Annotated in this window: 55 protein-coding genes and 1 pseudogene (2 of these 56 cut by a window edge); 29 read left to right on the forward strand and 27 right to left on the reverse strand. The window is 59.9% G+C overall.

Annotated elements, in window-relative coordinates; translation table 11 throughout:
• The 3 genes from kdpC to AC4PS7_RS04960 all read left to right on the forward strand — a co-directional run.
• A protein-coding gene (kdpC, locus tag AC4PS7_RS04950) for a potassium-transporting ATPase subunit KdpC (RefSeq protein WP_010211912.1) crosses the window boundary here: on the forward strand, nucleotides 1-43 show its final stretch. The gene continues 503 nt to the left of window position 1, outside the view; only the last 43 of its 546 coding nucleotides appear in the window; the start codon falls outside the window, past its left edge; its stop codon occupies nucleotides 41-43.
• 146 nt (nucleotides 44-189) lie between these two features.
• Nucleotides 190-2,841, forward strand: coding sequence for a DUF4118 domain-containing protein (locus AC4PS7_RS04955; RefSeq protein ID WP_010211911.1), 2,652 nt, complete (start codon nucleotides 190-192; stop codon nucleotides 2,839-2,841).
• Between the two features lie 37 nt (nucleotides 2,842-2,878).
• Nucleotides 2,879-3,568, forward strand: coding sequence for a response regulator (locus AC4PS7_RS04960; protein ID WP_010211910.1), 690 nt, complete (start codon nucleotides 2,879-2,881; stop codon nucleotides 3,566-3,568).
• Between the two features lie 131 nt (nucleotides 3,569-3,699).
• Here AC4PS7_RS04960 and AC4PS7_RS04965 read toward each other — a convergent pair whose 3' ends face one another.
• Entirely contained in the window at nucleotides 3,700-4,737 is a 1,038-nt protein-coding gene (locus tag AC4PS7_RS04965; RefSeq protein WP_010211909.1) for a patatin-like phospholipase family protein, read from the reverse strand.
• A 216-nt stretch (nucleotides 4,738-4,953) separates the two neighbouring features.
• Between AC4PS7_RS04965 and AC4PS7_RS04970 the strand changes: the two genes are divergently transcribed.
• The 3 genes from AC4PS7_RS04970 to AC4PS7_RS04980 all read left to right on the forward strand — a co-directional run bounded on the left by AC4PS7_RS04970 (nucleotide 4,954) and on the right by AC4PS7_RS04980 (nucleotide 6,926).
• On the forward strand, nucleotides 4,954-5,232 hold the full coding sequence (locus AC4PS7_RS04970) for a hypothetical protein (protein WP_003172685.1): 279 nt from the start codon (nucleotides 4,954-4,956) through the stop codon (nucleotides 5,230-5,232).
• Between the two features lie 44 nt (nucleotides 5,233-5,276).
• A complete protein-coding gene (locus AC4PS7_RS04975; protein WP_010211908.1) occupies nucleotides 5,277-6,038 on the forward strand; it encodes a CHAD domain-containing protein in 762 nt (253 codons plus the stop codon).
• 90 nt (nucleotides 6,039-6,128) lie between these two features.
• Nucleotides 6,129-6,926 (forward strand): acyl-CoA thioesterase, encoded by a 798-nt coding sequence (locus tag AC4PS7_RS04980; RefSeq protein WP_010211907.1) that lies wholly within the window; start codon nucleotides 6,129-6,131, stop codon nucleotides 6,924-6,926.
• 2 nt (nucleotides 6,927-6,928) lie between these two features.
• On the opposite strand, the gene AC4PS7_RS04985 is transcribed toward AC4PS7_RS04980, so the two are convergent.
• The 6 genes and pseudogenes from AC4PS7_RS04985 to AC4PS7_RS05010 form a co-directional block, all read right to left on the reverse strand.
• Nucleotides 6,929-7,291: an Mpo1-like protein gene (locus AC4PS7_RS04985; RefSeq protein ID WP_010211905.1), complete on the reverse strand. Its 363-nt coding sequence runs from the start codon at nucleotides 7,289-7,291 to the stop codon at nucleotides 6,929-6,931.
• A 138-nt stretch (nucleotides 7,292-7,429) separates the two neighbouring features.
• Complete coding sequence (locus AC4PS7_RS04990; protein ID WP_156046213.1) at nucleotides 7,430-7,843, reverse strand: UCP019853 family protein; 414 nt, start codon at nucleotides 7,841-7,843, stop codon at nucleotides 7,430-7,432.
• Nucleotides 7,800-12,518 (reverse strand): RHS repeat-associated core domain-containing protein, encoded by a 4,719-nt coding sequence (locus AC4PS7_RS04995; RefSeq protein ID WP_492179160.1) that lies wholly within the window; start codon nucleotides 12,516-12,518, stop codon nucleotides 7,800-7,802. The genes AC4PS7_RS04990 and AC4PS7_RS04995 overlap by 44 nt, the downstream gene beginning before the upstream one ends.
• Nucleotides 12,519-12,716: 198 nt before the next feature.
• Complete coding sequence (locus AC4PS7_RS05000; protein ID WP_373422441.1) at nucleotides 12,717-13,601, reverse strand: methyl-accepting chemotaxis protein; 885 nt, start codon at nucleotides 13,599-13,601, stop codon at nucleotides 12,717-12,719.
• Nucleotides 13,587-14,243 (reverse strand): annotated as a pseudogene (locus tag AC4PS7_RS05005) (HAMP domain-containing protein); the annotation flags it as partial. The gene AC4PS7_RS05000 and the pseudogene AC4PS7_RS05005, both read right to left, overlap by 15 nt.
• 51 nt (nucleotides 14,244-14,294) lie before the next feature.
• Complete coding sequence (locus AC4PS7_RS05010; RefSeq protein ID WP_187517346.1) at nucleotides 14,295-15,101, reverse strand: TatD family hydrolase; 807 nt, start codon at nucleotides 15,099-15,101, stop codon at nucleotides 14,295-14,297.
• Nucleotides 15,102-15,337: 236 nt separating this feature from the next.
• On the opposite strand from AC4PS7_RS05010, the gene AC4PS7_RS05015 reads away from it, so the two are divergent.
• The 3 genes from AC4PS7_RS05015 to AC4PS7_RS05025 all read left to right on the forward strand — a co-directional run bounded on the left by AC4PS7_RS05015 (nucleotide 15,338) and on the right by AC4PS7_RS05025 (nucleotide 17,853).
• Nucleotides 15,338-16,759: an MltF family protein gene (locus AC4PS7_RS05015; RefSeq protein ID WP_038452984.1), complete on the forward strand. Its 1,422-nt coding sequence runs from the start codon at nucleotides 15,338-15,340 to the stop codon at nucleotides 16,757-16,759.
• Nucleotides 16,760-16,862: 103 nt separating this feature from the next.
• Nucleotides 16,863-17,297, forward strand: coding sequence for a DoxX family protein (locus AC4PS7_RS05020; RefSeq protein ID WP_010211891.1), 435 nt, complete (start codon nucleotides 16,863-16,865; stop codon nucleotides 17,295-17,297).
• Between the two features lie 247 nt (nucleotides 17,298-17,544).
• The gene (locus AC4PS7_RS05025) at nucleotides 17,545-17,853 is read left to right on the forward strand and encodes a hypothetical protein (protein WP_010211889.1); all 309 of its coding nucleotides are present in this window, start codon (nucleotides 17,545-17,547) and stop codon (nucleotides 17,851-17,853) included.
• A gap of 4 nt (nucleotides 17,854-17,857) precedes the next feature.
• On the opposite strand, the gene AC4PS7_RS05030 is transcribed toward AC4PS7_RS05025, so the two are convergent.
• Genes AC4PS7_RS05030 through AC4PS7_RS05040 form a run of 3 tightly spaced genes read right to left on the reverse strand, consistent with a single transcriptional unit; the run spans nucleotide 17,858 to nucleotide 21,252 of the window.
• Complete coding sequence (locus AC4PS7_RS05030; protein ID WP_045791167.1) at nucleotides 17,858-19,588, reverse strand: Gldg family protein; 1,731 nt, start codon at nucleotides 19,586-19,588, stop codon at nucleotides 17,858-17,860.
• A gap of 15 nt (nucleotides 19,589-19,603) precedes the next feature.
• A complete protein-coding gene (locus AC4PS7_RS05035) occupies nucleotides 19,604-20,329 on the reverse strand; it encodes an ABC transporter permease (RefSeq protein ID WP_044286856.1) in 726 nt (241 codons plus the stop codon).
• Nucleotides 20,326-21,252, reverse strand: coding sequence for an ABC transporter ATP-binding protein (locus tag AC4PS7_RS05040; protein ID WP_044286858.1), 927 nt, complete (start codon nucleotides 21,250-21,252; stop codon nucleotides 20,326-20,328). The genes AC4PS7_RS05035 and AC4PS7_RS05040 overlap by 4 nt, the downstream gene beginning before the upstream one ends.
• Before the next feature lie 219 nt (nucleotides 21,253-21,471).
• On the opposite strand from AC4PS7_RS05040, the gene AC4PS7_RS05045 reads away from it, so the two are divergent.
• Both AC4PS7_RS05045 and greB read left to right on the forward strand, forming a co-directional pair.
• A complete protein-coding gene (locus AC4PS7_RS05045) occupies nucleotides 21,472-22,443 on the forward strand; it encodes a hypothetical protein (RefSeq protein ID WP_010211883.1) in 972 nt (323 codons plus the stop codon).
• Nucleotides 22,444-22,556: 113 nt separating this feature from the next.
• A complete protein-coding gene (gene greB, locus AC4PS7_RS05050; RefSeq protein WP_010211882.1) occupies nucleotides 22,557-23,030 on the forward strand; it encodes a transcription elongation factor GreB in 474 nt (157 codons plus the stop codon).
• Nucleotides 23,031-23,075: 45 nt separating this feature from the next.
• Here the strand turns inward: greB and AC4PS7_RS05055 are convergent, their stop codons facing one another.
• Together AC4PS7_RS05055 and AC4PS7_RS05060 are read right to left on the reverse strand one after the other, a co-directional pair.
• Nucleotides 23,076-25,586 (reverse strand): ABC transporter permease, encoded by a 2,511-nt coding sequence (locus AC4PS7_RS05055; RefSeq protein WP_183701463.1) that lies wholly within the window; start codon nucleotides 25,584-25,586, stop codon nucleotides 23,076-23,078.
• Nucleotides 25,586-26,269: an ABC transporter ATP-binding protein gene (locus tag AC4PS7_RS05060; protein ID WP_005786391.1), complete on the reverse strand. Its 684-nt coding sequence runs from the start codon at nucleotides 26,267-26,269 to the stop codon at nucleotides 25,586-25,588. The genes AC4PS7_RS05055 and AC4PS7_RS05060 overlap by 1 nt, the downstream gene beginning before the upstream one ends.
• A 10-nt stretch (nucleotides 26,270-26,279) precedes the next feature.
• On the opposite strand from AC4PS7_RS05060, the gene AC4PS7_RS05065 reads away from it, so the two are divergent.
• The 3 genes from AC4PS7_RS05065 to AC4PS7_RS05075 all read left to right on the forward strand — a co-directional run bounded on the left by AC4PS7_RS05065 (nucleotide 26,280) and on the right by AC4PS7_RS05075 (nucleotide 28,278).
• Nucleotides 26,280-26,885: an arylesterase gene (locus AC4PS7_RS05065; RefSeq protein WP_010211880.1), complete on the forward strand. Its 606-nt coding sequence runs from the start codon at nucleotides 26,280-26,282 to the stop codon at nucleotides 26,883-26,885.
• 58 nt (nucleotides 26,886-26,943) lie between these two features.
• A complete protein-coding gene (locus AC4PS7_RS05070) occupies nucleotides 26,944-27,237 on the forward strand; it encodes a hypothetical protein (protein ID WP_010211879.1) in 294 nt (97 codons plus the stop codon).
• 72 nt (nucleotides 27,238-27,309) lie between these two features.
• Nucleotides 27,310-28,278 carry a L,D-transpeptidase family protein gene (locus AC4PS7_RS05075; protein WP_010211877.1) on the forward strand — a complete coding sequence of 323 codons (969 nt, stop codon included), beginning with the start codon at nucleotides 27,310-27,312 and terminating at the stop codon, nucleotides 28,276-28,278.
• Between the two features lie 134 nt (nucleotides 28,279-28,412).
• Here AC4PS7_RS05075 and oprI read toward each other — a convergent pair whose 3' ends face one another.
• Nucleotides 28,413-28,664 carry an outer membrane lipoprotei OprI gene (gene oprI / locus AC4PS7_RS05080; protein ID WP_003172710.1) on the reverse strand — a complete coding sequence of 84 codons (252 nt, stop codon included), beginning with the start codon at nucleotides 28,662-28,664 and terminating at the stop codon, nucleotides 28,413-28,415.
• Nucleotides 28,665-29,276: 612 nt separating this feature from the next.
• On the opposite strand from oprI, the gene AC4PS7_RS05085 reads away from it, so the two are divergent.
• A complete protein-coding gene (locus AC4PS7_RS05085; RefSeq protein ID WP_003189869.1) occupies nucleotides 29,277-29,558 on the forward strand; it encodes a GNAT family N-acetyltransferase in 282 nt (93 codons plus the stop codon).
• Nucleotides 29,559-29,621: 63 nt separating this feature from the next.
• Here AC4PS7_RS05085 and AC4PS7_RS05090 read toward each other — a convergent pair whose 3' ends face one another.
• Together AC4PS7_RS05090 and AC4PS7_RS05095 are read right to left on the reverse strand one after the other, a co-directional pair.
• Nucleotides 29,622-30,698: a 3-deoxy-7-phosphoheptulonate synthase gene (locus tag AC4PS7_RS05090; protein ID WP_010211874.1), complete on the reverse strand. Its 1,077-nt coding sequence runs from the start codon at nucleotides 30,696-30,698 to the stop codon at nucleotides 29,622-29,624.
• Nucleotides 30,699-30,828: 130 nt separating this feature from the next.
• A complete protein-coding gene (locus AC4PS7_RS05095; protein WP_010211873.1) occupies nucleotides 30,829-31,263 on the reverse strand; it encodes a PilZ domain-containing protein in 435 nt (144 codons plus the stop codon).
• Here AC4PS7_RS05095 and AC4PS7_RS05100 point away from each other — a divergent pair.
• From AC4PS7_RS05100 to cysB, 5 genes are all read left to right on the forward strand, one after another.
• The gene (locus AC4PS7_RS05100; RefSeq protein ID WP_010211871.1) at nucleotides 31,262-31,648 is read left to right on the forward strand and encodes a YbbN family protein; all 387 of its coding nucleotides are present in this window, start codon (nucleotides 31,262-31,264) and stop codon (nucleotides 31,646-31,648) included. The genes AC4PS7_RS05095 and AC4PS7_RS05100 overlap by 2 nt on opposite strands.
• A complete protein-coding gene (locus AC4PS7_RS05105) occupies nucleotides 31,645-32,607 on the forward strand; it encodes a putative 2-dehydropantoate 2-reductase (protein WP_021492248.1) in 963 nt (320 codons plus the stop codon). The genes AC4PS7_RS05100 and AC4PS7_RS05105 overlap by 4 nt, the downstream gene beginning before the upstream one ends.
• Nucleotides 32,608-32,622: 15 nt before the next feature.
• Nucleotides 32,623-33,528: a 5'-nucleotidase gene (locus AC4PS7_RS05110; RefSeq protein WP_010211867.1), complete on the forward strand. Its 906-nt coding sequence runs from the start codon at nucleotides 32,623-32,625 to the stop codon at nucleotides 33,526-33,528.
• Nucleotides 33,529-33,598: 70 nt separating this feature from the next.
• Nucleotides 33,599-34,099, forward strand: coding sequence for a universal stress protein (locus AC4PS7_RS05115; protein ID WP_010211866.1), 501 nt, complete (start codon nucleotides 33,599-33,601; stop codon nucleotides 34,097-34,099).
• Between the two features lie 103 nt (nucleotides 34,100-34,202).
• Nucleotides 34,203-35,177 (forward strand): HTH-type transcriptional regulator CysB, encoded by a 975-nt coding sequence (cysB, locus tag AC4PS7_RS05120; RefSeq protein WP_010211864.1) that lies wholly within the window; start codon nucleotides 34,203-34,205, stop codon nucleotides 35,175-35,177.
• Nucleotides 35,178-35,298: 121 nt separating this feature from the next.
• Here cysB and AC4PS7_RS05125 read toward each other — a convergent pair whose 3' ends face one another.
• Both AC4PS7_RS05125 and AC4PS7_RS05130 read right to left on the reverse strand, forming a co-directional pair.
• A complete protein-coding gene (locus tag AC4PS7_RS05125) occupies nucleotides 35,299-35,781 on the reverse strand; it encodes a GreA/GreB family elongation factor (protein WP_010211861.1) in 483 nt (160 codons plus the stop codon).
• Between the two features lie 5 nt (nucleotides 35,782-35,786).
• The gene (locus tag AC4PS7_RS05130) at nucleotides 35,787-36,155 is read right to left on the reverse strand and encodes a hypothetical protein (protein WP_010211859.1); all 369 of its coding nucleotides are present in this window, start codon (nucleotides 36,153-36,155) and stop codon (nucleotides 35,787-35,789) included.
• 132 nt (nucleotides 36,156-36,287) lie between these two features.
• Here AC4PS7_RS05130 and earP point away from each other — a divergent pair, with 132 nt between their 5' ends.
• Nucleotides 36,288-37,421: an elongation factor P maturation arginine rhamnosyltransferase EarP gene (gene earP, locus AC4PS7_RS05135; RefSeq protein ID WP_021492246.1), complete on the forward strand. Its 1,134-nt coding sequence runs from the start codon at nucleotides 36,288-36,290 to the stop codon at nucleotides 37,419-37,421.
• 49 nt (nucleotides 37,422-37,470) lie between these two features.
• A complete protein-coding gene (locus tag AC4PS7_RS05140) occupies nucleotides 37,471-38,043 on the forward strand; it encodes an elongation factor P (protein WP_003172723.1) in 573 nt (190 codons plus the stop codon).
• Between the two features lie 64 nt (nucleotides 38,044-38,107).
• On the opposite strand, the gene AC4PS7_RS05145 is transcribed toward AC4PS7_RS05140, so the two are convergent.
• From AC4PS7_RS05145 to AC4PS7_RS05160, 4 genes are all read right to left on the reverse strand, one after another.
• Nucleotides 38,108-39,124 carry an alpha/beta hydrolase gene (locus AC4PS7_RS05145; RefSeq protein ID WP_492179165.1) on the reverse strand — a complete coding sequence of 339 codons (1,017 nt, stop codon included), beginning with the start codon at nucleotides 39,122-39,124 and terminating at the stop codon, nucleotides 38,108-38,110.
• A 28-nt stretch (nucleotides 39,125-39,152) separates the two neighbouring features.
• Nucleotides 39,153-39,572 (reverse strand): organic hydroperoxide resistance protein, encoded by a 420-nt coding sequence (locus AC4PS7_RS05150; protein ID WP_010211852.1) that lies wholly within the window; start codon nucleotides 39,570-39,572, stop codon nucleotides 39,153-39,155.
• Between the two features lie 175 nt (nucleotides 39,573-39,747).
• Nucleotides 39,748-40,200 carry a MarR family winged helix-turn-helix transcriptional regulator gene (locus tag AC4PS7_RS05155; RefSeq protein WP_010211851.1) on the reverse strand — a complete coding sequence of 151 codons (453 nt, stop codon included), beginning with the start codon at nucleotides 40,198-40,200 and terminating at the stop codon, nucleotides 39,748-39,750.
• An 80-nt stretch (nucleotides 40,201-40,280) separates the two neighbouring features.
• Nucleotides 40,281-41,231 (reverse strand): LysR family transcriptional regulator, encoded by a 951-nt coding sequence (locus AC4PS7_RS05160; RefSeq protein ID WP_021492244.1) that lies wholly within the window; start codon nucleotides 41,229-41,231, stop codon nucleotides 40,281-40,283.
• A gap of 108 nt (nucleotides 41,232-41,339) precedes the next feature.
• Here AC4PS7_RS05160 and AC4PS7_RS05165 point away from each other — a divergent pair, with 108 nt between their 5' ends.
• Nucleotides 41,340-42,089 carry a sulfite exporter TauE/SafE family protein gene (locus AC4PS7_RS05165; RefSeq protein ID WP_042570786.1) on the forward strand — a complete coding sequence of 250 codons (750 nt, stop codon included), beginning with the start codon at nucleotides 41,340-41,342 and terminating at the stop codon, nucleotides 42,087-42,089.
• On the opposite strand, the gene AC4PS7_RS05170 is transcribed toward AC4PS7_RS05165, so the two are convergent.
• Nucleotides 42,079-42,960 (reverse strand): LysR family transcriptional regulator, encoded by an 882-nt coding sequence (locus AC4PS7_RS05170; protein ID WP_032882913.1) that lies wholly within the window; start codon nucleotides 42,958-42,960, stop codon nucleotides 42,079-42,081. The genes AC4PS7_RS05165 and AC4PS7_RS05170 overlap by 11 nt on opposite strands.
• A gap of 70 nt (nucleotides 42,961-43,030) precedes the next feature.
• Here AC4PS7_RS05170 and AC4PS7_RS05175 point away from each other — a divergent pair, with 70 nt between their 5' ends.
• Nucleotides 43,031-43,237, forward strand: coding sequence for a DUF1127 domain-containing protein (locus tag AC4PS7_RS05175; protein WP_010211847.1), 207 nt, complete (start codon nucleotides 43,031-43,033; stop codon nucleotides 43,235-43,237).
• A gap of 45 nt (nucleotides 43,238-43,282) precedes the next feature.
• Complete coding sequence (locus AC4PS7_RS05180; protein ID WP_010211846.1) at nucleotides 43,283-44,509, forward strand: winged helix-turn-helix domain-containing protein; 1,227 nt, start codon at nucleotides 43,283-43,285, stop codon at nucleotides 44,507-44,509.
• Nucleotides 44,510-44,623: 114 nt separating this feature from the next.
• Here AC4PS7_RS05180 and AC4PS7_RS05185 read toward each other — a convergent pair whose 3' ends face one another.
• A complete protein-coding gene (locus tag AC4PS7_RS05185; RefSeq protein WP_010211845.1) occupies nucleotides 44,624-45,970 on the reverse strand; it encodes a class II 3-deoxy-7-phosphoheptulonate synthase in 1,347 nt (448 codons plus the stop codon).
• Between the two features lie 123 nt (nucleotides 45,971-46,093).
• Here AC4PS7_RS05185 and AC4PS7_RS05190 point away from each other — a divergent pair, with 123 nt between their 5' ends.
• On the forward strand, nucleotides 46,094-46,849 hold the full coding sequence (locus AC4PS7_RS05190) for a spermidine synthase (protein WP_010211844.1): 756 nt from the start codon (nucleotides 46,094-46,096) through the stop codon (nucleotides 46,847-46,849).
• A 118-nt stretch (nucleotides 46,850-46,967) separates the two neighbouring features.
• On the opposite strand, the gene AC4PS7_RS05195 is transcribed toward AC4PS7_RS05190, so the two are convergent.
• Nucleotides 46,968-47,759, reverse strand: a complete 792-nt coding sequence (locus AC4PS7_RS05195) for a crotonase/enoyl-CoA hydratase family protein (RefSeq protein ID WP_010211843.1) — start codon at nucleotides 47,757-47,759, stop codon at nucleotides 46,968-46,970.
• 422 nt (nucleotides 47,760-48,181) lie between these two features.
• Here AC4PS7_RS05195 and AC4PS7_RS05200 point away from each other — a divergent pair, with 422 nt between their 5' ends.
• Complete coding sequence (locus AC4PS7_RS05200; protein WP_010211841.1) at nucleotides 48,182-49,855, forward strand: DEAD/DEAH box helicase; 1,674 nt, start codon at nucleotides 48,182-48,184, stop codon at nucleotides 49,853-49,855.
• Nucleotides 49,856-49,951: 96 nt separating this feature from the next.
• Here the strand turns inward: AC4PS7_RS05200 and AC4PS7_RS05205 are convergent, their stop codons facing one another.
• Nucleotides 49,952-50,719: a DODA-type extradiol aromatic ring-opening family dioxygenase gene (locus tag AC4PS7_RS05205; RefSeq protein ID WP_042570787.1), complete on the reverse strand. Its 768-nt coding sequence runs from the start codon at nucleotides 50,717-50,719 to the stop codon at nucleotides 49,952-49,954.
• 103 nt (nucleotides 50,720-50,822) lie between these two features.
• Here AC4PS7_RS05205 and AC4PS7_RS05210 point away from each other — a divergent pair, with 103 nt between their 5' ends.
• Nucleotides 50,823-51,479: a thiopurine S-methyltransferase gene (locus AC4PS7_RS05210; protein ID WP_154974498.1), complete on the forward strand. Its 657-nt coding sequence runs from the start codon at nucleotides 50,823-50,825 to the stop codon at nucleotides 51,477-51,479.
• 56 nt (nucleotides 51,480-51,535) lie between these two features.
• Here the strand turns inward: AC4PS7_RS05210 and htpX are convergent, their stop codons facing one another.
• Both htpX and AC4PS7_RS05220 read right to left on the reverse strand, forming a co-directional pair.
• Nucleotides 51,536-52,423 carry a protease HtpX gene (gene htpX / locus AC4PS7_RS05215; protein ID WP_010211838.1) on the reverse strand — a complete coding sequence of 296 codons (888 nt, stop codon included), beginning with the start codon at nucleotides 52,421-52,423 and terminating at the stop codon, nucleotides 51,536-51,538.
• A 304-nt stretch (nucleotides 52,424-52,727) separates the two neighbouring features.
• Nucleotides 52,728-53,939, reverse strand: a complete 1,212-nt coding sequence (locus AC4PS7_RS05220; RefSeq protein ID WP_010211837.1) for a pyridoxal phosphate-dependent aminotransferase — start codon at nucleotides 53,937-53,939, stop codon at nucleotides 52,728-52,730.
• Nucleotides 53,940-54,140: 201 nt separating this feature from the next.
• On the opposite strand from AC4PS7_RS05220, the gene msrB reads away from it, so the two are divergent.
• On the forward strand, nucleotides 54,141-54,323 hold the beginning of the coding sequence (gene msrB / locus AC4PS7_RS05225; RefSeq protein ID WP_044286865.1) for a peptide-methionine (R)-S-oxide reductase MsrB. The gene runs 210 nt beyond the window's last position; the window shows 183 of its 393 coding nt (coding positions 1-183); its start codon is at nucleotides 54,141-54,143; its stop codon lies beyond the right edge, outside the window.

Below are 54,323 nucleotides of genomic sequence, written 5' to 3' on the forward strand. Positions count from 1 at the left end.
GGTGAACGTGCTGGCGCTGAACATGGCGCTGGAAAAACTCTGAACCTCCTGTGGGTGCGGGCTTGCTCGCGAAAGCGATGTATCAGCCAATGTATTTGTTACTGATAGACCGCTTTCGCGAGCAAGCCCGCTCCCACATTGGATCTTCAGTGGGCCCGAATACTTGAATACCTGAAGGAACCCCCAAGCATGAGCGACTCCGGCCGCGCCGATGCCCTGCTAGCCGATCTGCCCCGGGACGGCCGTGGCCGACTCAAAGTATTCCTCGGTGCTGCACCCGGTGTGGGCAAGACCTACGCCATGCTCCAGGCCGCGCACACCCAGCTGCGCCAAGGCGTGAAGTTGATCGCTGGTGTGGTCGAAACCCACGGCCGCGCCGAGACCGAAGCCTTGCTCAGCGGCTTACCGCAGCAACCCTTGCTGCGCAGCGAATACCGCGGCGTGATGCTCGAAGAAATGGACCTCGACGGCCTGCTTGCCGCCAAGCCCAGGCTGGTGCTGGTGGACGAACTGGCCCACAGCAACGCGCCCGGCAGTCGCCATGAAAAGCGCTGGCAAGACATCCAGGAATTGCTCGCTGCCGGCATCAACGTATTCACCACGGTCAACGTCCAGCACCTGGAGAGCCTCAATGACCAGGTACGCGGCATTACCGGCGTGCAGGTGCGCGAAACCCTGCCGGACTGGGTGTTGCAAGAGGCCGACGAACTGCTGCTGATCGACCTGCCGTCCCGCGAGCTGCTGGAGCGTCTGCGCGACGGCAAGGTCTACGTGCCGGAGCAGGCCCGCGCGGCCATCGATGCGTTTTTCACCCAGACCAACCTCATGGCCTTGCGTGAGCTAGCGATGCAAACCGCCGCCGCCCACGTCGATGACGATTTGGCCCAAGGCTATCGCCAGCTCGGCCAGGCCGCGCCGGCGGTGCGCGGTCGCCTGCTGGTGGGGGTGGATGGTGATGCGCAGGCCGAGCGCCTGGTGCGCCATGCCAGCCGCGTCGCGCAGCGTCGGCATTTGCCGTGGAGCCTGGTGCATATCGATAACGGCCGCGCGCGGGACGAGCAGTTTCGCTTGCGCTTGCAGAATGCCCAGCAACTGGCCGAGCGTCTGGGGGGCGAGGTGGTGTTGCTGCGGGCGGGGGAGGTGGCCAAAACCCTGATCCAGCACGCCGCCGAGCGCCGTGCCAGCCTGGTGCTGGTCGGCCAGTCACGAATGCGTTGGCGTCGCCGACTGTTCGGTGGTGGCCTGGCCGCGCGTTTGCTGCGTAATGCGCGTGGCTTGGAAATCAACGTGCTCGACAGCGATGATATCCCGGCACCGCCAAGGTTGCCCGATGTGCGTGGGCTGGTGTGGTTCGACTATGCGCTGGCGGTCGTGGCGACGGTGGTGGCGGCTGCGGTGGCGTGGGCAGTGTCCAGCGTCCTGCCGCTGCCGAATATCTCGCTGGTGTTTCTCGCCGCTGTGTTGCTGGTGGCGGTGCGCAGCAGCCTGGGGCCATCGCTGGTGTGTGCGGCGTTGTCGTTCCTGACCTATGACTTTCTGTTCATTCCGCCGAATTTTTCTTTCTCGATCCAACGCGAAGAGGACGTGCTGACCCTGTTGTTCTTCCTGTTGATGGCGGCGTTGACCGGCAACCTGGCCGCGCGTCAACGCCGGCAGTTGCAGGCGTTGCGCGATACCCAGGAAGAAACCAGCGAACTGCTCGACCTGTCACGCAAACTCACCGCTGCTACTGATCGTCAGGCGGTGGTCAGCGCCGCTGCGCATCACTTGGAAGGCTGGAGCGACCTGGACCTGTGCCTGGTCAATCGCGATGGGCAGGGTGGTTGGACGATCGAGACCGGCGGCCCGCTGACGCTCACCGAAGCCGAGCGCGCCGCGGCTGATTGGGCTTGGCAACATGACCAGCCGGCGGGCATGGGCACCGGTACCTTGCCGTTCGGGCGTTGGTGGTGGTGGCCGTTGTCGGGCGAGGAGGGCCCGCTGGGGTTGCTGGGCGTCAGTCCCAAGCCTGGACTGGAGTTAAGTGGGCAACGCCGTCGCTTGCTCACCGCCTTGAGCCAACCGCTGGCTCAGGCTTTGGCGCGGGCGCAACTGGCCCAGGAGTTGGAGTCTGCCAGGCTGCACGGTGAGACCGAGCAACTGCGCAGTGCCTTGCTGGCGTCGGTGTCCCACGATCTGCGCACGCCCTTGACCTCTATGCGCGGCAGCATCGATAGCCTGCTGGCGCTCGGTGAGGCCATTCCATTGGAGGACCGCCGCGAGTTGCTCGAAGGCACACGTGATGAGGCCGAACGTCTCGATAGGTACATCCAAAACTTGCTGGACATGACGCGCCTCGGCCACGGCGCGTTGAAACTGGCGCGGGATTGGGTGTCGCCAGGCGATATTGTCGGCAGTGCCCTCGGCCGTCTGCGTGCGGTGCTGGCACCGTTAAAGGTGAGTACCGACGTGCCCGCTGAGCTGCCATTGTTGTATGTGCACGCCGCGTTGATCGAACAAGCGCTGGTCAATGTGTTGGAAAACGCCGCGCGCTTTTCGCCGCCGCAAGGCCGCTTGCAACTGAGCGCCGGCGTTGCTGACGACCAGTTGTTTTTCGCCGTGGCCGATGAAGGGCCGGGTATTCCCGAGGAGGAGCGCGCAAAGATTTTCGACATGTTCTACACCGCCGCCCGAGGCGATCGCGGCGGGCAGGGCACAGGACTGGGCCTGGCGATCTGTCAGGGCATGGTCGGTGCCCATGGTGGGCATATCAGCGTGGCCGACGGGATCGACGGGCGTGGCACCTGCATCACCTTGTTCCTGCCTTTGCCGACACAACCTGGCCTGGAACGCGAGGCATGAGCTACCCTGTTTTCTTCACGGATTTTGATGGGACACCATGAGCCAGACCGCGACGATTTTGGTCATTGATGACGAGCCGCAGATCCGCAAATTCCTGCGCATCAGCCTGGCCTCCCAGGGCTACAAAGTGATAGAGGCCGGCACCGGCAACGAAGGTCTGGCCCAGGCGGCGCTGAGCAAGCCGGACTTGCTCGTGCTCGACCTTGGCCTGCCGGACATGGACGGGCAGCAGGTGCTGCGCGAGTTTCGCGAGTGGTCGACGGTGCCGGTGTTGGTGCTGTCGGTGCGGGCCAGTGAAGGGCAAAAGGTCGAGGCGCTTGACGGCGGAGCCAATGATTACGTGACCAAACCCTTTGGCATCCAGGAGTTTCTCGCCCGGGTGCGCGCGCTGCTGCGTCAGGCTCCAGCGGGGGAAGCCCAGGAAGCGGCCTTGCGTTTTGGTCCGCTGACCGTGGATCTGGCCTATCGCCGTGTGCTCCTGGACGGTGCCGAAGTGGCGCTGACCCGCAAGGAATACGCGGTGCTGGCCCAATTGGCGCGGCATCCGGGGCGGGTGATTACCCAGCAGCAATTGCTCAAAGATATCTGGGGGCCGACCCATACCGAAGACAGCCACTATCTGCGGATCGTGGTGGGGCATCTGCGGCAGAAGTTGGCGGATGATCCTACACAGCCACGGTTTATCGTGACTGAGGCGGGGGTGGGTTATCGGTTGCTGAGTGCCTAGATTTTTGGCGTCTGGCAGGGCCTCTTCGCGAGCAAGCCCGCTCCCACACTTGAACGAGTTCCGCCTTTGAAATGCGGTCGAATGCGGGAGCGGGCTTGCTCGCGAAGAAGCTATCAGCAGCACCACAGGTTTCAACTCTGCTCACTCTCATACCGATCCAACGTATCGCTGGCAATCTCCCGACCCAGCGCGATCAACTCCGGCGCCTTGTAAAACTCGAAAAAACGACACACCCGCTTCGGCACGTTGATCAACACGTCAGGCGGGTAGCCAGCAATCTTGTACTGCGCCAGCGACGTCTGCATCACCTCGAAGCTCTGGTTGATCAAGTCGAGGAGCGACGCCGGGCCGACGTTATCGATGATAAATGACCCGGTCGCTGACTTTGGTGCGCCGGGTTTTTCCGGTGCGGCGGCGGGTTGCTGGGATTCCGGCTCAGCGGAGTCCAGCCAAGGGTTGATCTCCGCCGCCTGCGCTTCCAATGCCTCTTGCTCCAGCTTCATCAATTGTTCGGCCTGCTTGCGCCGGAACGGCAAGTGCGAACCGAGTGATTTCGCCAGGTTGTTGAAGCGACTCTTGAAGGCGGGCGGGCGCTGGATCACTGGCAATTGGTAGTGCTTCTGGTTGGTGGCGTTGAGGTTGACCGCGATGATCAAGTCGCAATGGCTCGACACCACCGGCACGATGGGCAGTGGGTTGAGCAGGCCGCCGTCCACCAGCATGCGGTTGCCCTGCATCACCGGGGTGAACAGGCTGGGAATCGCCGCCGAGGCGCGCATGGCCTGGTGCAGGCAGCCTTCCTGGAACCAGATTTCCTGCTGGTTGGTCAGGTCGGTGGCGACGGCGGTGTAGGGGATGCGCAGTTCTTCGATATTGATCTCGCCGACGATCTTGCGGATCTGGCCGAAGACCTTCTCACCGCGAATCGCGCCCAGGCGAAAACTCACGTCCACCAGGCGCAGTACGTCGAGATAATCAAGGCTTTCAATCCAGTTCCGATAGTCATCCAGCTTGCCGGCGGCGTAGATCCCGCCCACGACGGCCCCCATGGAGCACCCGGCGATACAGGCGATGTCATAGCCGCGCCGTTCGATCTCTTCGATCACGCCGATGTGGGCGTAACCACGAGCCCCGCCGGAGCCCAGCACCAAGGCAACACGTTTTTTCATGGTCCATGTCCTCCCCAAGGCAGGGTGCCACAATGCACCCATTGAGGGGGCGGCTTCAATCTTCGCAGGCGACCTGCGATATTTTTCCAGAATAGCCACGGTGCTCGGGTATGCTCTGGTATGTAGGTACTATCGATTTCAGGCTAGGGACAGGCACTTTTCCATGTAGGCAACGTCTACAACGTACGACTGTTTTTTCTTTTTGAGGTGTCATCAATGAAAGCCTGGATGTGTGTACCTGTGATCATGCTGGCCCTGGCCGGTTGTGCCGGTAAGACCGCATACCGCGACAGCTGCGGCAGCCAATTGGACGCCGCCTGGAAAGAGCTGGATCTTGCCAAGGCTGAAGGCTTTGCTGGCACGGTGAGCTACTCTAAAGCGCTATCGTTATTGACGGGCGCCAAGACCCAGCAACAATTTGAAGCGTTTGAAGGCTGCTCCAACAAGGCCGAGAAAGCGCGGTTCTATATTCGTGAGTCTCGCGCCGGGCGTTGACCTGCAGCAGCGAGTAGGACTTTTCATCTGGAAGTGAGGGCAGAATGTCAGCTTTGGTCGATCAGTTAGTCGCTCAGGTCATTGGCCTGGAAGTAGGGTTACTGAGCTGCCAGGCTCGCCTCGCCGCCGTTACCGACGATGAAGCCCTGCATGACCTGCGCACCACCGTGCGGCGTCTGCGCAGCCTGTTGCGCCCCTTGCGCGGGTTGCCGGGGGTAGAACAGCTTGAGATGGCCGCCAGCACCGTCGGCCAACTGACGACGCCGCTACGCGACCGCGAGGTGCTGGCGGCGTATTTGCACCAACACGGTCATCACGAGGCCGCCAACCGACGCTTGCGTCTGCAACCTGAGGCCTATCGCCAGGTGGCGAAAAGCCCTGAGCTTGCGCATTTGCTGCTGATCCTGGATGCCTTTCCGCGTTTTATCCGTGCTTCTGAACATCAGAAATTGCTCAAAGGCCTGCGCCCGCGCATTGAAAAACGTCTGGCCAAGCAATGGCAGCAACTCGGTAAGGCCTTGAAAGACCCTGACCATGACCGGCACCGCCTGCGGTTGTTGATCAAGCGGGTGCGCTATGCCGCCGAAGCCTATCCCGAATTGGATAAGTTGCCTGCCAACGCGATGTCACGTCTGAAAAACGCGCAGGGCGCTTTAGGGGATTGGCATGATTGCTGGCAATGGCTGGCCCAGGCTGAGCAGCAGGTGGACTTGCGACCTTGTGTTGCGGTGTGGCAGCGCACCATGGCCAAGGCTGAAGGGCAGGCGGACCGCGTGCTGGAAAAACTCAGCGCCGATTGTTTCTGAACCGGTCCGGCTTTTGGCCGGAATAGGCGCTGTACCTGGCTAGCCCGATGGTTAAGATCGCTCATCTGTTCCTGTTGATGTGAGACCGCCATGCGCTTTAGTGATTTACTCGACGCTGCCCGCAGCAACCCGCTGGATGTCATTATCCCTGCCGAATGGGCCCAGGGCCGCGCGACCTTTGGTGGCCTGGTGGCCGCATTGCAATACGAAGCGCTGCGTGCCCAGGTGCCCGCCGAGCGTCCGCTACGGTCGCTGGCCATCACCTTTGTCGGCCCTGTAGCGCCGGACGTTCCTGCCAGTTACCAAGTCGAAGTGTTGCGCGAAGGCAAGGCCGTCAGCCAATTGCTTGGCCGTGTGGTGCAGAACGGTGAAGTGGCGACATTGGTACAGGCCAGTTTCGGTGCGTCCCGTGAGTCGGAAATTGCTGTCGAGAGCGCAGCGCCACCGGTGTTCAAACATTGGGATGAATGCCAGGAGCTGCCCTACATCAAGGGCGTCACCCCCGAATTCATGCGCCACCTGGCGATGCGCTGGAGTGTCGGCGGCTTACCCTTCACCGGCAATAAATCCCGTGACATGGGCGGTTGGGTTCGCTTACGCGGAGATATCAAAGAAGAGCCACTGACTGAAGCGCATATCCTCGCCCTGGTCGATGCCTGGCCTCCGGCTTTGCTGCCGCACCTGAAAAAGCCGGCACCCGGCAGCACCCTGACTTGGACCATCGAATTTATCCAGCCCTTGCAGGATCTGACGACCCTCAATTGGTGCCAGTACCACGTCACCATCGAGCACGCCCGCGACGGCTACGGCCACGCCGCCGCCGCTCTTTGGAGCCCGAGCGGCGAGTTGATCGCCATCAGCCGCCAGACCGTAGTGGTCTTTGCCTGACCTCAATGCCGGTGGCGTTGTCGCCAGGCGCGCCACCAGCCACCACTTAGGACAAAACGCGGAAAGGTCACGAACTGCTCGACCACCAGTCGCTGCACCGCATCTTTACGATCACTGAACGGCTCACTGGCCTCGGCTTCCAGGCTATGGCCATGACGCTGCAACGCCAAGCCGGCCAGGATCCCGACCACACCCACGGCGAAACTGGCCAGACTCAGGCTGAAAACCCCGGACACGATCAACAGAAACCCGATGATGAACAGCGGCACGGCAATCAGGTGCAACGCCAGATTGGTCGGGTGCTGATGGTTCTGCGGGTAGTTACGCCATTGCCAGGCGGGAAGGTTGGGGTGACGTTTGCCCATGATGGTGAATCCTCTGTCCGTTGAAATGGCATGGAGAGAGTTTAGGTGGGGTTGGTCGGGGGGGCGAATTGTGGCTGGCTATGGGGGTCATAGACAGCAAGCACCCCCCTATTAAGCGACTGCTGGGTTTTAAATTTTTCAGCGAAAACTGGCGTCGATTCTTTCGACCCTTAATTTGACAAAGTGCTCGTTAAATTCTGGATGGTCATAGTGTATGCCTTGAGCGCTCAGCGATGTGAAGGTAAAAAATTTATCGTCACAAAGCTCACCGTAAAGGATGTAGGAATAACCAGGAGCTATCTTTTCGACCAACAAGCCACTCGGCTCAGCACGCTCGAGCTCGCAGGTGTCGGGAAAGTTCAAGGTCAGTTCCACGTCATAGGATTTCCCAACTTCTATTTCGTAGGGGCAATAACTGATAAAGCAATTTACAATCGTCCCCTCTATGAGCAGCGTAATGTCTTCTTCTATCTGATCATTGAGTGCTAAAACGCGCGCTCTTTTATAGTTATTTGCTGTAAGGTCTGATGGTTTTGTCAGTGGCGTCGCCATTTATCATCCTCCAGAAGTCTTTTCCGCTTTTGGTGTGCAGGGTGGTTATGTGGCCATTTGTATTTGATCCTGCAAAAGCAAATTTGGCTTGCCCTGTCCTATTTGTTCCCATAAGTAAAACATAGCTGATCGTTGGTGTGCCCCTGTACACGTATTGCACAGGTGTACCTTTGCTTACGACATGACGGGCCGCAAGTAGGTATTCGTGACTGCTTTCTACTCGAAATTCAGTTCCATGCTTGTCGTAATGTTCGTTAAGTTTTTGCTCGCTGGCAAATTCCGTCGGACGTTTTGATACAGCCGGGCTATTGGGCTCAGCTCTCGTTACCCTGATTTTATCTATTGGCTCTTCTGTTCGAGCTTGCGATTTGCATCGGCCTCCTTCTGGGCAATTACTTAAGCCCAAAGGATCAATCCACCCTGTCGGATTAGGCACGTACTGGTACGTGTTGATCCCACCCGCCAGCTTCACCGGGTCCGGCGTCAGGTAACGGCCGATATCCGGATTGTAGTAGCGATGGCGGTTGTAGTGCAGCCCGCTTTCTTGGTCGAAGTATTGGCCTTGGAAGCGCAGCGGGTTGTCGACTTTTCCGATATCGACGCGGGTGATTTCACCGTAAGCACGGTAGTGCGCGGACCAGACGATTTCGCCGTCGGGGTTGGTGAGTTCCTGTGGGGTGCCGAGGTGGTCGAGTTGGTAGTGGTAGGCCTTGGTTTCCTTTGGGCCGAAGCCTTCCAGCAGGGCCAGCGGGCGAAAGGTGTCCGGTTCGTAGAGGTAACTGCGATGGCGGTTCGCGTGGTGCTCGGCGATGAGTGTGTCGCCCTGCCAGAAAAACTCCGTAGTGATGCCGTCAACGGTTTTGCTGATACGCCGCCCAAACGGGTCGTAGCGGTAGCTGGCGGTCTGCCCATTGGGTTTTTTAATGCCGATCAGACGGTGCTGGCAGTCGTAGCGGTATTCGGTGACGAGGGTGTGGCCTTTGCCACGTCGTTCGCGGATAAGGTTGCCGAAGGCGTCGTAGTCGTAGCGATGGTCACCTTGGATCATCAGGCGGTTGCCGGCGACGATGTCGGGGCCGGGGCGGTTTTGCATGAGCAGGTTGCCGGCGGGGTCGTGGGCGAAGCGTTCCTGTTCACCTTGGGAGTGGTCGGCGCGGATGAGGCGGCTCAGTGCGTCATAGTGGTAGTGGTGTTCACCTTTACGGGTATCTAGGCGCCGGGTGAGGTTGCCGCATGTGTCGTAGTGATACTGGCGCTGGTAAATGGCACCTTCGACGTTGCACAGTCCGTGGTTGAACAGGCGCCCCTGAGCGTCGTACTGGTAACTGCTGAGCAGCTTTCCCTGGCCTCTTTGGTGTTCTCGACCGGTGTCGAATAGATGAGCGGTGAGCGTTTGGCCATTTACCTCGACCTTCTCAAGCAGGCCGCCTTTGGCATGATTGAACGTCACCCGGTTGTTGTCCGGTAGGCGCAAGGTTTGCAGGTTGTCACAGGCGTCGTAGCCGTAGCGCAGGGTGCCCCAGCCTTGGTGCTCGGCGGTGAGGCGGTGTTGGCTGTCGTACTCGTAGGCCAGCGCCCAGTGGCCATCCTCGACGCTTAAGAGGTTGCCTTGGCGGTCGTAGGCGTAATCGACTTGGTTGCCGTCGGGCAGGGTTTTTCTTACGAGTCGACCGGCATAGTCGCGCTCGTAACGGGTAACCAGCTGACTGCCGTCATCGCCGTGTTCGGTCTTCTCCTGAAGGTTGCCGTTGAGGTCGTAGACGTAAGCCGTGCGCTGGCCATCAAAGCCGGTTTCCTGTTGGATCAGGCCGTTGCTGTGGTATTGGAGTCGGTAGGTTTCGCCCACCTCGTTTTCGATCTCGGTCAGCAATAACCTAACGTTGTCGTACCGGTATTTGACCTGGGTGCCATCAGCGTTGATGCGACGGCTGATCAGGTGCAGGCCGTCGGCGTATTCGTAGCGGGTGAGGTGGCCCAGTTCATCGCGTTCGGAGGTGATTTTTCCGTAAGCGTTGTAGCTGTATTCCCGTGTGGCACCGCCCGGTAGCACAACACGGATCAACCGACCTACGCTGTCCCACTGATACTGGGTTAGCGCCCCCTGTGCATCTTCACGGGCAACCTGTCGCCCAAGGTCGTCATAGCGATAGCGCTTAACGCCACCGTTCGGCAACTGCTCCTCAAGCAACTGCCCACGCTCATTCCACACCAGCCGATGACAGCTGTGATCCGGGTACCAGACACCAACCAGATGCCCATATTTGTTGTAGCTGTAGTCAGTAGCGTTGCCGTCAGGATCGGTTTTGCGTGTCACGTCACCCTGGTTATTACGCTCATATTTCCAGACCGCCTGACCCCGCCTTACAACCCGTACGAATCCATTGTCATGCTCGTAGGTCGTCGGCTCATCGTCCCCCGGAAACAGCGCCACCAAACGCCCGGCTTCGTCGTACTGATACGCCGTGATCGCACCGAGAGGATCCTGCTCAACCGTCAGTCGGCCTTTGTCATCGTAGGATTTAAAGTGTTGGGCACCGTCAGGGGCCACGCGCTGCACCAGCCGCGCCCGCTGGTCATGCACGTAGACTTCCTGGCTGCCGTCGGCGTTAAACACCGTGACCTGCCCGTTGTCATCCCAGGCGTACCGCGTGTCCATCTGCGAGAAACTGGCCCAGTGCCGGACACACCGAGCGGCCTTGCCAGACCGTTCCCACGCCCAAAAGAAACTCGCCCCACCGGCCAAGCCACGCTCAAGAATCACGTGCTGATCGTCGTACCGGTAAACCTCGCTTTCGCCTACAGCGTTGGTCGCACAAACCAGTCGTCCACCAGCGTCATAGGCGTAGGAAACAACGTTCTGCTCCGTCACCCAGACAAATGGGCCGTCATCCACAGCCCGCTCAATCTGGTAGTCCACCGCCACAATGCGGCCCGACGCATAGCGCAAAAACAACGAGCGCCCGACGCCGTTATCCAACCGCTCAATCTGCCCCAGGTAGTTACGGGAAATGCGCAGCCGGTTGTCATACGCATCGCTGATCGCTGTCAGCACACCGTCGCGAAAGTGGTAGAAACGTGACTCTTGAGACAGGACTAACTCATCGGGCACAGCCCCCAGGTAGATCGCCGCTTCGGCCAGGCTGTTGGTGATCGCGGGCCGAGAAGCGGTGGGCAAGGGCAGGGCAGTCGACCGATTTTCATGATCGGTCCACAGCACCGCATCGCCGGAAACACTCAGTCGATGCGCCAGCGAGTGACCCCAGCCAAACCCCAACCCGCAATCCATTTCCACCGCACTGGTGCGGTACAAGCGGGTCCACTCAAACGGCAAGAGCCCGTCCAGCGTTCCATCGGTGAGGGTCAGCAGTTCCTCGCCCGTGACCATCGACACCGGGCACCCGTTGGTGGCGGTCTTGTCCGAAGACGCAGCGACATTCCCAGCCGGGTTTCGAGCAGAAGCAGGCACATCGTCGACAGTCTCCTGCCGAACCAACACCGTCCGTTGCGTGGCCTTGTCGCGCACCACCGGCACGGGGTTGGCAATCACCTGGTCCCCAGCCTTCAACGGCACATCCGGAATTACTCTGATCGGCGTCGCCGCGCTGCCCAGCAACAACGGCTTGGCCGCTTCGACATGCGCGTCCAACCGAGGCCCGACGAGCTGATCGGCCAGCCTTTCCAGCCATCTACGCACGCGACCCGACTTGATAGGCCCCAACACCTGCAGACCCAGTCGAACGTGTACGCCCATGCCCCGCGTCGTCCAGATCAAAAACAGATTGATCAGCACCTCACCGGTGATTTCGCCCGCCAGTTCATACATCTCTGGCGGCGCAAGCATGCGTATCCAGGCGACCATTGCCGACAGATAGATGAACAACAGTGGCTCATCGCTCAGCATCAGCAGGCCATGGGCGATGGCGTCCTTGCCCAGTTTCAGCAGCTCGTCCAGTTCGGCCTGGGTGATGTACTGCAGCAATTTATCGCTATTGGCCTTGAGGTCCGCCAACAGGTCGTACAGTTGCGTGACGTTATCCCAGAGGTTATAGAGCGCCTTACCGATCCCACCCGCAAACGCCACGCCCTGCATCGCACTTCGCTCGAACGGCGTGGCGCTGGCGAAGTCTTTCCATCGCGGCTTGAAGGTCTTCGTCCATTCATCACGCAGGCGATGTTCCAGCCCGGCGATCACCGACTGATAAGACGCATACAGTGCCTTGACGTGTGCCTTGGAAACGTTGGGGTAAAAGGTGACCTGGTAGCGTTGATCGCGGATGCACTCGTTGACTTCAAGAATGCCGCTGGCATCGATGGTTCGTCGGATAGGGGCACCGAACGGCTTGCCGTCCGATCCGATGGCTTGCAGCATCACCGGCGTATTGCCGATAGGAACAAACCGCGTGCTTTCAAACATGTGCACCAGGGTCAATGAGCCCTGAGCCTTGCAGACGGCGACCGTGCGATTGGGTTTTTTGGAAGACGCGGGAGCGACGAGGGCAACGTCTTCCCCGACTCTGAATACTTGCTCCACGTCCAGCGCTGAACCACTCCAGAAGCTCTCGGCCCATTCGTCAAATGAGTTCAGGCACGACCTGAAGTCACGAAAGACGGTTTCCACGTCCGGCGTTTCGGCATCCATGGGGTAGAGGACGAACTGCGCAATAACGGGAATCATGAAACGGCCCCATTGAGTGGGGCACTGATAGAGAAGAGCATCGGCGGTCCCTCGCGCTGATTGGTCAGGCGAGAGACTTTGGAGAGGTTGGCAGGGAAAAGAAGTCGGCGTTATTCGCCAGGAAGGCTAGGAAGTTTCGCCAAGACCTCGGGTAAACTGAGGCTCGGTTGTAGGAGGGAGATTACAGGTTGAACAGTCCTACAGCTTCAACTGCCCAATCGCCTTGCTCAGTTCTCCGGCCAGGGTGGCCAGTTGATTGCTGGTGGTCGCCGAGTCGACGGTCTGCTGCACCGTGTTCTCGGTCACGTCGCGAATGCTGACGACCGCGCGATTCATTTCTTCGGCCACGTGGCTTTGCTGTTCGGCGGCGACGGCGATCTGGGTGTTGCTTTCGCGCATCTGCGCCACGGCACCGGTGATTTCGGCGAGCGCGGCGCCGGCCTCCTGGGCTTGATGCACGCAGTCGTCGGCCTTGAATGAGCTTTCCTGCATGAAGTCCACCGCGTCGCGGGTGCCCGCTTGCAGGGCCGAGACCATGCGGGTGATTTCATCGGTGGAGCTTTGCACGCGCTTGGCCAGGTTGCGCACTTCGTCGGCGACCACGGCGAAGCCACGGCCCATTTCTCCGGCGCGGGCGGCTTCGATGGCGGCGTTGAGGGCGAGCAGGTTGGTCTGCTCGGCGATGCTGTGGATCACGCTGACCACGCCGTTGATTTTCTGGCTGTCTTCGGCGAGCTTCTGGATCATTACGGCGGTTTGTTGCACGCCGGTGGACAGGCCGGCGATCGAGCGTTGTACCCGGGTGACCACTTCCTGGCCGCTGCCGGCGAGGGTATCGGCGGTCTGGGAGAGATCCCTTGTGGCGCCTGCGTGTTGGGCAATGTGATGAACCGTTGCAGTCATCTCGTTGATGGCGGTGGCGGCCTGGTCGGTTTCACTTTGCTGGCCGAGCATGCCGTGCTGTACCTCGTTCATGCTGCTGGCCAGCCGTGCGGCGCCATCGTCCAGTTGCCGGGCGGTGTGCGCCACGGTGTTCACGACGCGCTGGTAACCGGCCTGCATCGCGTTGAACGCGCTGGCCATCTGGCCGACTTCGTCCTTGCACGCCAAGGGCACGCGAGCCGACAGATCGCCGGTGTTCTCTACATGCAGCATCACGTCCTTGAGGGTGTTGAGCTGGCTGAGCAGGAAGCGGATCAGCAATTGCGACGCGCCGAGCATCGCCAGCATCAGGATCAGGACCGCCACTGCATAATTGGCGAAGCGTTCCTCGAACACTTGGCTCAAGCTGGGCGCGTAGGCAAGGACGGCAATGTATTGACCATCAGGGCGGGCGACGACTTCAGCGCCCAGCAGCGGGTTATCACCGAACACGGGCATAGGGTTGAACTCGACCCAACCCGTGGCGCTGCCCAGGGCTGACAGATCCTGATCGGTCAATTGTGGGATTTGGCCGCGCTTGAACGTCAGCCAGTGCTCGCCCTTGGGCAGTGTTTCCCCTGCCGGCCAGGCGTCTAGCAGCCGCGCTTGTGCCTGCGCCGAGGCGTGGGAGGCCGTGCTGCGCGCCTGTTGTTCAAGTTGCACGGCATACAGCACCAGCAGCAAAGTAGTGATGAATGCGACCGCGTTGACGGCCCAGAATTTGTACTTCAGCGAGATATTGCTAAGCCAGGCACCCATGGAAGGTTTTCTCTGATAGCGGAAACAGCATTGGCAAGGTGCCATTATTGTGCCGCTATCGAGTCAAACGGTTTTGACGTGGGTCAATGCACCGCATCAATCCACTTCAGGCAGTCCAAAAAAGCGACGGGCGCATGCCGTGCTGTGGCGGGCGAGGTCTTCCATGCTTTCGTTTCGATGCAGGGCGACTTCGCGCAGGACTTCCGGTAGGTACGCCGGCTCATTCCGGCCATTTTTCGGCTTGGGGCGCAGGGTGCGTGGCAGCAGATAAGGGGCGTCGCTTTCCAGCATCAGACGCTCACGAGGAATTTCCCTGACAAGTGGGTGCAGGTGTGTCCCACGGCGTTCGTCGCAGATCCAGCCGGTGATGCCGATGTGCAAGTCCAGGTCGAGGTAGCTGAACAACGCCTGCTGTTCGCCGGTAAAGCAATGCACCACGGCGGCAGTGAGATGGTCGCGGTAGTCCTTGAGAATTTCCAACAGGCGCTGGTTGGCGTCACGTTCGTGGAGGAACACCGGCAACTTCAGCTCGACGGCCAGGGCCAAGTGTTCTTCCAGGACTTTTTCCTGCTGCGGTCGCGGGGAGAAATCCCGGTTGAAATCCAGCCCGCATTCACCCACAGCCCGTACGCGGCTTTCGCTGAGCAAACCGCGCAGACGCTTGGCGCTGTCGCCGTTCCAGTCGCTGGCGGAGTGGGGGTGGATACCCGCGGTGCTGAACAGGCGTTGGCCGCTTTTATCCAGTTTTTCGCATAACTCCAAGGCCTGTTCGCTACCCTCGATGTGGGTGCCGGTGAGCACCAATTGCTGTACGCCGGCGGCGTAGGCTCGGTCGAGTACAGCCTGGTGCTTCTCGTCGAAACTGGAGTTGGTCAGGTTGACGCCGATATCAATGAGTTGCATGGTGCTATCTCCGCCTGCGGCCGGAAAGCATATCAGAGCTGTAGATTTATAAGAAAAACGAAGAACTACAACGAGTTATAGCTGTCTTTGAACGTCGCAAGTTCATTGTGGTGGGCCGAACGCCTTACCCTGTGCCACCGTTGCGCGCAAAGCCTGCGCATAAAGCGCTCTGTTTCTGACACCCACCGCCTCGTTTTTCGCGAGCGCGTTGGCCAGTATTCTTTTCCGGAGAGCGGATGATCCGACCCTCGGCGTTGCTTATGTTGTGCCTGACGTTGCTGCTGCCCGTGGCGGCGGTTGCGCGTCTGGACGGGCCGCTGGAAGTGACCAAGCCCGGCAAGGTCCGCGACCTGGCAGAGATTCGCTCCAGTCGCACCCTGCGCGTATTGGTCAACCAGAGCCGTAACAGCTCCGGCGAGGTCCAGGGCCAGGCCATCGGCGTCGAATACCATCGCCTGCGCGCCTTCGAGCAATACCTCAATGGTCATGCCCGTGATGGCCAGGAAATCAACCTCAAGATCATTCCCAAGGCCAAGGACCAGTTGCTCGGCGCCCTGGCCCGTGGCGAAGGTGACCTGGTGGCACCGGGTGAATTGCTTGATGTGAAGGCGGCGCACAAGATCAGCGCCAGCGATCCGATTGTCAGCGATGTGCCGCTGTGGCTGGTGGGTGTGAAGGGCGAGCGGCGGTTCACCAAACTGGAGCAACTGTCCGGTCGCACCCTGGCGCTGACCACCGGGAGCGCGGCGGCGGATGCCATCAGCCAGGTCAATCAGAAGCTGGCGTTGCACAAGCAACCGCCGGTGAAAGTGGAGTGGGTGGACCCGACCCTGGCTGTGGAAGATGTACTGGAAATGGTCCAGGCCGGCATTTTTCATCTGACTATTGTTGAAAAGCCGATTGCCGAACGCTGGTCGAAGATCCTGCCCAAGTTGCGATTTGATAAGCAGGTAGCGATCAGCGAGCCGGGCGACGAATACTGGTTCGTGCGCCAGGATGCCTCGATGCTGCGGGCCAGCATTGATCGATTCCTCAAGACCTACCGGACGCCGGCCGACCAGGATGTGGCGTTCCAGCGTATTTACCGGCGTCTCTATCAAGTACGCAACCCCCTGGCGCGCGTTGACCGCCAACGCCTGGAAAAACTGCGCCCGGTATTGCAAAAACATGCCCGCGAGCAAGGCATGGATTGGCTGAACCTGGCGGCACTCGCTTTCAAAGAGTCGGCGCTTGATCCGGGTGCACGCAACAGTGGTGGTCCCACCGGCCTCATGCAGATCACGCCGTCCGCGGCGCAGCGAGTGGGGGTCAACAATATCGAGAGCCTTGATAGCAATGTGCAGGCGGGTGCGCGCTACCTGGCGATGATCCGCCGCAAGTTCTTTGCCAGTCCCAAGCTCAACGAGCGCGAGCGTATGGCGTTTGTACTGGCGGCCTACAACATGGGGCCGGAACGGGTGCAGGGCATGCGCACCGAAGCCAAGCGCCGGGGGCTGAACCCGAATCAGTGGTTCTTCCAGGTTGAACGCATCGCCATGGAGCAAGTAGGGATGGGCGGCGTCAGCTATGTTAATAGCGTCAACAAGTACTATTTGGCGTTCGAGAGGGAGCGAGAGTCCCTGGAGCCGCCAGCGCCGAAAATCGCCTCACGGAAGTAATCGATTTAATCGATATTAATCAGGCATTTTTTCGGCTTTTATCATTGCCTAAACTGATTAATATAGCGGCCAACCACCCCCTACTTAGAAAAGGATTATCACCATGAGCCCACTGATCAACAGCATCCTGGCCACCCGCGCCGGTTACGGCCTGACCATTTTGCGCATTGTCGTCGGCATCATTTTTGCCGCCCACGGTTCGCAGAAACTCTTCGGCTGGTTTGGCGGCTACGGTCTGGCCGGTACAGCCCAGTGGATGGAAAGCATCGGCCTGGCGCCGGGTACTCTGATGGCGCTGTTGTCGGGCGGCACCGAGTTCTTTGCTGGCCTGGCGTTGATTATCGGCCTGCTGGCTCGCCCTGCGGCACTGGGCCTGACCATCCTGTCGCTGGTGGCGATCTTCTCGGTGCATATCCATAACGGCCTGTTCATGGCCAACAACGGTTATGAGTTCGCGCTGGCCTTGCTCGGTGGTTCGCTGGCGGTGCTTCTGGAAGGCGCCGGAAAGCTGTCTGCGGATCGCGCCATCGCCAACTGATCCCCGTAGAACCTTCAAGAGGCCCGCCATGTGCGGGCTTTTTGCTGATCTGGATTCTTGACACCGGCCCTCCGGCTTCTCTAGGATGCCGCTCATGCGCCGATTTAAACAGCTAATTGCGGGGCGCCATGGGTGATCGTTATCGGTCCCGACAGAAGCATGCTCCATGCTTCGAAATTCCGCTAAAGCGCTGGTTCGGTGTTGCCTCTCACCTGCCCGCAGACTTTTGAGGCAGAGACACGACACGATGAATGCACTACGCCCCCTGATACGCCTGGCTCCGATCACTGCGGACCTCACTCAACGCAATCCTAAAATCCTCCTGGGCGGCAAGCACCAGCCGACGCTGTTGCGTTACCTGGACGGCTGGCCGCGTCGTACGGGCCGACCTTCCGCGTTCCTGATCCAGTTTGTCGAAGATGGCGATTCCCTTGCGCGGTTTGCCAGCAACAGTTTCGACCTTGCGGTTATCCAGGCGCCAAGTGCAAGCGACGCCGATGAGGTCATCCGTCAGTTGACCCGCATTGCTCGGCAAGGGCTGATCGCCCGTCGTTGAGCGTTCAGTGAATCACACTGCCGGCTTTGAGACGACGACGGCGTTGGCCCAGAAAGACCATCCAGGCGATCAGGCATAACGTCAGGGGTATCGCAAAGGTCACGACCAGTTTTATAGCCCACTCCATATGGCGTACCTGGGCATAAGCTTCGAGCTCCAGGGCATGCAGCTCCATGGGCAGGCGCAGACGCTCCTTGTTGAGCGCCTGCAACCGCGTGGTGGTATCCACTGCCTGGGTGCCGAGGGCGGTTGTCCACGGGCTGAGGCGTTGCCATTCTTGTTCCGTGCGTTGCAGACGCCGCTCCAGTTCGCCGGCTTTCACGCGATAGGCCTGCTTCGCGACTTTGCGCATATCTTCCAGCCGGTTTGACGAACGTTCCTGCGCCACGCGCGGGCGAATGGCGGCGAGTGTGTCGGGGGCGGACAGGTTGTCCAGCGTATTCAAGACAAACAGCGCGTTGCCGTCCGGCGCGGAGTTGTTGACCTTGTCCATGAGCATGTCCGTGTCAGCAACCACCACGACATGAATATTGGCCGCTTTTTGCAAACCGGGCGGCAGCCCGTTGATGCCATCGGGAAACACCGAATAGCTCGGCCCCTCGATACGCGCAGCAATCACATGAGATCGTTCCTGATTCGACGCCTCTTCCATCAATGCGTCGATCTTGGCTGCGCTCGTGAGGCTATTGGCATCCAACAGGACAGACTGTTCGGAACTTTGCAGGATCGGGGTGAAGGTCGTGCGGCTCTTGCCCAGTTGGGAGAGGGCGCCACTGCTCGATACCGTCACCCTATTGAGGTTCCAGGTACTGATGTCATTTGTGTTCATCGCCTGGCGGGGCAGGTTCAACCGCACCTGATTGGGCGCGCCCGGGGCTTCCCGTGGCGTGTAGAGGTCGTCGACCACCAGCTTGTTCGTCGGCATCTGGATACCCCAGGCCGCCAGCAATTCGTTCAGCCGAGTGTTTTCTGGGGGAAGGTTTGAACGTTGTTCAGTCAACGGGTCGATAAACAACATCAATCTGCCACCCCTCAAGACAAATTGTTCTATTGCATACAGGGCTCGCTCAGACAACGCCTGTGGGTGCACGACCAGCAGCGTTTTGATCGGCTGGGGGACGGATGCGGCACTCGGCTCCAGGTTGACCAGGTCGAACGCCTGCCGCAGTTCCTGCAACAGCCGGCTCGCAGATTCGTCCATCGCCAGCCCCGACAGTAACGCAACGACCGGGCGCTCCGGGTGCTGCAATTTATAAAGCAGATGGCCGATTTCATACTCAAGCAAAGGCTCTTGGTCGAGGCTGAAGGCGCCGATGCGCCGCACACCGTGACCGACACGGGTGCCGATGAGGCCGAGAAAACCCGCATTGTCGTCAAGTCCTGACAGTCGGGCTTTGTAGGCGTCCTCCGAAAAAGGGGCCGGTTCAATAAGGTGCAGGTTGATCATGCCATTGGCCGTTTCCTCATATTCCTTGAGCAGGTCTTCAATGCGCTTGCTGTAGCGTTGTAGCGCGTAGCTTCTTTTCAGGTTGTTGTTGGAGTTGAAATAATACAAGTCCACCGGGTCTTCCAGTGCAGTCAGCAGCTGTTTTACGGCAGGCGCTAAAGTGTGGATTTTTTGCTCGGAAAGGTCCCACCGTAGATCAGGCAGTTTGCCTACCCAAACCAGATTGAACGCCAGGAAAAGCAGGAGGGTGACGGTGAGTGTCATGCTGGTGCGCAGCGAGGACCGCATTAAGAGTTTCCCTTCTCAGCTGTGTTTGTAGTTGAGGGTGACAGTCGTCGCAGTGAGAAAGGCGAGAATCATACTGATGAAGTAAAGCGTGTCCCGAAGTGTGAGTTTCCCATCATCGATGTTGCTGAATCGCAACGTAGGGCTAAGTGCTGCCAAGCTGTCAATCAGCGCGATAGGGGCTTGATGTTCAAGCGCATCCAAGATGGCAGAAAGCCCGCTGGCTGTCAGAAGCAGGCCCAGGGTCAATCCGAAAACGACGGTGCGTTGGCGTACAAATGCACAAATAAAACAACCCACCGACAAGTAACTGCCCGCGAGTAACCAACTAACGACCCATTGCGAAGCAATAACGCTGTTGTCGGGCTTGCCCAAGTAGTTGGCGATGATGACCAGAGGAAACATCAGTAACAGGGCTGTGCCTGCTACGAGCCAGGCGGCGAGGAATTTTCCGATCACCCATTCATAGGTTGTGATGGGCATGGTTTTCATCAGCCCGAGAAAACCTGCACTGGATTCATCCGCCCAGAGTTGCGTGGCCAAGGCAGGCGTCAGTAACAAGTACAACCAGGGGTGAAACTGGAAGAAAACCTGCAAGTCACTGCTGTTCTGTTCTGGCCACGGGCTTACGTATCTTCCCAATGTCACTGACAGTATCAGGAAGACGGCAATGTGCAGGTAAGTACTGGGTGTGCAGGCATAACTGGCGAGCTGGCGCCTTAAAATGATCGGTAATAATTTCAACGGGGCGCCTCCTGGCTCAGGTGGTGGACCACATCATTCAAGCGACCTGGTTCCAGGCTCAATGAGTTGATTTTCCAGCGGCGACTGGCAATCAGCGTGTTGATATGGGGATAGATGGTGTGCCCCGGCATGGCGAGAACGGTCACCGTGCCGGGTGCATGTCGATGCTCTTCGATGCCAGCCACGCCGGGCAGTACGGCCAGCGCCAGCAGGTCCAGTGGGGTGTCCGCGGCCAAGGTGACGGCCTGGAAATGACGCGAGTCGCGTTGTAGATCAGGCAGTGGGGTGTCGGCGACCAGGCGACCACCCGCGATGACAAGTGCACGTGTGCAGAACTCGGACAGTTCATCGCAATGACGAGAGGCGATGATCACTGTCATTTCTTGCGTCAATGACTGGATAAGCCCCCTGAATGAATGCTTCTGATCAGGCGCGAGCCCTTCGGTTGGTTCATCCAGCAGGAGTAGGGCAGGGCTGTGCAGGATGGCCTGGGCGATGGCGACTTTGCGTTTCCAGCCGATGGAGAGCGCATCGAGGGGGGCATTGAGCACCGCAAACAGATCCAGTCGCGCTACCGCCTGTTCCAGCCGCGCGCGTTTGTCTGCGCCGTGGAGGCCGCGAACGGCCGCGATGAATTTAAGGAACGCGCTGACGGACATCGTTGGATGGCCAAGGTCCATGGACAGTTGATAGCCAACGCGTTGTTTTGCTTTAAGTGCGTGGGTTTGTATATCGAACCCCTGGATTTTTATATGACCGCTGGACGGCTGCGTTGAACCTGCTAATAGGTCGAGCAGGGTAGTTTTCGCCGTATGATCCTGCCCGAATAATCCCAGGCATTCTTGTTGAGTGGCGCTGAATGAAAGGTCGCTGAGTATGGTTGTGTTACCCGTGTGTTTTGTCAGGTTGCTTATTTCGATCATTTTTTTTACCGAAAAAGTTTGGCATGACGTAAGGGGCGTGAAAAAAGGGTACGGGTAATGGCCACTTTTGGGAATGTCGATAACGCTTATTAAGAGAAGTCCTACGCGCCGGTTAGACAGGCCGCTGAAACAATGTGCTAGGTTTCGGAATGTCCAATTTTTGAATGTTTATTTATTGTTTAGATAAACTTCTGCCCTGCACAATGAGGCCTGAATGCCATGATGTTGCTACGTACCCTTGTTCTTGAGCGCAACGGTCAAGATGCTCCAGTTAACGGTGCACTGCTCTGTGGGTTTGCCGTAGGTCAGACGGCCTCTAACTTTCTTGTCTACAGTATGGATGAGGAAGTAGAGCCGGAAAGTTCCAGGGTTTATATCGCCGTGTTACGTAAGAAAGTTGATCGCTACTTCCTGGGCGCGGTTGAGTCCAGGGAAGATCTGCAGTTGGCATTACATGTGTTTAAGCAAATTCTGACGTTGGCCGCTTCGGGAATGAAGGCGGGCGGGGTTACGGAAACCCAGGTGCCCTATCATTTTGTTGATTTGAAAGGCTGCAAGCTGCCGCCTGCCAGGCCCGAGGACCATCATTCGGTGATCATCAAGAAGGCGCTGGTGATGAAGGTGATCACCCTGGGCATGTCTGCGCCGACGCTGCCGGCGATCGAAAGCGCTTCAGTGATCGTGCCATCCATTCGTTTCTCGTCGCAAATGAGTTCATCTCCCAAAGCGATGACCCCTTCCGAGCCCGTCCGGGCACCTGTGCATCAACAGTCCGTTGAGGAAAGCCGACAGCTACCTGTCGAGGCTCCCTCAATGATGGCGCCGGCCTCACCGGCCGATGGGTTGGAACCACTGAAACGCCCACCGCCCGAAGACCCCAGTACGCTGTTCGAAGTGGACAGCACGTTGACCAATCTGGCCCGTGTTGCTCAAGAGCTGACTCAGCAAAAATTGGCAGCCATCGAACGGGAATCGGCACTTGAGCAATGGCAGGCGCGATTGCAGCAGGAGCAGGAACAATTGGATCAGAAGGTTCGAGAATTGGAACAACGCACCACTCAATTGCATGATCATTCGCTTGCTGTCAGCCAGAGGACCGAAGCCCTGAAGGTGATGACATCGCAGGTATCGGGCTTGCGACAGAGTTTGCGGGGAGTACTGCTTGAGCTGGATCAGGCGTTGGATGGCTAGACTGGCCTGGCTACTTTCGCCGGTTCATTTATCATCAACGCCAGCCAGCCGGCGCCTGGGCTTTGAGCACAGGCGGATCGGCACCTATGGACATTGCCTCGGGATGCAAGCGTTTGAGTACCAAGCTGATTACCAAAGAAGGTCATGAAGCGCTGAAGAAGGAGCTGGATTACCTGTGGCGCGAAAAGCGCCCGGACACCACGCGCAAAGTGACCTGGGCGGCCTCGCTGGGAGATCGCAGCGAAAACGCCGATTACCAGTACAACAAGAAGCTGCTGCGTGAGATCGACCGTCGCGTGCGCTACCTGCGCAAGCGCCTGGAAGACATGCGTGTGGTGGAGTACATGCCCGAGCAAGAGGGCAAGGTGTTCTTCGGTGCTTGGGTAGACATCGAAAACGAGCAGGGTGAGACCAAGCGTTTTCGCATTGTCGGCTATGACGAGATTTATGATCGAATGGACTACATCTCCATCGATTCACCCATGGCGCGTGCGTTGTTGCGCAAGCAGGTAGACGATGAGGCTATCGTGCAGACCCCGAGCGGAGAAGTGTGCTGGTGGATCACCCGCATCGAATATGTGAAGTGAGCGAAGTCGGCCCGCATTCAGTAATGAACGCGGGCCGACTGCGTTTCAGCCTTCGCGTAGCACGGTCAGTGGGCTGGCATTGAGCGCACGACGAGTGCCAAACACACCTGCACCACCGATCAGTACGGCACCGATCACCGGCAGCAGCAACAGCCACGGATGAGGCTGCCAGGCCAGGTCAAACGCATAGCGATACAACACAAAGGTCACCAACTCGGTCCCGAGCGCTGCGAGCAGGCCACTCACGGCACCCAGCAAACCGAACTCGATGCGCCTGGCCTTGACCAATAGCTTGCGCTCGGCGCCCAGTGCGCGCAGCAGTGCCCCTTGTCGGATGCGCTCATCCAAGGTGGCTTGCAGGCCGGAGAACAGCACCGCCATCCCCGCCGCCAACACAAACAGCAGCACGTATTCCACCGCAAGGGTCACTTGCGCAAGGATGCTGCGCAACTGCTCCAGCAGCGCCTCAACCTGCAAGATGGTCACCGCCGGGAAGGCCCGCGACAGGTCGACGATCTGCTGGTCATGCCCTGGCGCCAGGTAGAAGCTGGTCAGGTAGGTGGTCGGCAGATCCTTCAAGGTGCCCGGTTGGAAGATCATGAAGAAGTTGGGCTGGAAGTTGTCCCAGTTGATGGTCCGCAGGCTCGTCACCCGCGCTTCACGATTTTCACCGCCGACCGTGAACACCAGGTGGTCGTCGAGCTTGAGCTTGAGGCTTTCCGCCACCTTGGCTTCGACAGAGACGCCAGGGACTTCATCGGTGGGTTGTTGTGACCACCACGAGCCCGCGGTCAGGGAGTTGCCCGGCGGCAGTTCGGCGGCCCAGGTCAGGCTCAGGTCGCGTTGCACCGCGCGATCACCGCTGGAGTCCTTGCTGACGATTTCCTGTACGGGTTCGCCGTTAATACTGATCAAACGTCCCGGCACCACCGGATACAGCGGTGCGGATTGCGCTTGCAGTTCCAGCAGGCGGGCGCCAAACGCGTCCTTGTCGGCTGGCAGGATATTCAAGGCGAAATAGTTGGGCGCATCCTTGGGCAACTGGTTTTGCCAGGTGTCGAGCAACTCGCCGCGCAACAGGGCGATCAAGCCCATGGACAGCAGGATCAAGCCGAAGGCCAGGGATTGACCCGCCGCCGCCAGTGGGTGACGCAACAGTTGGCCCAGGCCCAGGCGCCAAGGCAGTGACGCGCGAGCCAGCAGGCGACGCAGGCTTTGCAACAGCAGCAGGAGCAAGCCGCCGAGTATCAGCGCAGCGACCACGCCGCCGCCCAGCAGGGCGAAGGTCAGCACCAGGTCGAGGCTCAGGCGCCACATGATCAGGCCCAAGGCAAACAGCGCCGCGCCATAGACCATCCAGGTACTGGAAGGAATCGGCAGCATGTCGCGACGCAATACCCGCAGCGGTGGCACACGACCCAGTGCGGCCAGGGGCGGTAGGGCGAAACCGGCGAGGGCGACCAGCCCTGTACCGATCCCGGCGATCGCCGGCAGCAGCCCACCGGGTGGCACGTCCGCCGGCAGCAGGTCGTGGAGGAAATAGAACAGGCCAAACTGCGCCAGCCAGCCGAGCACGGCGCCGGTGAGGCTCGCCAGCAGTCCCAGTACGCTCAGTTGCAGGCTGAACAGCAACATGGCTTCGCGTCGCGATAATCCCAGGCAGCGCAGCAACGCACTGGCGTCAAAACGTCGGGTTGCGAAGCGGTTGGCCGACAGCGCCACGGCCACACCGGCCAACAGCACGGCCACCAGGCTGGCCATGTTCAGGTAGCGCTCGGCCTTGCCCAGGGCGCCGCCGATCTGCTGGTTGCCGTCCCGGGAGTCCTGCAAGCGTTGGTTGGCGGCGAGGCCTGGCTTGACCAGGTCTCGATAGGTCTGCAGCACGGTGCTGCCCTGTGGGCCGCGCCACAATTCGCGATAACTCACGCGGCTGCCGGGCTGCACCACACCGGTGGCGTCCAGGTCCGCCAGGTTGATCATCACCCTTGGCGTCAGGCTGTAGAAGTTGCCGGCGCGGTCCGGCTCGTAGGTCAGCACGCGGGCCAGGCGCAGCGTCTTCATGCCCACATCGATGCTGTCGCCGACCTTGAGGTCCAGCGCGGTCAGCAGGCGCGCTTCCACCCAGGCTTCACCGGGTTTTGGTCCGCCGCCTGGGGTTTCAGCGCCAAAGGGGGCCGCCGCGCTTTTCAGTTCACCGCGCAACGGGTACTGCTCGTTGACTGCCTTGATGCTGGAGAGCTGGATGCCGTTATCGGTGGCAATGACGCTGGAAAATTCCACGATGCGGGCGTGATCCAGGCCCAGTTCGGTGCCTGAGCGGATTTGCTCCGGTCGTGCGGGCGAGCTGCCTTCCAGTACCAGGTCGGCGCCGAGGAACTCGGTGGCGCGCAACAACATGGCGCCATTGAGACGCGCACCGAAGTAACCGATGGCGGTGCTGGCTGCCACGGCCACCAGCAGGGCGAAGAACAACACGCGCAATTCGCCGGCGCGGGCGTCGCGCAGCAATTGGCGCATGGCAAGGCTGAACAGGCGCAACAGCGGCAAACGTGCCATCAAGGCTCCAGGGGCGCGACCATCAGGCCGGCTTCAAGGCGGATCAGGCGTCGGCAACGGTGGGCCAGACGCTCGTCGTGGGTGACCAGCACCAGGGTCGTGCCGCTCTCTTTGTTGAGTTCGAACAGCAGGTCGCTGATGCGCTCGCCGGTGTGGCTGTCGAGGTTGCCGGTGGGTTCATCGGCAAACAGCACGTCCGGTTCTGCGGCAAAGGCGCGGGCAATCGCCACCCGTTGTTGCTCGCCACCGGAAAGTTGGCGCGGCGAGTGGGTCAGGCGTTGGCCCAGTCCGACGCGCTCAAGCAAGTGTCGGGCGCGTTCTCGGGCGTCTTTGCGGCCGTCCAGTTCCAGCGGCAGCATGACGTTTTCCAGCGCGTTGAGGCTGTCGAGCAATTGGAACGACTGGAACACGAAGCCCACGTGCTCGGCACGGATGCGTGCGCGCTGGTCTTCGTCGAGGGTGCTGAGGGCTTGCCCGGCGAGGGTGACTTCGCCGCTGCTGGGCAGGTCCAGGCCGGCCAGCAGGCCGAGGAGGGTGGATTTGCCGGAGCCGGAGCTGCCGACGATAGCCAGGCTATCGCCCTTGTTCAGTTCCAGGCTCAGTTCGTGCAGGATAGTCAGTTCACCTTCCGCGCTGGGAACCACTTTGCTAAGGTTCCGCGCGGTGAGAATGCTTGCGCCCATGGAGAATCCGATGCGAATGTGGTTTTTGAGTGCTGGCCTGGCCTTGATGTGCATGGCCCAGAACGCAGCGGCGGGTACAGTCCTGATCGTTGGCGATAGTATCAGTGCCGGTTTCGGCCTGGATACCAGCAAAGGGTGGGTTGCCCTGCTGCAACAACGGCTCAAACAGGAAGGTTTCGACGATAAAGTGGTCAACGCTTCCATCAGCGGGGATACCAGCGCCGGAGGCCTGGCGCGGCTGCCGGCGGCGCTTGCAGAGCATAAGCCGGACGTGGTGGTGATCGAGTTGGGTGGCAACGATGGCTTGCGCGGCCAGCCACCCGCGCAATTGCAACAAAATCTTGCGTCGATGATTGATCAGTCCAAGGCCGGCGGTGCCAAGGTGCTGTTGTTGGGGATGCAACTGCCACCCAACTATGGCCCGCGATACACCACCGCATTTGCCGAGGTCTATGGTGCGTTGGCCAAGCAAAAAAACGTCCCGCTGGTGCCGTTTTTCCTCGACGGCGTGGGCGGGCATCCGGAGCTGATGCAGGCCGATCAACTTCACCCGGCGGTCGGCGCACAGAATAAGTTGCTGGAAAATGTCTGGCCGACGCTAAAACCGCTGTTATGACGCTTTTCTACCGGCAGGCTTTCGGCTAAGGTGGCGCCCCCCCGATTTGGAGCCCCCGATGTCGCGTCCTGCCTGGTCCCTGTTTAACTACCAACTGATCGAGCCGGACGAGCAGCTGGACCTGTTCGCCTGTCAGGAAGTGCGGGTGCATCTGGTGGCGCGTCAACTGGAGCTGGGGGGCTCCATCGATCGCACACTCTGCGGCACGCTCTTGCCTGCGCAACCGCGCTGGTCGCGGGTGGATCGTTCGATTTTCCAGGACCAGCGCCTGTGCCCTTTGTGCCGTGCGATCCTGGAGTCCCAGAAGCGGGGTACGCCGCCGATCTGGCCGGAGCTGCGTTTCGAGTTGTAGGGGGCAGCTAGAAGCGCGCTTCACGTATACAATCGATGTTTACCTACCCGTCGTCTGCGAAGGATTTACCGGATGTTGTCGCGCCTTTCCGTCGTCACCTGCTGCCTGTCTCTCGCTGCACTCTGTGCGGCCGGTTCTGCGTCGGCCCTGCAGTTGCCCTTGCCACCGCCGGGTGAAGACATCGTCGGCCAGGTCCAGGTGATCAAGGCCAAGTACGAAGACACCTTTGCCGACCTGGGCACCACCTATGACCTGGGTTACTCGGAGATGGTCGCCGCCAACCCCGGCGTGGATGCATGGTTGCCGGGCGCGGGCACCGAGATCGTGCTGCCGACGCGCTTCATCCTGCCGCCGGGCCCGCGCGAAGGCATCGTGATCAATCTGGCGGAATACCGACTCTACTACTTCCCCAAGGGCCAGAACGTGGTCTACACGTTCCCGTTGGGGATCGGTCGTGAAGGCTGGGGTTCTCCTATTGCCCACACCAGCATCATCGCCAAGACACCCAACCCGACCTGGACGCCGCCCGCGTCGATCAAGGCCGAGCACGCCGCCAATGGTGACCCGCTGCCCAACGTGGTGCCGGCCGGCCCGGACAATCCGCTGGGTCCGTTCAAGTTCACCCTGGGCACGCCGGGTTACCTGATCCACGGTTCCAACATGAAATTTGGTATCGGCACGCGTACAAGTCACGGCTGCTTCCGTATGTTCAACAACAACGTGTTGGAGATGGCGGGCATGGTGCCGGTGGGGACGTCGGTGCGCATCATCAACGATGCCTATAAATTCGGTCGCAGTGGTGGCAAGGTCTACCTGGAAGCACATACGCCGTTGAATGATGACGGGACGCCGTCGGTGGTCGACAAACACACCGCTGTCATCAACGCCTTGCTCAAGCGTGAAGACTTGGCTAATCAATTGCGGGTGAACTGGGACCAGGTGCGCGACGTGGTCGCGGCGGAAGATGGTTTGCCGACGGAGATCGGCGAGCCTGGCGCGGCCTCGGTCGCCGTGAGCGCGCCGATCGACCTGCAGCAATAAGTCGCTCGATCATAAGCCCGCCACGGTCTTGCGCCGGGGCGGGCTTTTTATTGCCCGAGATTGAGGTACACACCCCAGGCAATAAAAAAGCCGACCCATAAATGGATCGGCTTGATAACAACCCCGAGGGATTATTACTTGCGGCTAGCTTTTTCAAGCATACGCAGAGCGCGCTCGTTAGCTTCGTCAGCAGTCTGTTGTGCTTTTTGAGCAGCAGCCAGAGCTTCATCAGCTTTACGGTAGGCTTCGTCTGCACGGGCCTGGGAGCGAGCTGCTGCGTCTTCAGTTGCAGTCAGACGAGCTTCGGTTTCTTTGGAGACGCTGCTGCAACCGGTAGCCAGAACTGCGGCCAGAGCCAGAGCAGAGAATTTCAGAACGTTGTTCATCGTGTTCCCCTTCAAGGACTTTCTATTAGATAGCTAGTTCGCCCAGAGTGAGCTAATAGCCGGCGTACATACTACCCATTACTTGTAGTAAGTAAACTGACGTAGCGCAAGAAGCAAAAAAAATTCTCGCGCCGAATCTATTTTGGCTAATCTTTTGGAGGTTTGTATAAAAACCGTCCAATTTTTTCGAACAGGCGAAAATTGGATCCAGGCTGAAAGGGCCGGCCCGCATGTGTTAAGCCTTGCAAACAGATGAAATTTTATATATCCACGCTGATACTTCCGTTCAGCATGGCTTTGCGTTGTCCTGCATCTTTTACGCATGTAGAGGTGACTTTAAGAGCGCCTGTTCGTCTTAAGGTTCAAGTGCCGGCAATGTTCAGGCTTTCGATCCCAGGTTGATCGGAGCCCTTTCTATATCCACCAGCGGCAGCGGATGACGAGTGCGCCTTGAGCAATTTCAGGATTGGTGCCTACTATTCCCTACGTGCTGGTTGTAAGCGCTCAGGGTTTTCTCGTTGTCGAAACCGGCACGGGGTGGCGTAGATGTTCCTTCGCCGGAAAAACATCGGTAAGGTAGGGGTCAGAAACCAAGACCCGCGAGGAGTAGTGATGAGCGAGGCGTTGTCCATCCACCATGACCAGGCTGGTCATCAGTTCGAGACCAATGTGGACGGTCATCGTGCCTATCTGACCTATATGGACCTCGGCAAACAGACCCTGGACATCTATCGGACCTTCGTGCCCAACGCACTGCGGGGCCGTGGGATTGCGGCGGCATTGACCGAGGAAGCCTTGAAGTTCGCCGAAGAGGCCGGTTACACGGTGATCCCGTCCTGCTCCTACGTCGAACGCTACATGGAGCGCCACCAGCGCCATGCCGCCAAGCTGTAAGACATAGACAATGCAATGAAAAACGCCGGGCTCAGCCCGGCGTTTTTGTGTGCGCAGTTTAAATCAGGTGCGTTTGCGCTTAGGCAATACGTCCTTGAGCTTGGCGTGCATGCTGCGCAGGGTGTTTTCGGTGGCGGACCAGTCGATGCAGGCATCGGTGATCGACACGCCGTACTGCAAGTCGGCCAGGTCTTTTGGAATCGCCTGGCAACCCCAGTTCAGGTGGCTCTCGACCATCAGGCCGATGATCGACTGGTTGCCTTCCAGGATCTGGTTGGCAACGTTTTCCATCACCAACGGCTGCAGAGCCGGGTCCTTGTTGGAGTTGGCGTGGCTGCAGTCGACCATGATGTTCGGCTTGATCTTCGCCTTGTTCAACGCCTGCTCGCACAGCGCAACGCTGACCGAATCATAGTTGGGCTTGCCGTTGCCGCCACGCAATACCACGTGACCGTAGGCGTTGCCCTTGGTGGTGACGATGGACACGCCACCTTCCTGGTTGATACCCAGGAAGCGGTGTGGGCTGGAGACCGATTGCAGCGCGTTGATCGCCACGGTCAGACCGCCATCGGTGCCGTTCTTGAAGCCCACGGCCGAGGACAGGCCGGACGCCATTTCACGGTGAGTCTGGGATTCGGTGGTACGTGCGCCGATGGCCGACCAACTGATCAGGTCCTGCAGGTACTGCGGGGAGATCGGGTCCAGGGCTTCGGTGGCAGTGGGCAGGCCCATCTCGGCCAGGTCCAGCAGCAATTGACGACCGATGTGCAAGCCGTCCTGGATCTTGAACGAGTCGTCCAGGTACGGGTCGTTGATCAAGCCTTTCCAGCCGACGGTGGTGCGCGGTTTTTCGAAATAGACGCGCATCACCAGGTACAGCGTATCGGACACTTCCGCCGCCAGTACTTTCAGGCGTTCGGCGTACTCATGGGCAGCCTTCAGGTCGTGGATCGAGCAAGGCCCGATGACAACGAACAGGCGGTGGTCGGTGCCGTCGAGAATGTCACGGATGACTTCGCGGCCCTTGGTGACGGTCTGCAGGGCAGCGTCGCTCAGGGGGATTTCGCGCTTGAGCTGATCGGGTGTGATCAGGGTCTCGTTGGATTCGACGTTTAGGTCATTGATCGGTAAATCAGCCATCGTGTTACTCGTCAGGGTCACGGGTGCCGGCCGCCAGCCATCCCCGTGCGGCGGAGCACAGCATGATTTGAATGCAGGGGGAGGAACCTTAGCGCGTAACACGGGCCCGCGACAATGGGCAAAGCCCGCTTTAATCCAGTGCTGGCGCCACAAAGGCCTCATGGGAGAACTCGCCCGCATGGCGCGATACCCACTCGCGGGCGAGGGCTTCGAGTTGCTGGGGTGTCGGCTCGGCATCTTCGTGCTGGCGGCAATAGCGCTGTATCCGGCATGCTTGCTCACCCATGCGGGCACCGAACAAGGCATGTTCGTCGGTAAACGAGATACCGACGCGGTAGCCGGTTTCCACCTTGCGGCACCACGCCACATAGCCCGGATAACGCGCGCTGGCGCCCAGGGAGGGGATGTGCAGATCAACCGCCGTGCCTTCGCGCCAGGCACGTGGCCAGTCGCAGGCGATGCCGCCCAGGCCGCTGGTGTGCAGGCGTTGGCGGGGGATAGCAGGAGAGGGGCGTTGGATTAACTCGACAGCGACATCATCAGGGTGAGGTAAAAAACGACCCATGTACACGGACTCCGAGCACCGTCCAATTGACGGCGGTGGCAGCAGTATAGTGAAGGAACTGGAATTGACCGACCTGGATATTGACCAGCAATTGCTGGGATTGCCAGGTATTTCGCTCGTTGTGTTTACGAGCCAGGGGTGTTCCAGTTGCCGTTGGGCGCGCCAACAGTTGCCGGGCTGGCCGTTGCCAGTGGACCGCGTGTGCTGGGTGGACGCCGGGCAGAACGGTGGGGCGGTCGAACGCTACCAGATCTTTCATTTGCCGGCGCTGTTCGTGGTGTGCGAGGGTCAATTCCTAGGGCAAATACACACACGTCTTACGCGTGACGACGTTTTCGACTCAGTAAAACAGGCACTCACCCGTCCACCTGAGGAATTGCCATGACAGCAGTTACACCCCAGTCGCCGCGGATCGGCATCATCGGCACCGGCGCCATCGGCGGTTTCTACGGCTTGATGCTGGCGCGCGCCGGTTTCGATGTGCACTTCCTGTTGCGCAGTGAATACGCGGCGGTCAGCGAGCACGGCCTGCATCTGAACAGCACGGTGCATGGCCCCTTGCACCTGCATCCGGTACAAGCGTATGCCCGTGCGGCCGATATGCCGCCGTGCGACTGGTTGCTGGTAGGCACCAAGTCGACCGGCAACCTCGAGCTGGCCCCGACCCTCGCCCAGGTGGCCGCGCCGGATGCCAAGGTGGTGCTGCTGCAAAACGGCCTCGATGTCGAAGACAGCCTGCGTCAGCACCTGCCCGCATCGCTGCACCTGCTGGGTGGCCTGTGCTACATCGGCGTGCACCGCTCTGCCCCCGGCGTGATCGAGCATCAGGCGTTAGGCCGGGTAAACCTGGGTTATCACAGTGGCACGGCGGCCAATGATGGTGCCGCCCAACAGGCGATCGTCGAAGCCGGCGCAGCGCTGTTTCACAAGGCTGGCATTGAGTCCCAGGCCATGGCCAGCGTGCATCAGGCCCGTTGGCACAAACTGGTGTGGAACGTGCCCTACAACGGCCTCTCGGTATTATTGGGCGCGGGCACCACGGCCATGATGGCCGACGAGTCCAGTCGCGCGCTGATCCAGGCGCTGATGGCCGAAGTGATACAGGGTGCCCACGCCTGTGGTCATGACATCCCGCAAAGCTACGCCGAGCAGATGTTCACCATGACCGAAACCATGGACGACTATCTGCCGAGCATGTACCACGATCACGTGCACAAACGCCCGCTGGAACTGGCGGCGATCTACGCCCGGCCACTCGCTGCCGCCAAGGCTGCCGGGTGCGAACTGCCGCGGGTGCAGGCGCTGTACCAAGCCTTGAGTTTCATTGATCGACATAACCGCTGAGTTCGAGGGCACACGATGGCAAAGGGATTGGGCGACAAACTGGTGCTGGCGATCTCGTCGCGGGCACTCTTTGACTTGAGTGAAAGCCACAAGGTCTACCTGGCCGAAGGGGTCGAGACTTACCGCCAGTACCAGATCGAACACGAGGAGGAAATCCTCGAGCCCGGTGACGCTTTCCCGCTGGTCAAGAAGCTGCTGAGCCTCAATGCCCGTCTCGGCCGTGCCCGGGTCGAAGTGGTGTTGGTGTCGCGCAACAGTGCCGACACTGGCCTGCGCGTGTTCAATTCAATCCAACATTACGGCCTGGATATTTCCCGCGCCGCTTTCGTAGGCGGGCGTAGTCCTTATCCTTATCTGGCAGCGTTTGGTTGCCATCTGTTTCTTTCAACCCACGCTGAAGACGTGCGCAGTGCCCTCGATGCCGGGTTTGCAGCGGCGACGATTCTGTCCGGCGGTCCGAACCGTGCCTCCAGCGAAGAACTGCGCATTGCCTTCGACGGCGACGCGGTGCTGTTCTCCGATGAGTCGGAACGCGTGTACCAGGCCGGGGGCCTGGAGGCGTTCCAGGCCAATGAGCGGGAGTCGGCGCGCCAGCCTTTGCACGGCGGTCCTTTCAAAGGGTTTCTGGCGGCACTCAACTTATTGCAGCGCGAGTTTCCCGATGAGGCCTGCCCGATCCGCACCGCCTTGGTCACTGCCCGTTCGGCGCCGTCACACGAGCGGGTGATTCGCACCTTGCGTGAATGGGATATTCGCCTGGACGAGTCGTTGTTCCTGGGCGGCCTGGAAAAATCCGCGTTCCTGGAGGCGTTTGCTGCCGATGTGTTCTTCGATGACCAGGCCGGGCATTGCGAGAAAGCCATGGAGTTTGTCGCCACCGGGCATGTGCCCCATGGCATCAGTAATGAGGTGAAGCTGTAAGTCAGTCGAAGTCAGCGAGGCGCTGCTAAGCTGATTTCATCTCCGCCATCCTGGCCGCCCAGGAGGTTCTATGATTCGTTCGATGCTGTACGCCACGGACCTCGGTCTGTATGCGCCTTATGTGATGCAGCATGCGCTGGCGCTGGCGCGGACGTTCAAGGCGGACCTGTATGTGATTCACGTAGTCGAGCCCATCGGGCTGTTCGCCGAATCGGTGTTACAGAGCTACCTTGATGAGAAGGCCCTGAGTGAGTGGCAAAGTCAGGGGGTGACCACGGTCATGGCGACGATCGAACAGCGGGTGCTGGACAGTTTTCGCGAGGAGTTGGGTGACGGGGAGCAAGACCTGAAGTTGATTCGCTCGGTACGGGTGATCCAGGGGGACCCGTGCGAGGTGATACTCGACCAACTGCGCAAACTTTCCGTAGACCTGTTGATCGTAGGTAGTCATAGCCATGCAACCGCGGCGGCCACGCCGTTGGGGCGCACGGCTGCTCGGGTGCTGCAGTTGTCTACGGTGCCGGTTTACCTGGTGCCTTCGTTGCAGCGTCGACGCAGTGAGGACGTGTGATGGTTGGGAACGATAAAAAGTTCTAGATTTATCCATCGAACCTTTAATATAGTTATATACCGTCGCTGATACCCGTGGCGTCTATCTGCTTTGAGGGACACATATGAAGCTTCAACAACTGCGCTACATCTGGGAAGTGGCGCACCACGACCTCAACGTTTCCGCTACCGCTCAAAGCCTTTACACCTCGCAACCCGGTATCAGCAAGCAGATCCGCCTGCTCGAAGACGAGCTGGGCGTTGAAGTGTTCGCGCGCAGTGGCAAGCACCTCACCCGTGTCACCCCGGCCGGTGAGCGCATCATCACCACCGCTGGCGAGATCCTGCGCAAAGTCGAAAGCATCAAGCAGATCGCCCAGGAATTCTCCAACGAGAAGAAGGGCACCCTGTCCATCGCCACCACCCACACCCAGGCGCGTTATGCGTTGCCGCCGGTGATCCGCGATTTCATCAAGCAGTACCCGGACGTGGCCCTGCACATGCACCAGGGTTCGCCGATGCAGATCGCCGAGATGGCCGCTGACGGCACCGTCGACTTCGCCATCGCCACCGAGGCCCTGGAGCTGTTCGGCGACCTGGTGATGATGCCGTGCTACCGCTGGAACCGTTGCGTCGTCGTGCCTCAAGGTCACCCGTTGGCCAAGCTGCCGAAGTTGACCCTGGAAGCCCTGGCTGAATACCCGATCGTGACTTACGTATTTGGTTTTACCGGCCGTTCCAAGCTTGACGAAGCCTTCAGCCATCGCGGTCTTACGCCGAAAGTGGTGTTCACCGCAGCCGACGCCGACGTGATCAAGACTTACGTGCGCCTGGGGCTGGGCGTGGGCATCGTCGCCAAGATGGCGGTCGACACTGCGCTCGACAAAGACCTGGTGGTGCTGGATGCCAGCGAGCTGTTCGAGTCCAGCGTGACCAAGATCGGCTTCCGTCGTGGCACCTTCCTACGTGGCTTCATGTGCGACTTCATCGAGAAGTTTGCGCCGCACCTGACCCGTGAGGTCATGGCCAAGGCGATCCAGTGCCACAATAAGCAGGAGCTGGAAGCGTTGTTTGATGGCGTTGAGCTGCCCGTCCATTAAGTGAATGAATGCGATCCACTGTAGGAGCTAGCCTGCTCGCGACAATCGTCAACGATAACGCAGGGCGCCAGGATTAACGCGGCGTGCTTGTGTGCTTCGCGAGCACGCTCGCTCCTACAGGTTATCGGGCCTCGGTAACCGTAAAATGTTGCCGAGCGCCCGCCACCAGAATCTCCACCTCATCGCCTTCGAACTTACCCAGCAAGCTTTTGCCCAGTGGCGAGCGCGGGGTGATGACGGTCACCGGTTGCCCGACCACATCGACCTTCAAGCCCGCCGCGTCCGGCGCCAGGAACAGCCACTGCTGGCGACCGTTTTCGTCTTCCAGGCCCAGTAGCGCGCCGATTTCAATGCCCCGCTGATCATCGTAAGCACGCAGTTGCATGTTCTGGCACAGCGCCAACGCTTGCTTGATCTCCTCCACGCGTTTGGCTTGCCCCGCCGCCAGGTAGGATGCTTCCAACCCCAGGGTGTCGTATTTGTTCTCTGCGATGTTTTCTTCGTGGGTCGCGGTTTCGTAGGCGGTCTGCGCGGCGCGTTGGGCAATGTCGAGGTCGAGGGTGAGCTTTTCCAGTACGAGCGGGTGCACGGCGTGTTTATTCATGGTCATCAATCGCAGAATTGCAGGACATTGGCCCGGGTCTTTTCGTTGGGGGCGTTCTGGTCCTGTTGCAGCCAGAACTGGCATTTGGGATTGGACAAGTTACGCGCATTGTTGCGGGCCTGGTCCAGGGTTTGTTGTTGTTCCTGCTTCTGCAGGTTTTGCTGGTACTGCTCGAACATGCGGTTCGGCGGTTCAGGTGCCACCACCGCAGGCTTGCCCAATTGCTGCACGGCCTGGGCCACCGGTGCCAGGCTCTGCGGGAACAGATAGCGCGATGCCAGCCAAGCCGTCAGCGCGATGGCGATAAACCCCAACCACACCCCAAACGCGATGGAAGCACTGAGCTTGAACAGCGACAACGGACGATCAGACATGATGGCCTCCTGGCAGGCATTGACGGCGTGGCGGCAATTGTCGCACAGCCACCGTGCAGAATAATCGCGATCAAGTCTTCTGCATCCGCGCATTTATGCGGACAATCGAGCCTTTGAGCGTTGGAGCCCGGAATGAAAGCCCGCTGGGATATTTTTTGTAGTGTCGTCGACAACTACGGCGACATCGGCGTGACCTGGCGCCTGGCCCGGCAATTGGTCGCGGAGCACGCCTGCGATGTGCGCTTGTGGGTCGACGACCTGCGCGCGTTCGAACGCATGTGTCCGGACATCGATGTGGAGCAAGACCTGCAATGGCAGGAAGGCGTCGAAGTGCGCCATTGGCCGGCCGAGTGGGTGAGTGTACCGGCAGCGGATGTGGTGATCGCCGCGTTCGCCTGCCAGTTACCGCCCGACTATATGGAAGCCATGGCTGAACGCGAACGTACGCCGTTGTGGATGAACCTGGATTACCTGAGTGCTGAAGAGTGGGTGGTGGGCTGTCATCGGCTGCCATCGGTGAAATTCAAGGGCGTGCAGAAGTACTTCTTCTTTCCCGGGTTCCGCACCGGCACTGGCGGGTTATTGCGTGAGGCGCGGTTGCTGGAACAACGTAATGCGTTTCAGCAGGATGCCGGTGCGCAACGAGACTTCCTACAAGCCTTGGGTATAGTTCCCGCAGTCGATGCGCGGCTGATCTCACTGTTCGCCTACGAAAATGCTGGCCTCGCCAGCTGGCTCGACGTGTTATCGACGGACGGGCGTGCCACTCATCTGCTGGTTCCGGAGGGGCGCATTCTGGGCGACGTGCAGCGCTGGCTCGATGTGGAACGGCTGGCCGCGGGCGATATCCAGCAACGCGGATCGCTGACGGTGCAGGTCATCGCGTTCGTGCGCCAGGAACAATACGACCGCCTACTGTGGTGCTGCGACTTCAATGCCGTGCGCGGCGAAGACTCGTTCGTGCGCGCCCAATGGGCCGGGCGGCCGTTGTTGTGGCACATCTACCGTCAGGACGAAGACATCCATCTCGACAAGCTCGACGCCTTCCTGGAGCTGTACACCGCCGACTTATCAGCGGCGGCAAGCGCGGCGTTGATTGGTCTCTGGCAAGCCTGGAACACGGAGGCCGATATGGCTCAACCGTGGAAAATGCTGCTGGAGCACTGGCCGGAGGTGAGCCAGCGCGCCGAAACATGGTGTCTGGAACAGGGTTTGCAGGCCGATCTTGCGACGGCGCTGGTGAAGTTTTATGAAAGTTGGATATGATACGCCACCTTGAATTTTGTAAATCCCATCCAAATTTCGGATATATGCAATGAAAACTGGTAAAGAACTGAAACCCGGTACAGTGATCCGTCTCGAAAACGACCCTTGGCTGGTTCAGAAAGCTGAGTTCACCAAGTCTGGTCGTAACAGCGCAATCATGAAGACCAAGCTGAAGAACCTGCTGACCGGTTACAAGACCGAGATCGTCTACAGCGCCGATGACAAACTGGACGACGTAATCCTCGACCGCAAAGAAGCGACCCTGTCCTTCATCAGCGGCGACACCTACACGTTCATGGACACCACTGACTACACCATGTACGAGCTGAACGCTGAAGATATCGAAGCCGTTCTGCCGTTCATCGAAGAAGGCATGGAAGACGTCTGCGAAGCTATTTTCTTCGAAGAGCGCCTGGTTTCCGTAGAGCTGCCGACCACCATCGTGCGTAAAGTGGCCTACACCGAAGGTTCCGCTCGCGGCGACACTTCGGGCAAGGTGATGAAGCCTGCCAAGCTGAGCAACGGTACCGAACTGCAAGTGGCCGATTTCATCGAAATCGACGACCTGATCGAAATCGACACCCGCGAAGGTGGTTCGTACAAAGGTCGCGCCAAGAAGTAATTCTGGCCCTGCCGATACGAAAAAAGCCCGACCATGCGTCGGGCTTTTTTATGCGCGTTACGTTTTACTTCAAGTGTTGCTTCAGCTCATCCGAGGCCTGGAGCAGCGCGGAGCGGACTGCTGGGACTTGGCTGACCACGTTGAGCAAACCGTAGTCGTGGATCATGCCGTTGTAACGTACGGCGGTAACCGCTACACCGGCTGCGTCCAGCTTGCGGGCATAGGCTTCGCCTTCATCGCGTAACACGTCGGCGCCGGCTGTTTGAATCAGCGCGGGCGGCAAGCCTTTCAACTGATCAAGGGTCGCCCGCAGCGGCGAGGCGTAGATCTCGGCGCGCTGGTTGGCGTCGGTGGTGTAGTTGTCCCAGAACCACTTCATCATGTTGCGGGTGAGGAAGTGCCCTTCGGCGTATTGGTTATAGGACCCTGTGTCGAAATTGGCGTCGGTCACCGGCCATAACAGCACTTGGAACTTGATCGCCGGTGTGCCCTTGTCCTTGGCCATCAGGCTGACCACTGCCGCCATATTGCCGCCGACACTGTTGCCCGCTACCGCCAGGCGCTTGCCATCGACGTTGATCTCTTGGCCGTGCTCGGCCACCCATTTTGTCGCGCCGTAGGCTTGGGTGATCGCCACCGGGTAGTGCGCTTCCGGCGAAGGTGTGTAGTTGACGAACACCGCCACCGCCCCCGAACCCACCACCAGATCCCGCACCAGGCGTTCATGGGTCGGATAGTCCCCAAGCACCCAGCCGCCACCGTGGAAGAACATGAACACCGGCAATGTGCCCGTGACCCCGGCCGGACGCACGATGGTCAGGTCCAGCGGCTTGCCATCGACCTGGATGGTCTTCTGGCTCACATCCGCTTTGGGCAAGGTCAGCTTCACACCGGCCTGGGCGCCGGTCAGTACGGCACGGGCGTCCTTGGGCGTCAGTTGTTCCATCGGTTTGCCGGTGCCGGCGTTCAACACGTCCAGAAAAGCTTGGGTGGAGTGTTCGACTTCACCTGACGCAGCAAAGGCGTTGGTGATGGACAAGGCGAGCAGGGTGCCGGTGAGTGCTTTACCAATTGTGTTCATTGCGTTCTCCAGGGGCGGCCGAGGTCATTTAGACAGTCACGTGCAGGCGTACATCAACGTTGCCACGGGTGGCGTTGGAGTACGGGCAGACTTGGTGAGCGGCGTCGACCAGGCTTTGCGCGTCGTCTTGAGCCAGGCCCGGCAGGCTGATGTGCAGGTCGATATCCAGGCCGAAACCACCAGGAATCTGGCCGATACCGACGTGGGCGGTGATCGAGGCGTCATCCGGGATTTTGCGTTTTGTCTGGCTGGCGACGAATTTCAGGGCGCCGATGAAGCAGGCTGAGTAGCCGGCAGCGAACAGTTGCTCAGGGTTGGTGGCCTGGCCGCCGGCGCCACCCAGTTCTTTAGGGGTGGAGAGTTTGACGTCGAGGATGTTGTCGTTGGAAACAGCACGGCCATCACGGCCGCCGGTGGCGGTAGCTACTGCGGTATAGAGCGTTTGCATGGCGTTTTCCTCTTTGTTTTAGCGCTAAATGTTTGCGCGCTAAGTAGTTGGTGAGGCGAATGTATAGCGCTAATGTTTTGCGCGCAAGATAAATTTATAAAATTTTTCAGGGGGCGGTACGAACGGTCATTGTCTGCGGGCGCAGCGGAGTCGACGCCCTTGAGGGGGAAGGGGTTTAAATGCTGGCTTGCAGGTTAGCGCGCAACGCAATCAGGTCGCCCTGCAACTTACGCAATTGGTCCAACTCCAGGCCGCTTGCACCGAGGATGCAGTGGGGAATTCCCATGGCCCGGTCTTGCAGGGCGCGGCCGGCGGCGGTCAATTCCACGACCACCACGCGTTCATCTTCGCGGCTGCGGGTACGGCTGAGCAGGCCTTCGACTTCCAGGCGCTTGAGCAGCGGTGTCAGCGAGCCCGGATCAGTCAGCAGGCGACTGCTGATTTCGCCAACGGTCAAACCATCCTCTTCCCACAGCACCATCATGGCCAGGTACTGCGGGTAGGTCAGGCCCAGCGCTTGCAGCAGTGGCTTGTAGACCTTGGTCATCAGCAGCGAGGTGGAGTGCAGGGCGAAGCACAGCTGGTTATCCAGCATCAGGGATTCGCAAGGATCGGGATTTTTGCTCATGGCGTTGCCTCCGGAAAACGTCTCTGGGCTGGAATCTAGCGGGCAAATCTTTAATGCGCCAGATAATTCTGTCCGAGCGGTCAGACCAAGCCACTTTGCAATGCCAGGTCCCACGGCGGCACGGGGCTGAAGCGGGTTTTGAGGTATTCCAGCAACAAGCGGCTGCGTGCGTTGGGTTGCTGTTCCAGGCGTAGTGCATAGATCCCGGTGGTTTCGGGGCTGGGCAGGCCATTTTCGCAAAACAATGGCAGCAGTTCGCCGCGCACCAGGTATTCACTGGCCAGCCAGGTGGGCAGGTGGGCAATGCCCAGTCCGGCCAGGGCACCGGACAGCAAGGCTTCGGCGTTATTTGCACTCATGCGGATGCGACGTGGGCGATAGGTAGCACGGCGCCCATCCAGCTCGAATCGCCAGGCGAATGTTGGCGCCAGGCCATCCCAGTCCAGCCCGTCGTGTTCGCTCAGCTCCTGAGGGTGGTTCGGCATGCCTCGGCTCTTCAGATAGGCCGGGCTGGCACAAGCGACGCGCACGATGCTCGCCAGTGGGGTAGCGATCAACCGCGTGTCGACGATATGCCCGGCGCGCAGTACCAGGTCAACCTTGCCCAGGTGCGCGCCCTGCATGTCCACAAAACTGTCGATCAGATGCAGGTGCACATCCAGCCCTGGGTAGACATTCAGGAAGTCCGCAATCACCGGCGCCAGGTGCCGTCGACCGAACGCTGCTGGCGCATCCACCCGAATCAGACCCTCCGGCGCATGGCTCAACGACACGGCTTCGGCCCGTGCTAATTGCAACTCGCTGACGATCCGCCGCGCCCGCTCGGCAAACGCCACACCCGCCGGGGTCGGCACTACCGCGTGGGTGCTGCGCTGGAATAGGCGGCTGCCCACCGAGCTTTCCAGGCTGTCTATCCGCCGCGCCACCGCGGAGGGCGTCAAGGGATGACGGCGTGCTGCCGCGGAAAAACTGCCGGTTTCCAGCACATCGAGAAACAGGCTCAGTTGATCAGTCAGAGTATTGGGGTTCATAAACGAACGCTTATGCGAGATTGGCATAGCCATTGTGCGTTGCTGTGCGTTTCCGCGCCAGAGTCGACTGCGTAGGATGCAAGGCCTGTGATTGTGGAGTGACAAGCTGTGTTGGATTTTATGATGTATCTGGTATTGGGCGCGGCCCTCGGCACAGTGGGTGGGCTGTTCGGCATTGGCGGCGGGCTGATCGCGATCCCGGTGCTAGGCGTGTTGTTCGGCCTGGATCAGCAACTGGCCCAGGGCACGGCACTGGTGATGGTCGTGCCCAATGTGATGCTAGCGCTGTGGCGCTACCACCAGCGCAACCGCATTGAACTGCGCCATGCGTTGCCGTTGGGCGTGATGGGTTTCAGTTTCGCCTGGCTCGGATCGATCTGGGCCGTGGGCCTGGATGCGGGCGCGATGCGCATCGGCTTTATTGCCTTCCTGCTCACGCTCTCGGCCTACAACCTGGTGCGCATGTTCACCCGCAACGCACCGCCGACGGCGCAGATGCGTTACTCCTGGCCGTGGCTCGGGGTGCTGGGTGCGGCATCCGGTTCCATGGGCGGTTTATTCGGTGTGGGTGGCGCAGTGGTTGCCACGCCGGTGCTGACCAGTGTGTTCGGCACTAGCCAGGTGGTTGCCCAAGGCCTGTCCCTGGCCCTGGCACTGCCGAGTACCGGTGTAACTCTGGTCACCTACGCCTGGCACCAGGAAGTGGACTGGATGATCGGCGTCCCCTTGGCCATCGGCGGTTTGCTCAGTATCAGTTGGGGCGTGAAAGTCGCTCACGCCCTCCCGGAGCGTGTACTGCGCGGCCTGTTCTGCGGCTTTCTGGTGGTGTGCGCGGTGATGCTGACCTTTAAGGTCTGAAACCTTCGATGATGTATTCCGCCAGGCAGTCGGTGATGGGCGAATTCATCTGGGGGTTGCGCAACAAGTGCAGGTTCATCGAGGGCAGGGGGGGCAGGCCTTCGTCCTTGCCCAGCACCCGCAGGTCTTCAGTCACCAGGCTTTCCATGCTGACCATCACCGCCAGGCCGGCGTTGACCACTGCCTGGATCGCCGCCACGTTGGAGCTGTGATAGGCGAGGCGATAATCCCGCCCGGCTGCCTCCAGTGCTGAGCGCGCCCACTGGGTATAGAGACAGTCGACACCGGACATCGCCAGTGGCAGGGCATCATGCTCGTCCGTGCAAAAGCAGGGCGCTGCCACCCACACCATGCGTTCTGTGCGCAACAGCTCACCGATTTCATTGCCTGGCTCGCGGCTGACGACGGTCAACGCCAAATCCCGCCGCTGCATCAGCACTGATGAAGATTCGCAGTGCATCTCGATCTGAATCAGCGGGTAGGCCTTGGAAAACTGCTTGAGAATTCCCGGTAGGAAACGCATCACGTAATCATCTGGCGTGCCGATGCGCACCAACCCCACCATGTGCGGCTCACGCAGGGTGTTGAACACCTCACTGTGCAGTTTCAGGATGCGCCGTGCATAGCCCAGCAACACCTGGCCCTCGGGCGTCAGTCGCACCTGCCGACCATCACGCTCGAACAGCTTGCGCTGCAACACGTCTTCTTCCAGGCGCTTCATCTGCATGCTCACCGCCGATTGGGTGCGGTTGACCAATTCACCTGCGCGGGTGAAACCTCCCTGGTCGGCAATGGCGACGAAGGTGCGCAGCACTTCTGTGTCGATGCTCGGAAAGCTGGACAATTGATCAATCTCTGAGATGTATTGCATAAAAAACATTCGTTGGATTGATCATAAGCCCAGGCACACACTTGCGCCATCCCCACTGGAGGGCGCGAAGATGAAAGGTCAAAGAGGTTTTGTGTTGATGGCGAAACGTCCGTTTGCCGGGCTGTTTCACAAGATTGCCCGTTGGCAGGTGGTGCATGCGGAACGCCAGATGCTGGCAACCTTGAGCGATGATGCACTCAAGGATATCGGGCTCAATCGCGGCGACGTAGAGCAGGAGCGGCAGCTGCATTTCTGGCAAGACCCGCTGCGAAAATGATCGCAGATGCAGTAGGGTGGGGGGCGCGCCCATACGGAGATTCCCATGCCCGCCGACCTGTCTTTTTCACTCAAGCAAGCTCGACGCATGGCGCTGGCGGCCCAGGGTTTTTCCGGGCGCCAGGCGCCTGCACTGATTAAGGCTGCACATCTCAACCGGATGATCGAACGTCTGGGTGTATTGCAGATCGATTCAGTGAATGCCGTAGTGCGCTCGCATTACCTGCCGCTGTTTTCCCGTTTGGGTAATTACTCCCCTTTACTCCTTGAGCAGGCGGCCTGGAGCCAGGGCCGGCGGCGTTCGTTGTTCGAATACTGGGGGCATGAGGCTTCGCTGTTGCCGCTGGCGCTTTACCCGTTGATGCGTTGGCGCATGGCGCGGGCGCAGCAGGGGCAGGGAATTTATTCGCAGATGGCGCGTTTTGGGCGTGAGCAGCAGGCCACGATCCGGCGGGTCTTGCAGACCGTCGAGCAGCAGGGCGCGTTGGGTGCTGGTAGTTTGTCGACCCGTGCGGAACGTGCCGGTCCTTGGTGGGACTGGAGCGATGAGAAACACGCGCTGGAATGGCTGTTTGCTGCCGGCCTGGTGACTGTTGCAGGCCGACGCGGCTTTGAACGTCTCTACGATCTGCCAGAGCGGGTCATTCCCAGCGATATCCTTCAAACCTCTGTGACTGAGGCGCAAGCCCAGCGCGGTTTGCTGCTGCACAGCGCTACGGCGCTGGGCGTGGGCACCGAAAAGGACCTGCGCGATTACTTCCGTCTCGACCCTGCCGACAGCCGCTCTCGCCTCGCCGAACTGGTGGAAGACGGCCAACTGCGGGTTTGCCAAGTACAAGGTTGGAAGCAACCGGCTTACTGCCTGCCTGACCCGAAAGTGCCACGCAACGTGCCGGCCAGTGCTCTGCTGTCGCCGTTCGACTCGCTGGTCTGGGAACGCAGCCGCACCGAGCGTCTGTTCGACTTCCGATACCGCCTGGAGATTTATACCCCGCAAGACAAGCGAGTGTACGGCTACTACGTGCTGCCGTTTCTGTACAACGAACGGATCGCTGCACGCATCGACCTGCGCGCCGAACGCGCCAATGGACGCCTGGCGGTGCATGCGGTGCACGAAGAAGAGCCGGGACTCGATGATGAGGGTATGCAGGCACTCGCGCAGAACCTGTTGCAAATGGCCGGTTGGCTGGGACTGGAACAGGTGCAGCTCAATTGCCAGCGGCCGAGTGCCGACCGGTTAAGGGCGGCAATGCTTGATAGGGGTGGGCTTTAGGGCCTCTTCGCGAGCAAGCCCGCTCCCACATGTGACCGCGTAGATCCTGTAGGAATGCCGTCGAATGTGGGAGCGGGCGTGCTCGTGAAGGCGTCAGTGCAGGCGACTTAAATCTCAGCGTTTGACTTGTTTAAGCGTCTCGGCAATCAGAAACGCCAATTCCAGCGACTGATCGGCATTCATCCGTGGGTCGCAGTGGGTGTGGTAGCGGTCCGACAATCCATCCTCGGTGATCGGCCGCGCGCCGCCGATGCACTCGGTGACGTTTTGCCCGGTCATCTCGATGTGAATCCCGCCGGCATACGTCCCCTCGGCCTGGTGCACCTGGAAGAACTCCTTCACCTCGCCCAGGATCTGCGCAAAGTCGCGGGTCTTGTAGCCGCTGCTGGCCTTGATGGTGTTGCCGTGCATCGGGTCGGAACTCCACAGCACCTGCTTGCCTTCGCGCTGCACGGCGCGAATCAGGCCTGGCAGATGGTCGCCGACCTTGCCTGCACCCATGCGTGCGATCAGGTTGAGGCGGCCGGGGTCGTTGTCCGGGTTGAGGATGTCGATCAAGCGGATCAGGTCATCCGGGTTCATGCTCGGGCCGACCTTGACCCCGATCGGATTGTTCACTCCACGCAGGAACTCGACGTGGGCGCCATCCAGTTGGCGGGTGCGGTCGCCGATCCACAGCATGTGCGCCGAGCAATCGTAGTAGTCGTTGGTCAGGCTGTCGCGGCGCACGAACGCTTGCTCATAGTTGAGCAGCAACGCTTCGTGGGCGGTGAAGAAACTGGTTTCGCGCAGTTGCGGCGAGCTGTCCATACCGCAGGCGCGCATGAAGGCCAGCGTCTCATCGATGCGGTCGGCCAGTTGGCTGTATTTCTCGGCCAGCGCGGAGTTGGCGATGAAGTCCAGGTTCCACTTGTGCACTTGGTGCAGGTCGGCAAAACCGCCCTGGGCGAAGGCGCGCAGCAGGTTAAGGGTGGCGGTGGACTGGTGGTAGGACTGCAACAGGCGGTCCGGGTCCGGCACGCGGCTTGTTTCGTCGAAGCCGATACCGTTGACGATGTCGCCACGGTAAGCGGGCAGGGTGATGCCGTCGATGGTTTCATCGTTGGCCGAGCGCGGCTTGGCGAACTGGCCAGCCATGCGCCCGACCTTGACCACCGGGCAACCGGCGGCGAAGGTCATCACGATGGCCATCTGCAGCAGTACCTTGAAGGTGTCGCGGATTTTCGCGGCGGAGAACTCGGCAAAACTCTCGGCGCAATCGCCGCCTTGCAGCAGGAATGCGCGGCCCTGGGTCACCTCGGCAAACTGGCGACGCAACTCGCGGGCTTCCCCGGCAAACACCAGTGGCGGGTAGCTGGCCAGGTTCTGCTCTACTTGCAGCAAGTGCGCAGCGTCCGGGTACTGGGGTTGTTGCTGGATCGGCAGGGCGCGCCAGCTGTCGGGGCTCCAGGGTTGGCTCATCATGAACTCGATTGGCTGATTAGAGATCGGGCGCCAATGTTATCAGCAATTAGTGCGTGACCTGTTGCCGCCGGTTGGCCGACAATCGCGCCTTTGCCGTGCGGTAAACCGTTAGGAGTAGTGATGACCGAGGAGCGTGTCGAGCGCCTGCTGGCCGAAGTCCATGATGATTTCGGCATGATCCGTGTGCTCGAAGTGGCGGATTACCGGTTTCTGGAATTCGGAGATGCCATCGAACAGAGCTGCGTATTTACCGCCGACCCAAGCTGGCTGGAGTACGACTACACCCGCGCCATGCTGATCGGCGCGTTGTGCCATGAGCAACCGGAAAGCGCGCTGTTCCTTGGGTTGGGCGCCGGCACGCTGACCCAGGCCTGTCTCAAGTTCCTGCCGCTGGAAGACGTGGAAGCCATCGAGCTGCGCCCCGATGTGCCGCGCCTGGCCATCGAGTACTTGGGGCTGGACGACGACCCGCGGCTGTATATTCGCATTGGCGATGCCCTGCAATTGCTCGACAGCGCCGAAGCGGCCGACTTGATCTTTGTTGACCTCTATACCGACGTCGGCCCCGGTGTCGGGCACCTGGCCTGGACCTTCCTGGAAAACTGCCAGAAAAAACTCAATCCCGGTGGTTGGCTGGTGATCAACCAGTGGGCCACCGACGATGGCAAACCCCTGGGGGCGGCGTTGTTGCGTGGCTTGTACCACCGGCATTACTGGGAACTGCCGGTGAAGGAGGGCAATGTGATTCTGCTGGTGCCGTCGGAGCTGGATCAGGTATTGGACCTGGGTGCGCTTTCGGCGCGTGCCGAAGCGTTGGCGCCGCGGTTGGGATACTCGTTGCAGCCGTTGATCAAGGCGATTCGTCCCGCAACCTAGTCGCCTGTAACTATGCCATCGCCGGCAAGCCCGCTCCCACATTTTGACCGCATTTCCCTGTTGAAATGCATTCCCCTGTGGGAGCGGGCTTGCCCGCGAAGAGGCCGGTACTGCCCGTTCAAATACCCTTGAACACCCCAGGGCGCTTCTCGATCATCGCCCGCACGCCCTCCTTGGCATCCTCGCTGTTGAGCAGTTTATCCACCATCGGCGGCAAAGCCGCAGCCGCCACGGTCTCGCCTTCCACCCGCGCCAGTCGTGCCGACATCAACGTGGCCTGTAAGCCCAGAGGTGCCTGGCGGGCGATACGGTTGGCCAGTTCGACGGCGCGGGGCAGCAGGTCTTCGCTGGCCATCACTTCCTGCACCAGGCCCAGGCGCAGGGCGTCATGGGCGTCGAACTCATCGCCGGTCAACAGCCAGCGCATGGCGTTGCCCCAGCCGGCAATCTGATGAAAGCGCAACGTCGCGCCGCCAAACGGAAAGATCCCACGCTGAACTTCCATCTGCGCAAAGCGCGTATTGCTGGCGCAGAGGTTGATATCTGCAGCCAGCATCAGCTCTATCCCGATAGTCAGGCAGTAACCCTGGGCCGCGACGATCACCGGTTTGCTCACGCGTGGGCCGGCAAACACGCCCCAGGGATCGCAACCGCCCAAGGGCGGCTGCCAGCCACCGGCCATCACCCCGCTGACATTGGCCAGATCGAGCCCGGCGGTGAAGTGATCGCCATGGGCGAACACCACGGCGACCCGCGCGTCGGTGTTTCGATCAAATTCGCCATACGCCAGGCTCAGCTCATTGAGCAGATCCAGATCGAACGCGTTGCGTTTGGCCACCCGGTCCAGGCCTAAAAGCAAGACATGACCCTGGAGTTCACGGCTGACGCGGCTGCTACTGGCTTGATTCATGGGTGTGCCCTCGGGCGCAGGGAAGGATTTCGGACCAAAGGGGCCGACAGGTAAGGTGAAACGTTTAAGTGTTATGACCAGCAGGGCCGGGCCTTTGAAAAATAGACCTTGCCGGTGTTATCTGCAAAGGCTGTGACACAGCGCGGTTTGTCGGTGCTTTGCGATAAAAAAAGCTCCCTTTTTCAGCTATTTCCGGTATAGTGCGCGCCGGCCTTTAACCGGGCCGCGTTTAGGTAGCGCAATTCCCCGAAGTCAGCTTCGGCTGCACGTCCGCACAGCGGACTCTCCCTTGACGAATCTTTTTCATTCATTCGTTTTCGCAAATCCCCGCCGACAAAGCAGCCAGGGCGACTCTTGAGTCTCAACACGGCATGCGCAGCTTTGGAGCATGGGTCTTTGCGGATGCACTTAGAGGCAGACCCATGACCCAGGAAACCGGCGGCTTCGCCGCTTTTAATCTTAACCCGAATATTCTTGCAGCCGTCGCAGCGACCGGCTACGAAGAGCCTTCGGCGATTCAGCAGCAATCGATCCCGATCATCATGGCCGGCAAGGACATGATCGGCCAGGCGCAAACCGGTACCGGCAAAACCGCCGCGTTCGCTTTGCCTATCCTGCATTGCATCGATCCTGCCAAGCGCGAACCGCAAGCCCTGATCCTGGCGCCAACCCGTGAGTTGGCGCTGCAAGTAGCAACCGCTTTTGAAACCTACGCCAAGCAAATGCCGGGCGTAACCGTTGTGGCCGTTTACGGCGGCGCGCCTATGGGCCCACAACTGAAAGCAATCCGTAATGGCGCACAGATCGTTGTCGCCACGCCGGGCCGTCTGTGCGACCACCTGCGTCGTGACGAGAAAGTCCTGTCGACCGTGAACCACCTGGTTCTGGACGAAGCTGACGAAATGTTGAAGCTGGGCTTCATGGATGACCTGGAAGTCATCTTCAAGGCGCTGCCACCGACCCGTCAGACCGTTCTGTTCTCCGCCACCCTGCCGCAGTCGATCCGTGCCATTGCCGAGCGTCACCTGCGCGATCCAGAGCACGTGAAGATCCAGACCAAGACTCAGACCGTTACCGCGATCGAACAGGCTCACCTGTTGGTTCACGCTGACCAGAAGACCTCGGCTGTATTGAGCCTGCTGGAAGTCGAAGACTTCGACGCCCTGATCATGTTCGTGCGCACCAAGCAAGCGACCCTGGACCTGGCCAGTGCCCTGGAAGCCAAAGGCTATAAAGCCGCTGCGCTGAACGGTGACATCGCCCAGAACCAACGTGAGCGCGTGATCGACTCTCTCAAGGATGGCCGTCTGGACATCGTTGTGGCGACCGACGTTGCCGCCCGTGGCCTCGACGTTCCACGTATCACCCACGTGTTCAACGTTGACATGCCGTACGACCCAGAGTCCTACGTTCACCGTATCGGCCGTACCGGCCGTGCCGGTCGCGAAGGTCGTGCACTGCTGCTGGTGACTCCGCGCGAGCGCCGCATGCTGCAAGTGATCGAGCGTGTAACCGGTCAGAAAGTTGCCGAAGTCCGCCTGCCGGATGCCCAAGCCGTTCTGGATGCTCGCATCAAGAAACTGACCAACAGCCTGTCGCCACTGGTGGCTGACGCTGAATCGACCCACGGCGACCTGCTGGACCGCCTGACCGCCGATATCGGTTGCACCCCGCGTGCCCTGGCTGCAGCCCTGCTGCGCAAGGCGACCAATGGTCAAGCCTTGACCCTGGCAGCTATCGAGAAAGAACGTCCACTGGTGCCGAACAGCGCGCCGCGCGGTGATCGTCCAGAGCGTTCCGGCGACCGTCCAGACCGTGGTGATCGCGAGCGTCGTGCTCCAGTGCCATTGGCTGAAGGCCGTGCTCGTTGCCGTACCGCGCTGGGCGCGCGTGATGGTATCGCTGCCAAGAACCTGCTGGGCGCTATCCTCAATGAGGGTGGCCTGGCACGTGAAGCCATCGGTCGCATCCAGGTTCGTGACAGCTTCTCCCTGGTGGAGCTGCCGGAAGACGGTCTGGAAAAACTGCTGGCCAAGCTGAAAGACACTCGCGTTGCCGGTAAGCAGCTGAAGCTGCGTCGCTACCGCGAAGATTGATCCGCCCCTGGGCTGATTGATCGCACATAAAAAATCCCCGACTGGTTCGGGGATTTTTTTTGGCTGAAATTCGCCTGTAGGCGACGGCAAGGGGTGTTAGCCGAAGCGGTAGATGTCCATGCCCAACGCGCCCATAGTGAAGCCTTGGTGCGCGATGCTGAAATCACCCCCAGCGCCACGTGCGAAGTACAGCGGCAGCAGGTGCTCGTCACTGGGATGGCTGCGTACGGCATTCGGCGCCTGGCGCCGATAGTCGTGCAGGGCGGCTTCATCGTCGGCTGCCAGCTTATCGACCACCCAGTCCCGGAAGTCTCGCGCCCATGGCTCGATGCTTTCAGGTCCGGCATGCCAGTCCAACTCGCCCAGGTTGTGGGTGATGCTGCCCGAGCCGATCAGCAGTACGCCGTGCTCGCGCAGGCTGGCAAGGGCATGCCCGACACGGGTCTGCAGAACGGGGCCCATGCGGCTGGGCAGGGACACCTGCACCACCGGGATATCGGCTGTTGGGTACATCAGCGACAGCGGCACCCAGGTGCCGTGGTCGAATGGACGACGGTCATCGGTGCGGGCATTCAGACCGTCGGCCTTCAGCAACTCGACAATCCTACCGGCCAGTTGCGGGTCGCCCGGCGCCGGGTACTGCACGGCAAACAATTCGCGAGGGAATCCGCCGAAGTCGTGCCAGGTTTCAGGCGTGGCGCTGCCGCTGACCAAGAGTTCGTCGCTTTCCCAGTGCGCCGACACCACCACGATGGCCTTCGGGCGTGGCAACTCGGCAGCAAGACGCTGCAGGGCCGGGCCACTGGCACCGGGTTGCAGGGCAAGCATGGGCGAACCGTGGGAGATAAACAGGCTGGGGAGCATAAGTGGGGTCCTGAGCGTTAACATGGGCCCATCTTCAGTCAGATCATTGATCTAAATCTAATATAAGTTTTAGCACTATTTGATCGAATTTTATGGAGGATCTATGGAGCCTGAGTTTTGGCAGGAGCGCTGGGCGCGCAATCAGATCGGCTTTCATCTGCCCGAGGTCAACCCTTACCTGCAACGACATTGGTCGCAGCTGGCGCTCGTCGAGGGCGCCAGGGTGCTGGTGCCCTTGTGCGGCAAGAGCCTGGACCTGATGTGGTTGGCCAGTCATGGGCTGCGGGTGATGGGGGTGGAGCTGTCGGAGCAGGCCGTGGAGGCGTTTTTCAGCGAACAGAACCTTGTGCCACGTATCACTCGGCGGGATGCCTTTACGGTGTACCAGACTGATCTGATCGAAGTGTGGTGCGGCGACTTCTTCGCTCTGGACGCCGAAGCCTTGGCCGGTTGCACCGCATTATATGACCGCGCCGCCCTGATCGCCTTGCCACCGCTGATGCGTGCGCAGTACGCCGAACATTTGAGTCGCCTGCTGCCTTCGGGTTGCCAGGGACTGCTGATCACCCTTGATTACGACCAGTCGCAAAAAGCCGGGCCACCGTTTGCTGTGACGGATGATGAGGTCAAGGTGCTGTTCGACTCGGACTGGACCGTGAAGACGCTGCAAGAGCAAGACGTCCTGGGGGAGAGCTGGAAGTTTGTTCAGGAGGGTGTCACGCGGCTTGATGAGCGGGTTTATTGGCTGGCCAGGGCGTAAACCTTGTCCATAAAAAAAGGGGCGATCCAATCGCCCCTTTTTTGCAATGCGGGTTATCAGCCCATGCGACGCAGTGCGTCGATACGCTCTTCCAGCGGCGGGTGGCTCATGAACAGGCGAGCCATGCCCTGCTTGATGCCACCGTTGATGCCGAAGGCGGTCAGGCTGTCCGGCATGTGCACCGGCAGGCCCTGCTCGGAGCGCAGGTGTTGCAGCGCTGCGATCATCGCCCCGGTACCGGCCAGGCGGGCACCGGCTTCATCTGCACGGAACTCTCTCTTGCGTGAGAACCACATAGTGATTGCGCTGGCCAGGAAGCCCAGCACCAACTCGGCGAAGATGGTCGCCACGAAGTAGGCAATGCCGCGGCCGCCTTCGTTCTTGAAGATCACCTTGTCGACAAAGTTGCCGATGATCCGTGCAAAGAACATCACGAAGGTGTTCACCACGCCTTGTACCAGCGCCAGGGTGACCATGTCACCGTTGGCCACGTGGCCGATCTCGTGGGCCAACACGGCCTTCACTTCATCGTACGAGAAGCGTTCCAGCATGCCCTGGCTAACCGCAACGAGTGCGTCGTTCTTGTTCCAGCCGGTCGCAAAGGCGTTGGCTTCATAAGCCGGGAAGATCCCGACTTCAGGCATTTTGATACCGGCTTCGCGGGATAACTCCTCAACGGTCTGCAGCAACCATTGCTCGTGCCGGGTACGGGGTTGGGTGATCACCTGGGTGCTGGTGCTCATCTTCGCCATCCACTTGGAGATGAACAGCGAGAACAGCGAGCCGGCAAAACCAAAGACCGCACAGAAAATCAGCAGCTGATTGAGGTTCAGGTCAACCCCGTTGGCCGCCATGAACCCATTGAAGCCGAAAAGGCTCAAGGTGATGCTGGCAATCAGCACGACCGCAAGGTTAGTGGCCAAGAACAGCAGGATGCGCATCATGGTTGTAGAATTCTCCTCATGCTTAATATGTCGCGTACTGCGGGGTATATAAGGTGCGGCATGGGGTGATTCAACCGAGCGACTATTTCAAACTGTGTCCTACAGCTTGAATGTAGAGCCTTGAAGGGCATTTCCGATAGGGAAAAGACGGCTGAATCGGTTTTCCGTAGCCTCGCAGCCCTGTAATTACGGGGGGTAGGTGGCTTTTGCGCTGGCCGCGAACTGCCTGTCTGTGGGAAAGGCAGAGAAGTGTTGCCAGATACTCGCTGTACGACCGATTGTCGGTCGTACAGCGCCGTTTCCATTACTGGCGATAGGACTTGAGGAAGTTGCCGATGCGACCAATGGCCATTTCCAGATCGTCCACACGCGGCAGCGTCACCACGCGGAAGTGATCCGGCCACGGCCAGTTGAATGCGGTGCCTTGCACCACCAGCAGCTTTTCCGACAGCAGCAGGTCGAGCACGAATTTCTCATCGTTGAGGATCGGGCACACCTTTGGGTCGATCCGCGGGAAGGCGTACAGCGCACCCATGGGTTTCACACAGCTCACGCCCGGGATTGCGTTGAGCAGTTCCCAGGTGCGGTTGCGCTGTTCCAGCAGCCGGCCTTGGGGCAGAACCAGATCATTGATGCTCTGGTAGCCGCCCAGGGCGGTCTGGATGGCGTGCTGGCTCGGTACGTTGGCGCACAGGCGCATGTTGGCCAGTATGTCGATACCTTCGATGTAGCTCTGGGCGTTGTGCTTGGGGCCGGAGATCGCGATCCAGCCGGAACGGAAGCCCGCCACGCGGTAGGACTTGGACAGGCCGTTGAAGGTCAGGCACAGCAGGTCCGGCGCCAGGGAGGCGGTGCACACGTGTACAGCGTCATCGTAGAGGATCTTGTCGTAGATCTCGTCGGAGAACACCACCAGGTTGTGCTGGCGTGCCAGTTCGAGCATGCCCAGCAAGACTTCCCTGGAGTACACCGCACCGGTCGGGTTGTTCGGGTTGATGATCACCAGAGCCTTGGTGTTCGGGGTGATCTTGGCCTTGATGTCGGCCAGGTCCGGGAACCAGTCTGCGCCTTCGTCACACAGGTAGTGCACCGGATGGCCGCCGGCCAGGGTCACAGCGGCGGTCCACAGTGGGTAGTCGGGCGCCGGCACCAGCACTTCGTCGCCGTTGTTGAGCAAGGCCTGCATGGACATCACGATCAGTTCGGACACGCCGTTGCCCAGGTAGATGTCTTCGATGCCGACACCTTCGACCTGCTTTTGTTGGTAGTACTGCATCACCGCCTTGCGTGCGCTGAACAGGCCCTTGGAGTCGCTGTAGCCCTGGGCGGTGGGCAGGTTGCGGATCACGTCCTGGAGGATTTCGTCCGGCGCTTCGAAACCAAAAGGCGCCGGGTTGCCGATGTTCAGCTTGAGGATGCGATGGCCTTCCTCCTCCAGGCGTTTGGCGTGCTTGAGCACTGGGCCGCGAATGTCGTAGCAGACGTTGGCGAGCTTGTTCGATTTGCTGACCTGCATGGCGATGTGATCCTGAAAATGAACGATCCAGACGGTGGGACACTACCGTACTGCGAATCCTGCGGGGCCCGCACCCATAAATACGTTTGAATGCCGGTAGCGCGGGTGCCAGACTGGCGTTTTGAAGAGGCGCAATCATACGTGCCGCCTGATCCATGGAAAAGACACAGATCAGGCTTTTTCAGTTGCCGAGGTGTACCGATGGAAAAGTTGCAGAAAACCGTTGAAGAATGGAAGGCGATGCTCGATCCGGAGCAATACAACGTGTGCCGTCTCAAGGGCACCGAGCGACCCTTCAGCGGCAAGTACAATGGCACCAAGACCGACGGTGTGTACCACTGCATTTGCTGCAACGAGCCGTTGTTCGACGCCAAGACCAAGTTC

Source organism: Pseudomonas sp. DW-iso3 (assembly GCF_058725305.1).

Bases quoted from the DNA above. Each gene is read 5' to 3' on its own strand.
- AC4PS7_RS04955 (WP_010211911.1), top strand. From the start codon at position 190: ATGAGCGACTCCGGCCGCGCCGATGCCCTGCTAGCCGATCTGCCCCGG.
- AC4PS7_RS04960 (WP_010211910.1), top strand. From the start codon at position 2,879: ATGAGCCAGACCGCGACGATTTTGGTCATTGATGACGAGCCGCAGATC.
- AC4PS7_RS04965 (WP_010211909.1), bottom strand. From the start codon at position 4,737: ATGAAAAAACGTGTTGCCTTGGTGCTGGGCTCCGGCGGGGCTCGTGGT.
- AC4PS7_RS04970 (WP_003172685.1), top strand. From the start codon at position 4,954: ATGAAAGCCTGGATGTGTGTACCTGTGATCATGCTGGCCCTGGCCGGT.
- AC4PS7_RS04975 (WP_010211908.1), top strand. From the start codon at position 5,277: ATGTCAGCTTTGGTCGATCAGTTAGTCGCTCAGGTCATTGGCCTGGAA.
- AC4PS7_RS04980 (WP_010211907.1), top strand. From the start codon at position 6,129: ATGCGCTTTAGTGATTTACTCGACGCTGCCCGCAGCAACCCGCTGGAT.
- AC4PS7_RS04985 (WP_010211905.1), bottom strand. From the start codon at position 7,291: ATGGGCAAACGTCACCCCAACCTTCCCGCCTGGCAATGGCGTAACTAC.
- AC4PS7_RS04990 (WP_156046213.1), bottom strand. From the start codon at position 7,843: ATGGCGACGCCACTGACAAAACCATCAGACCTTACAGCAAATAACTAT.
- AC4PS7_RS04995 (WP_492179160.1), bottom strand. From the start codon at position 12,518: ATGATTCCCGTTATTGCGCAGTTCGTCCTCTACCCCATGGATGCCGAA.
- AC4PS7_RS05000 (WP_373422441.1), bottom strand. From the start codon at position 13,601: ATGGCCAGCGCGTTCAACGCGATGCAGGCCGGTTACCAGCGCGTCGTG.
- AC4PS7_RS05010 (WP_187517346.1), bottom strand. From the start codon at position 15,101: ATGCAACTCATTGATATCGGCGTCAACCTGACCAACTCCAGTTTCGAC.
- AC4PS7_RS05015 (WP_038452984.1), top strand. From the start codon at position 15,338: ATGATCCGACCCTCGGCGTTGCTTATGTTGTGCCTGACGTTGCTGCTG.
- AC4PS7_RS05020 (WP_010211891.1), top strand. From the start codon at position 16,863: ATGAGCCCACTGATCAACAGCATCCTGGCCACCCGCGCCGGTTACGGC.
- AC4PS7_RS05025 (WP_010211889.1), top strand. From the start codon at position 17,545: ATGAATGCACTACGCCCCCTGATACGCCTGGCTCCGATCACTGCGGAC.
- AC4PS7_RS05030 (WP_045791167.1), bottom strand. From the start codon at position 19,588: ATGCGGTCCTCGCTGCGCACCAGCATGACACTCACCGTCACCCTCCTG.
- AC4PS7_RS05040 (WP_044286858.1), bottom strand. From the start codon at position 21,252: ATGATCGAAATAAGCAACCTGACAAAACACACGGGTAACACAACCATA.
- AC4PS7_RS05045 (WP_010211883.1), top strand. From the start codon at position 21,472: ATGATGTTGCTACGTACCCTTGTTCTTGAGCGCAACGGTCAAGATGCT.
- AC4PS7_RS05055 (WP_183701463.1), bottom strand. From the start codon at position 25,586: ATGGCACGTTTGCCGCTGTTGCGCCTGTTCAGCCTTGCCATGCGCCAA.
- AC4PS7_RS05060 (WP_005786391.1), bottom strand. From the start codon at position 26,269: ATGGGCGCAAGCATTCTCACCGCGCGGAACCTTAGCAAAGTGGTTCCC.
- AC4PS7_RS05065 (WP_010211880.1), top strand. From the start codon at position 26,280: ATGCGAATGTGGTTTTTGAGTGCTGGCCTGGCCTTGATGTGCATGGCC.
- AC4PS7_RS05070 (WP_010211879.1), top strand. From the start codon at position 26,944: ATGTCGCGTCCTGCCTGGTCCCTGTTTAACTACCAACTGATCGAGCCG.
- AC4PS7_RS05075 (WP_010211877.1), top strand. From the start codon at position 27,310: ATGTTGTCGCGCCTTTCCGTCGTCACCTGCTGCCTGTCTCTCGCTGCA.
- oprI (WP_003172710.1), bottom strand. From the start codon at position 28,664: ATGAACAACGTTCTGAAATTCTCTGCTCTGGCTCTGGCCGCAGTTCTG.
- AC4PS7_RS05085 (WP_003189869.1), top strand. From the start codon at position 29,277: ATGAGCGAGGCGTTGTCCATCCACCATGACCAGGCTGGTCATCAGTTC.
- AC4PS7_RS05090 (WP_010211874.1), bottom strand. From the start codon at position 30,698: ATGGCTGATTTACCGATCAATGACCTAAACGTCGAATCCAACGAGACC.
- AC4PS7_RS05100 (WP_010211871.1), top strand. From the start codon at position 31,262: ATGTACACGGACTCCGAGCACCGTCCAATTGACGGCGGTGGCAGCAGT.
- AC4PS7_RS05095 (WP_010211873.1), bottom strand. From the start codon at position 31,263: ATGGGTCGTTTTTTACCTCACCCTGATGATGTCGCTGTCGAGTTAATC.
- AC4PS7_RS05105 (WP_021492248.1), top strand. From the start codon at position 31,645: ATGACAGCAGTTACACCCCAGTCGCCGCGGATCGGCATCATCGGCACC.
- AC4PS7_RS05110 (WP_010211867.1), top strand. From the start codon at position 32,623: ATGGCAAAGGGATTGGGCGACAAACTGGTGCTGGCGATCTCGTCGCGG.
- AC4PS7_RS05115 (WP_010211866.1), top strand. From the start codon at position 33,599: ATGATTCGTTCGATGCTGTACGCCACGGACCTCGGTCTGTATGCGCCT.
- cysB (WP_010211864.1), top strand. From the start codon at position 34,203: ATGAAGCTTCAACAACTGCGCTACATCTGGGAAGTGGCGCACCACGAC.
- AC4PS7_RS05125 (WP_010211861.1), bottom strand. From the start codon at position 35,781: ATGAATAAACACGCCGTGCACCCGCTCGTACTGGAAAAGCTCACCCTC.
- AC4PS7_RS05130 (WP_010211859.1), bottom strand. From the start codon at position 36,155: ATGTCTGATCGTCCGTTGTCGCTGTTCAAGCTCAGTGCTTCCATCGCG.
- earP (WP_021492246.1), top strand. From the start codon at position 36,288: ATGAAAGCCCGCTGGGATATTTTTTGTAGTGTCGTCGACAACTACGGC.
- AC4PS7_RS05140 (WP_003172723.1), top strand. From the start codon at position 37,471: ATGAAAACTGGTAAAGAACTGAAACCCGGTACAGTGATCCGTCTCGAA.
- AC4PS7_RS05145 (WP_492179165.1), bottom strand. From the start codon at position 39,124: ATGAACACAATTGGTAAAGCACTCACCGGCACCCTGCTCGCCTTGTCC.
- AC4PS7_RS05150 (WP_010211852.1), bottom strand. From the start codon at position 39,572: ATGCAAACGCTCTATACCGCAGTAGCTACCGCCACCGGCGGCCGTGAT.
- AC4PS7_RS05155 (WP_010211851.1), bottom strand. From the start codon at position 40,200: ATGAGCAAAAATCCCGATCCTTGCGAATCCCTGATGCTGGATAACCAG.
- AC4PS7_RS05160 (WP_021492244.1), bottom strand. From the start codon at position 41,231: ATGAACCCCAATACTCTGACTGATCAACTGAGCCTGTTTCTCGATGTG.
- AC4PS7_RS05170 (WP_032882913.1), bottom strand. From the start codon at position 42,960: ATGCAATACATCTCAGAGATTGATCAATTGTCCAGCTTTCCGAGCATC.
- AC4PS7_RS05175 (WP_010211847.1), top strand. From the start codon at position 43,031: ATGAAAGGTCAAAGAGGTTTTGTGTTGATGGCGAAACGTCCGTTTGCC.
- AC4PS7_RS05180 (WP_010211846.1), top strand. From the start codon at position 43,283: ATGCCCGCCGACCTGTCTTTTTCACTCAAGCAAGCTCGACGCATGGCG.
- AC4PS7_RS05185 (WP_010211845.1), bottom strand. From the start codon at position 45,970: ATGAGCCAACCCTGGAGCCCCGACAGCTGGCGCGCCCTGCCGATCCAG.
- AC4PS7_RS05190 (WP_010211844.1), top strand. From the start codon at position 46,094: ATGACCGAGGAGCGTGTCGAGCGCCTGCTGGCCGAAGTCCATGATGAT.
- AC4PS7_RS05195 (WP_010211843.1), bottom strand. From the start codon at position 47,759: ATGAATCAAGCCAGTAGCAGCCGCGTCAGCCGTGAACTCCAGGGTCAT.
- AC4PS7_RS05200 (WP_010211841.1), top strand. From the start codon at position 48,182: ATGACCCAGGAAACCGGCGGCTTCGCCGCTTTTAATCTTAACCCGAAT.
- AC4PS7_RS05205 (WP_042570787.1), bottom strand. From the start codon at position 50,719: ATGCTCCCCAGCCTGTTTATCTCCCACGGTTCGCCCATGCTTGCCCTG.
- AC4PS7_RS05210 (WP_154974498.1), top strand. From the start codon at position 50,823: ATGGAGCCTGAGTTTTGGCAGGAGCGCTGGGCGCGCAATCAGATCGGC.
- htpX (WP_010211838.1), bottom strand. From the start codon at position 52,423: ATGATGCGCATCCTGCTGTTCTTGGCCACTAACCTTGCGGTCGTGCTG.
- AC4PS7_RS05220 (WP_010211837.1), bottom strand. From the start codon at position 53,939: ATGCAGGTCAGCAAATCGAACAAGCTCGCCAACGTCTGCTACGACATT.